The 43,154-nt window shown below is 49.0% G+C and carries 40 protein-coding genes; 26 read left to right on the top strand and 14 right to left on the bottom strand.

Annotation, left to right across the window (positions count from 1 at the left end; all coding sequences use genetic code 11):
* Positions 1 to 47: 47 nt before the first annotated feature.
* The 3 genes from RN22_RS16805 (at position 48) to RN22_RS16795 (ending at position 2,869) form a co-directional block, all read left to right on the top strand.
* Complete coding sequence (locus RN22_RS16805) at positions 48 to 1,304, top strand: ABC transporter permease (RefSeq protein ID WP_046305995.1); 1,257 nt, start codon at positions 48 to 50, stop codon at positions 1,302 to 1,304.
* A gap of 10 nt (positions 1,305 to 1,314) precedes the next feature.
* Positions 1,315 to 2,163: an ABC transporter permease gene (locus RN22_RS16800; RefSeq protein ID WP_046305993.1), complete on the top strand. Its 849-nt coding sequence runs from the start codon at positions 1,315 to 1,317 to the stop codon at positions 2,161 to 2,163.
* Positions 2,164 to 2,326: 163 nt separating this feature from the next.
* Positions 2,327 to 2,869 (top strand): SRPBCC family protein, encoded by a 543-nt coding sequence (locus tag RN22_RS16795; protein ID WP_156168222.1) that lies wholly within the window; start codon positions 2,327 to 2,329, stop codon positions 2,867 to 2,869.
* 58 nt (positions 2,870 to 2,927) lie between these two features.
* On the opposite strand, the gene RN22_RS16790 is transcribed toward RN22_RS16795, so the two are convergent.
* Together RN22_RS16790 and RN22_RS16785 are read right to left on the bottom strand one after the other, a co-directional pair.
* On the bottom strand, positions 2,928 to 3,275 hold the full coding sequence (locus tag RN22_RS16790) for a DUF6404 family protein (protein ID WP_002539977.1): 348 nt from the start codon (positions 3,273 to 3,275) through the stop codon (positions 2,928 to 2,930).
* A 106-nt stretch (positions 3,276 to 3,381) separates the two neighbouring features.
* Positions 3,382 to 3,972: a class I SAM-dependent methyltransferase gene (locus tag RN22_RS16785; protein WP_046305991.1), complete on the bottom strand. Its 591-nt coding sequence runs from the start codon at positions 3,970 to 3,972 to the stop codon at positions 3,382 to 3,384.
* A gap of 157 nt (positions 3,973 to 4,129) precedes the next feature.
* Here RN22_RS16785 and RN22_RS16780 point away from each other — a divergent pair, with 157 nt between their 5' ends.
* A complete protein-coding gene (locus RN22_RS16780) occupies positions 4,130 to 5,029 on the top strand; it encodes a GyrI-like domain-containing protein (protein ID WP_046305989.1) in 900 nt (299 codons plus the stop codon).
* 52 nt (positions 5,030 to 5,081) lie between these two features.
* Here the strand turns inward: RN22_RS16780 and RN22_RS16775 are convergent, their stop codons facing one another.
* Positions 5,082 to 6,236 carry a multidrug effflux MFS transporter gene (locus RN22_RS16775; RefSeq protein WP_046305987.1) on the bottom strand — a complete coding sequence of 385 codons (1,155 nt, stop codon included), beginning with the start codon at positions 6,234 to 6,236 and terminating at the stop codon, positions 5,082 to 5,084.
* 98 nt (positions 6,237 to 6,334) lie between these two features.
* Between RN22_RS16775 and RN22_RS16770 the strand changes: the two genes are divergently transcribed.
* The 3 genes from RN22_RS16770 to RN22_RS16760 all read left to right on the top strand — a co-directional run bounded on the left by RN22_RS16770 (position 6,335) and on the right by RN22_RS16760 (position 8,263).
* Positions 6,335 to 7,114, top strand: a complete 780-nt coding sequence (locus tag RN22_RS16770; RefSeq protein ID WP_046305984.1) for a helix-turn-helix transcriptional regulator — start codon at positions 6,335 to 6,337, stop codon at positions 7,112 to 7,114.
* Positions 7,115 to 7,257: 143 nt separating this feature from the next.
* Positions 7,258 to 7,527: a hypothetical protein gene (locus RN22_RS16765; protein ID WP_046305982.1), complete on the top strand. Its 270-nt coding sequence runs from the start codon at positions 7,258 to 7,260 to the stop codon at positions 7,525 to 7,527.
* Between the two features lie 274 nt (positions 7,528 to 7,801).
* Entirely contained in the window at positions 7,802 to 8,263 is a 462-nt protein-coding gene (locus RN22_RS16760; RefSeq protein WP_002539983.1) for an Hsp20 family protein, read from the top strand.
* A 50-nt stretch (positions 8,264 to 8,313) separates the two neighbouring features.
* On the opposite strand, the gene RN22_RS16755 is transcribed toward RN22_RS16760, so the two are convergent.
* The 5 genes from RN22_RS16755 to RN22_RS16735 form a co-directional block, all read right to left on the bottom strand.
* Positions 8,314 to 8,769, bottom strand: a complete 456-nt coding sequence (locus tag RN22_RS16755; protein ID WP_046305980.1) for a GNAT family N-acetyltransferase — start codon at positions 8,767 to 8,769, stop codon at positions 8,314 to 8,316.
* Positions 8,753 to 9,439: an SDR family oxidoreductase gene (locus tag RN22_RS16750; RefSeq protein WP_046305978.1), complete on the bottom strand. Its 687-nt coding sequence runs from the start codon at positions 9,437 to 9,439 to the stop codon at positions 8,753 to 8,755. Before RN22_RS16750 ends, RN22_RS16755 begins: the two co-directional genes overlap by 17 nt.
* Before the next feature lie 510 nt (positions 9,440 to 9,949).
* The gene (locus RN22_RS16745) at positions 9,950 to 10,975 is read right to left on the bottom strand and encodes a GlxA family transcriptional regulator (RefSeq protein WP_046305976.1); all 1,026 of its coding nucleotides are present in this window, start codon (positions 10,973 to 10,975) and stop codon (positions 9,950 to 9,952) included.
* A 287-nt stretch (positions 10,976 to 11,262) separates the two neighbouring features.
* Positions 11,263 to 12,177 (bottom strand): pseudouridine-5'-phosphate glycosidase, encoded by a 915-nt coding sequence (locus RN22_RS16740; protein WP_002539991.1) that lies wholly within the window; start codon positions 12,175 to 12,177, stop codon positions 11,263 to 11,265.
* Complete coding sequence (locus tag RN22_RS16735) at positions 12,171 to 13,262, bottom strand: PfkB family carbohydrate kinase (RefSeq protein ID WP_002539992.1); 1,092 nt, start codon at positions 13,260 to 13,262, stop codon at positions 12,171 to 12,173. Before RN22_RS16735 ends, RN22_RS16740 begins: the two co-directional genes overlap by 7 nt.
* A 283-nt stretch (positions 13,263 to 13,545) precedes the next feature.
* Between RN22_RS16735 and RN22_RS16730 the strand changes: the two genes are divergently transcribed.
* From RN22_RS16730 to RN22_RS16715, 4 genes are read left to right on the top strand one after another with little or no spacing between them, the layout of a single operon-like run.
* Positions 13,546 to 14,061 (top strand): formate dehydrogenase subunit gamma, encoded by a 516-nt coding sequence (locus tag RN22_RS16730; RefSeq protein ID WP_046305974.1) that lies wholly within the window; start codon positions 13,546 to 13,548, stop codon positions 14,059 to 14,061.
* A complete protein-coding gene (locus RN22_RS16725; protein WP_046305972.1) occupies positions 14,058 to 15,656 on the top strand; it encodes an NADH-quinone oxidoreductase subunit NuoF in 1,599 nt (532 codons plus the stop codon). Before RN22_RS16730 ends, RN22_RS16725 begins: the two co-directional genes overlap by 4 nt.
* 18 nt (positions 15,657 to 15,674) lie before the next feature.
* A complete protein-coding gene (fdhF, locus tag RN22_RS16720; protein ID WP_046305970.1) occupies positions 15,675 to 18,548 on the top strand; it encodes a formate dehydrogenase subunit alpha in 2,874 nt (957 codons plus the stop codon).
* Between the two features lie 12 nt (positions 18,549 to 18,560).
* Positions 18,561 to 18,803: a formate dehydrogenase subunit delta gene (locus tag RN22_RS16715; protein WP_046305968.1), complete on the top strand. Its 243-nt coding sequence runs from the start codon at positions 18,561 to 18,563 to the stop codon at positions 18,801 to 18,803.
* A 66-nt stretch (positions 18,804 to 18,869) separates the two neighbouring features.
* Here RN22_RS16715 and RN22_RS16710 read toward each other — a convergent pair whose 3' ends face one another.
* Complete coding sequence (locus RN22_RS16710) at positions 18,870 to 19,643, bottom strand: siderophore-interacting protein (RefSeq protein WP_046305967.1); 774 nt, start codon at positions 19,641 to 19,643, stop codon at positions 18,870 to 18,872.
* A gap of 405 nt (positions 19,644 to 20,048) precedes the next feature.
* Between RN22_RS16710 and RN22_RS16705 the strand changes: the two genes are divergently transcribed.
* From RN22_RS16705 to RN22_RS16685, 5 genes are read left to right on the top strand one after another with little or no spacing between them, the layout of a single operon-like run.
* Positions 20,049 to 20,666: a DUF1449 family protein gene (locus tag RN22_RS16705; protein ID WP_046305966.1), complete on the top strand. Its 618-nt coding sequence runs from the start codon at positions 20,049 to 20,051 to the stop codon at positions 20,664 to 20,666.
* 24 nt (positions 20,667 to 20,690) lie between these two features.
* On the top strand, positions 20,691 to 22,778 hold the full coding sequence (locus tag RN22_RS16700) for a peptidase (RefSeq protein WP_046305965.1): 2,088 nt from the start codon (positions 20,691 to 20,693) through the stop codon (positions 22,776 to 22,778).
* A gap of 60 nt (positions 22,779 to 22,838) precedes the next feature.
* Positions 22,839 to 27,704, top strand: coding sequence for a DNA repair ATPase (locus tag RN22_RS16695; RefSeq protein ID WP_046305964.1), 4,866 nt, complete (start codon positions 22,839 to 22,841; stop codon positions 27,702 to 27,704).
* A complete protein-coding gene (locus RN22_RS16690) occupies positions 27,705 to 28,409 on the top strand; it encodes a phospholipase D-like domain-containing protein (RefSeq protein WP_046305962.1) in 705 nt (234 codons plus the stop codon).
* A gap of 16 nt (positions 28,410 to 28,425) precedes the next feature.
* Positions 28,426 to 29,490, top strand: coding sequence for a toxic anion resistance protein (locus tag RN22_RS16685; protein ID WP_046305960.1), 1,065 nt, complete (start codon positions 28,426 to 28,428; stop codon positions 29,488 to 29,490).
* Between the two features lie 82 nt (positions 29,491 to 29,572).
* Here the strand turns inward: RN22_RS16685 and RN22_RS16680 are convergent, their stop codons facing one another.
* Together RN22_RS16680 and RN22_RS16675 are read right to left on the bottom strand one after the other, a co-directional pair.
* Positions 29,573 to 30,694 carry a Gfo/Idh/MocA family protein gene (locus tag RN22_RS16680; RefSeq protein WP_046305958.1) on the bottom strand — a complete coding sequence of 374 codons (1,122 nt, stop codon included), beginning with the start codon at positions 30,692 to 30,694 and terminating at the stop codon, positions 29,573 to 29,575.
* A gap of 50 nt (positions 30,695 to 30,744) precedes the next feature.
* Positions 30,745 to 31,452, bottom strand: a complete 708-nt coding sequence (locus tag RN22_RS16675; RefSeq protein ID WP_046305956.1) for a GntR family transcriptional regulator — start codon at positions 31,450 to 31,452, stop codon at positions 30,745 to 30,747.
* A 234-nt stretch (positions 31,453 to 31,686) separates the two neighbouring features.
* Between RN22_RS16675 and RN22_RS16670 the strand changes: the two genes are divergently transcribed.
* From RN22_RS16670 to dctP, 6 genes are all read left to right on the top strand, one after another.
* Positions 31,687 to 32,844: an LLM class flavin-dependent oxidoreductase gene (locus tag RN22_RS16670; protein WP_002540003.1), complete on the top strand. Its 1,158-nt coding sequence runs from the start codon at positions 31,687 to 31,689 to the stop codon at positions 32,842 to 32,844.
* Positions 32,844 to 33,746, top strand: coding sequence for an aldo/keto reductase family oxidoreductase (locus tag RN22_RS16665; RefSeq protein WP_046305954.1), 903 nt, complete (start codon positions 32,844 to 32,846; stop codon positions 33,744 to 33,746). Before RN22_RS16670 ends, RN22_RS16665 begins: the two co-directional genes overlap by 1 nt.
* Positions 33,743 to 34,216: a flavin reductase family protein gene (locus tag RN22_RS16660; RefSeq protein ID WP_002540006.1), complete on the top strand. Its 474-nt coding sequence runs from the start codon at positions 33,743 to 33,745 to the stop codon at positions 34,214 to 34,216. Before RN22_RS16665 ends, RN22_RS16660 begins: the two co-directional genes overlap by 4 nt.
* Entirely contained in the window at positions 34,216 to 34,746 is a 531-nt protein-coding gene (locus RN22_RS16655; protein ID WP_046305952.1) for a TRAP transporter small permease, read from the top strand. Before RN22_RS16660 ends, RN22_RS16655 begins: the two co-directional genes overlap by 1 nt.
* A 38-nt stretch (positions 34,747 to 34,784) precedes the next feature.
* Positions 34,785 to 36,071 carry a TRAP transporter large permease gene (locus RN22_RS16650; RefSeq protein ID WP_002540010.1) on the top strand — a complete coding sequence of 429 codons (1,287 nt, stop codon included), beginning with the start codon at positions 34,785 to 34,787 and terminating at the stop codon, positions 36,069 to 36,071.
* Between the two features lie 98 nt (positions 36,072 to 36,169).
* A complete protein-coding gene (gene dctP, locus RN22_RS16645) occupies positions 36,170 to 37,261 on the top strand; it encodes a TRAP transporter substrate-binding protein DctP (RefSeq protein WP_046305950.1) in 1,092 nt (363 codons plus the stop codon).
* A 62-nt stretch (positions 37,262 to 37,323) separates the two neighbouring features.
* Here the strand turns inward: dctP and RN22_RS16640 are convergent, their stop codons facing one another.
* Both RN22_RS16640 and RN22_RS16635 read right to left on the bottom strand, forming a co-directional pair.
* Complete coding sequence (locus tag RN22_RS16640; protein WP_046305948.1) at positions 37,324 to 37,899, bottom strand: thioredoxin domain-containing protein; 576 nt, start codon at positions 37,897 to 37,899, stop codon at positions 37,324 to 37,326.
* 110 nt (positions 37,900 to 38,009) lie between these two features.
* Positions 38,010 to 38,678, bottom strand: a complete 669-nt coding sequence (locus RN22_RS16635; RefSeq protein WP_046305945.1) for a helix-turn-helix transcriptional regulator — start codon at positions 38,676 to 38,678, stop codon at positions 38,010 to 38,012.
* 136 nt (positions 38,679 to 38,814) lie between these two features.
* On the opposite strand from RN22_RS16635, the gene RN22_RS16630 reads away from it, so the two are divergent.
* The 4 genes from RN22_RS16630 (at position 38,815) to RN22_RS16615 (ending at position 40,298) form a co-directional block, all read left to right on the top strand.
* Positions 38,815 to 39,150 carry an NIPSNAP family protein gene (locus RN22_RS16630; protein ID WP_046305941.1) on the top strand — a complete coding sequence of 112 codons (336 nt, stop codon included), beginning with the start codon at positions 38,815 to 38,817 and terminating at the stop codon, positions 39,148 to 39,150.
* Complete coding sequence (locus tag RN22_RS16625; protein WP_046305940.1) at positions 39,147 to 39,470, top strand: antibiotic biosynthesis monooxygenase; 324 nt, start codon at positions 39,147 to 39,149, stop codon at positions 39,468 to 39,470. The genes RN22_RS16630 and RN22_RS16625 overlap by 4 nt, the downstream gene beginning before the upstream one ends.
* Positions 39,467 to 39,688 (top strand): YciI family protein, encoded by a 222-nt coding sequence (locus RN22_RS16620; protein ID WP_197076309.1) that lies wholly within the window; start codon positions 39,467 to 39,469, stop codon positions 39,686 to 39,688. Before RN22_RS16625 ends, RN22_RS16620 begins: the two co-directional genes overlap by 4 nt.
* A gap of 187 nt (positions 39,689 to 39,875) precedes the next feature.
* Positions 39,876 to 40,298, top strand: coding sequence for a hypothetical protein (locus tag RN22_RS16615; protein WP_046305938.1), 423 nt, complete (start codon positions 39,876 to 39,878; stop codon positions 40,296 to 40,298).
* Positions 40,299 to 40,376: 78 nt separating this feature from the next.
* On the opposite strand, the gene RN22_RS16610 is transcribed toward RN22_RS16615, so the two are convergent.
* The gene (locus RN22_RS16610; RefSeq protein ID WP_046305936.1) at positions 40,377 to 42,905 is read right to left on the bottom strand and encodes a hypothetical protein; all 2,529 of its coding nucleotides are present in this window, start codon (positions 42,903 to 42,905) and stop codon (positions 40,377 to 40,379) included.
* Positions 42,906 to 43,154: the final 249 nt, after the last annotated feature.

The raw sequence follows: 43,154 nt of genomic DNA, 5'->3' as shown, positions 1-43,154 counted from the left end.
AAAGGAAGCCCGCCGTTTTTGTTTTTATTTGAAGTTGGGAGAGTCTGGTGCAGGGAAGTCCAGTCAATGAAATAACCACGGCCGATGGAGTATCGCTGAGAGTCAGTCAGCAGCGCTCTATCCGCCGCAACAAAATCAGGGCATTTTTGTTGGTATCGCCGCTACTGATCTTTTTGCTGGTGGCTTTTGTATTCCCCATCGTTGACATGCTTCAACGCAGTGTCGAAAACCCTGAAGTCTCTACCTATCTTCCGAACACCAAAGCCGCGCTGCAAGACTGGAATGGCGAAGAGCTGCCCGGTGAAGAAACGTATGCCGCTTTAGTGCAAGATCTGAAAATCGGCGCTGAAGCGCGCAATATCGGTAAAGTGGCGTCACGCCTGAACTATGCAAAATCTGGTATGCGTTCGCTGATCATGAAATCAGCGCGAAAATCCAAACGCCTTAACGAAGGCCCTTACAAAGAAGCGATGGCAAAAATCGACAAGCGCTGGATGGACATTGCTGTCTGGCAGCTGATTGAACGTGAGTCTTCGCCTTATACGCTTTCTTACTACCTGAATGCGGTTGACCTTAAATACGGCGATGACGGCAGTATCGTCGCCCAGCCTGAAAATCTACAAATTTACAATGCCCTGTTCTGGCGAACGCTCTACATGAGTATGAGCATTACTTTCCTTTGTCTGCTCTTGGGCTACCCAGTTGCTTACTTGTTGGCGAACCTGCCAATGAAACAGGCGAACCTTTTGATGATTCTGGTTCTGCTACCATTCTGGACGTCACTTTTGGTACGTACCGCCACTTGGATTGCGATTTTGCAGCAACAAGGTGTGCTGAATGACCTCATGGTGGGGGCAGGCATTCTGGATGACGAAAATCGAATACAGATGATTTATAACCAGACGGGTACGCTGGTGGCGATGACACACATTCTGCTGCCCTTTATGATCCTGCCGCTCTACTCCGTTATGAAAACCATCTCTCCGAGTTATATGCGGGCTGCGCGCTCGATGGGGGCGACGCAAACCATGGCGTTTCGCCGTGTCTACTTCCCGCAAACGCTGCCGGGTATCGGCGCGGGCTCGATTTTGGTGTTTATTCTTTCAATTGGTTACTACATCACGCCAGCCTTGGTGGGTGGTCAAACAGGGACCTTTATCACCAACTTCATTGCTTACCACATGCAGACTTCGCTTAACTGGGGTTTGGCGGCGGCGATCGCTTCCATCCTGCTGATTGTGGTGATCTTACTGTATTGGGTTTACAACCGCCTTATCGGCGTCGACAACGTGAAGTTAGGGTAAGGAGGACAAGATGGCTTTACCTGAATGCGCAACCACAGGCGAAAAAGTTTGGTATGTGGTGTTTCGCCTAATCTGTGCGGCGATTTTCCTATTCTTGATTGGCCCCTTGTTGGTCATCATTCCTTTGAGTTTCAATGCCGAACCGTACTTTACGTTTACACCTGAAATGCTGAGTTTTGACCCTGCCGGATATTCGCTTCGCTGGTACGACGATTTCTTCACTTCTGAGGCGTGGCAAACGGCGGTCAAAAACAGTGTGATTGTAGCGATTGCTTCCACTTTGTTGGCGACGGTACTGGGAACCATTGCGGCGCTTGGGCTTTCCAGCCGTTACATGCCATACAAAGACGCAATCATGGCCATTCTTATTTCGCCAATGATTGTGCCTTTGATTATCTCCGCTGCAGCGATGTTCTTTTTCTTCTCCCGTTTCCAGCTTACCCAAACCTATGTGGGCGTGATCTTGGCGCATACAGCGTTGGGTATTCCGTTCGTGGTGATTACCGTCACCGCGACACTGAGTGGTTTTGATCACTCCTTGACCCGCGCGTCGGCAAGCTTGGGGGCGAATCCGGTTCAGACTTTCTTCAAAGTCGTCCTTCCGTTGGTTACGCCCGGGGTTATCTCTGGCGCACTGTTCGCTTTCATCACATCATTTGATGAAGTGGTCGTGGTGCTCTTTATTGCAGGGCCAGAACAGACGACGCTGCCGATTCAGATGTGGTCGGGAATACGGGAAGAAATCAGCCCGACGATATTGGCGGCAGCGACCCTGCTGGTGGTGCTGTCTATCGCTTTGCTGACAACCTTGGAGTTCCTCCGCCGACGCAGCGCAAAGATGCGAGGCATTGAAGAGTAAGCTTTACCTCATAGAGTCAAAACACCCGCTTTATGCGGGTGTTTTCTTTTTCCCATCTTTCTTTCATCTGTATCCCGACTCTCTCAACTAATTTCATTTCCATCTGGCACCTATGCAAGGTGATGTTGCTTACATGGTGTGTCGCTAACAGAGGATGCAAAGAATGATAAAGACGTTGAAAACCTTTATGGGAGCAGCACTGGTGATCTCGATGCCTGTAATGGCATTGGATGGTTTGGAAAAGCTTTCGGTGACGGAAACTGTCATTATCGATGCGCCGGCGAAAGAAGTGTGGGACAAAGCCATCAGCTTTGATGGATTGGATTCGTGGATTCCGGGTATCACCAAGAATGAACTGGTGTCGGGCGTGCCGAACGAAGCTGGGGCGGTAAGGAAACTCTATGTGGATGATGCGTCACTGACAGAGGAGTTGATGGGCATTGATAACAAAACCATGACGCTGAATTACAGAATCATCAAGGAGAATGTCGACTTGTTGCCCGTCACGCATTACACCTCAACCATTTCGGTGGTTTCGAAAGGAGACAATGTGAGTGAAGTGAGTTGGAGCGGTGAGTTTTACCGTGGCTTTCCAGAAAGTAATCCGCCTGGCTATCTGACAGATGAAGCGGCAGTTAAAGGTGTCACGGGCTTGTATCAGGCTGGCTTAGGAAACTTGAAGAAAGTACTGGAAGGTAAAAAGTAATAGCTGGCTTGCTGACCACCCATCCCCCTAATCAGGGTGGTCGGCAAACCAGGCTGATCTAGATTTCGCCCCAGCTAGGAAGCTGTTTTCTTTTCGCGGAAAGCTTGTACCACGCAGACATCATCACACCGAAAAACAGGCCGGTAACCAGAGATGCGTTAAACGCATAGCTGAGGGACACACCGAGAGATTCCCACTGCATAAACCACATGATCAATCCCCACAAGGTACCAAACCAAAGGGTACCGAGCAGCGTGTTGATGCTGAAGGAACAGAACTGCGGTGGTGGAACTTTCAATCCCAATTTACGCGCAAGACGGTAAATCAGAGGATTGGCGGAAGATGGCAAAAAGCCTTTCTCAGTCAGGACCTCATGTGCACGGTCCAGTTGTTGCTCGAAACTCATTGCTAATCACTATATACAACTCAGTGCGCTCACTATAACCCAAGGGAGACTGGGCTAAAGGAGGATTGGCAGGTTTGGTGACCGCCGTCTCGCCAACGGCAAGTTTTCAGCGCTTTATCGCGATCAGCGTAAAGGTATGCCAGTGTTTTTCGTTACCAATGGCGGTTTTTCCTAGCTCGTCACGCTCCTTTGAGAAGACTATCTCAAACCCTTTGAACATGTCGTCTAACATGACTTTATCTACGGGTGCCAGCGTTCGACTGGGGTCCTGGTTCCAGGTGTCATTGTGGCCAATGAAATCACCACAAAACACGCCGCCACGGATGAGTGATGAACGGATCCGGCTCCAAACAGCATCGAGCTCTTTAGCTTCGCAGAAGAACAAACTGTTATTGGCTGTAATCAGGCTTGATATGGGAAATTCAAACTCTGAAAATGAATCAAGCGTCAGGTTCAGCTTGGGGTGACTCTTGCAACGCTGGTGGGTTAGCGTCACAGCATCTTCATTTAAATCGAAGGCATGGACTTCATATTGCTGAGCCAAAAGATAAGCCGTTTCAGCACCGCTTCCACAGCCACAATCAACAGCAACGCGATGCCCGGTTTTATCGAGTTTTACTGCTTTTTCCACCAGTTTTCGATGTGGCATTGGAGACACTTTCTGATAGTACTGATTCCATTTGGTTTGTTGATTCATTTGACCTCCGATTCCGTGGTCATGATGAAAATGGGAGTAAAGGAACGCAAGGAATCTCCCTATTTGATGGAAAGAATCTCAAGTTTATCTTGGAAGCGTTGAAGTAAAGAAAGGATCGTTTAGGCTCGGTTTGTAGATAAGTCCGAAGAGAAAAGCCATGCGTGTTGATTACCAAAAGCGGTTGCTGCCTGTCATTCGTCATCTAGAAAAACATTTTAACGAGCCACTCAACCTGCCCGAAGTCGCGGCTTTGGCAAATCTCTCGCCTTATCATTTTCACCGTACATTTAAGGCGGTACAGGGAGAAACGCTGGCAGATTTCATCAGGCGTCTGCGTCTCGAAGCGGCGGCTGATGAGTTGTTTAAGAACAAACAGCCGGTACTCAACATTGCCCTAGAGTTTGGTTTTTCTTCCTCACAGAGTCTCGCGAAGGCCTTCCAACAACATTTTGGCGTTACGCCAACAGCCTTTCGTGACTGTGAAGACTATAAGGCATTTTCCGAGCTTGCACGAAACAGCAAGATTGGACACGCGCTGCGCAAGATTGGAAACGAAGCGGAAGTGACTGATTCATATACTGGCTCTGACACATCAACATGGAGCAAGACAATGGAAAAACAACACTTCGAGCGCAGTAAACTGGCCTACGTCCGCGTGACCGGTCCTTATGGTCAGGGATATGAAGAAGCGAGTGGTCGTCTTTATCAATGGGCGGGCATGAATGGCTTAGCAGGGAACACCTGTATTTTCATTTACCACGATAACCCTGAAATTACCCCGAACGAGAAGTGCAGGACGGATATCTGCCTAATGGTGCCGGATGAGACCGATGTCCCCGTAGGTATTGAGTTTCAGGAGTTCCCCGGTGGCGAATATGCGGTCATGCGCCAGAACATCACGGACTTTAGTCAGTACCCCAAAGCATGGGATGACCTGATGGGTAAAGTGATTGAGATGGGCATTGAATCAGATGATCGTCCATGCTTCGAGCTTTACCACAGCTTTGATATGCAAACCCAGCATGCTGATGTCAGTTTCTGCACTGCAATACGATAACGTCGTTAGAACACTATAACTGAGGAAGCCCACGATAACCGTGGGCTTCTGTTTATGTGTTGGTCGCTGATGCCAGGCGTTTTTTCGTGGTTGGCAAGACGAATACTAGTGTAACCAAGGAAGCGGTGAACAAGGTTCCCCCGAGACTCTGGAATATTCCTGCAATGCCCAACGAAACTCCAAGCATGAGGTAATACATCAACCCAAACAGCGCACCGGCAGAGCCAGCATACTGGCGGTAGTTAACCAATGCTTGACCGAGAATATTGGGTATTGCAATGCCGTACGCGACGACGATTCCCATCATTGGCAGAACAAGCAGGTAGCTTCCTTGTAGTGCACCAACGCCGGCGCTACAGAGCACAGCCAAAGCACTGGATCCTGAAACTAAGGTATTCGTCTCGAAGCCGCGTTTGAGTAAAGACTTATTAATCATGCTGCCTGCAAATGATCCCAGCGCCAGCACAATCCCGGTGTACCCAAATTCAATGGAACTGAGGCCAAGTTGTTTGAAAGTAAAAGGTGCAATCGCGTAGTAGCTGAACAACATAAGATTAAAGGCGGCCACCAAAACGGCATTCTTCCATATTGAGCCATCGCGCAGCATTGCACGGGACACTGAAGCAAGCGAAACACGTCGGGTATGCACAGGTTTGGTTTCTGTCAGGGAAAATGTAGACCCAACCAGTAACACCACTGCTAGACCCAATAATGCTGTGAATACGCCCAAGTAACCTGAGTAAGTGGTCACGACACTTCCCAGAATCAGTCCAATCACAGGGCTAACAGCGGTCGCCATTCCCATGATAGAGAAGACGCTGCCCAGTTCAGCGCCTTCGTAGCTGTCCCTTAACATGGTTTGACCGACGACGGAGCCTGTCGCTGCCCCAAAGGCGGAAATCACTCGGGCTAAAAGTACGACATGAAAGTCGGCCGCAAGCATGGCTAACACGCTTCCCAGTGCATAAGTCGTCAAACCAATGAGCATCGCTGTGCGTCGTCCCAATGTATCGGCAAGCCTTCCCCACACCACTACGCCAACCGCAAATGCAGAAAAGTAAACCGATAACGTGAGTGATGCCGTATCAAAAGAAACGCCAAAGGCTTCAGCCAGATCGGGCAATGCCGGGCTGTAAATTGTTTCGGCAATTTGGGGAAACATCAGCAGCGCCCCAAGAAGCCACAAGGACGGGGTTTGCGTTTTCATAAAGTCTCCAATAATCGTTTTTGATGGCGTGGAGTCTACAGGTGGATATACTTGGCCTATTAACGTCATTAAAACAAAAAACATCAAAATAAGGACAGATGGCAGTTATAACCGAAGAAACCCGATTTAACGCGGATGTGTTGGAAGCGCCTATCATTGGCGTTGCCGCACAGATTGGGCGTCATGACTCGGGAATGCACAAACACAACAAGCATCAGCTTCTGTTTGCTTCTTCAGGGTGCATGAGCATCAACCTGAACGGGTTATGGTGTGTGCTGCCGCCAAGCCGTGCTGCCTGGATTCCAGCTGGCACGGTTCACTGCGCAGTGATGAGGAATGTGGTGGCTTATCGGTCATTGTATTTCGACGCACAGATATCCCAGCACCTTCCTAAAGACATCAAGATAATCGCTGTCAACGGCCTGCTAAGAGAACTCATCGAGCGTATGGCTTACTGGGAATGGGAAATGCCACAAGAAGATCAGCAAGCCATCTTCTCGCTGTTTTGTCAGGAGTTCGGCGACGCACAAGAAGAGCACTTCGCTTTGAAACTCCCTTCTGATCGCCGCCTAAAAGTTTGGCTTGAGGAAGTGATGGCAGGGAATGTGCTGCCAGAGCCTTTAGTCGAGATGGCAAAGGGTATTGGTGCCAGTGCCAAAACCATCAGTCGCATCTTCACTCGGGAAACGGGTATGCCTTATCAGTCCTGGCGACAACAATGGCGGTTGCAGGCATCTGTCGAGCGCTTGTCGGAAGGGGAAAGTGTGTCAGAAGTGGCGTCAGCACTGAAATTTTCCAGCGATAGTGCATTTATCAGCTTCTTTAGGAAGATGACAGGCAACACACCGGGTCGTTATCTCAGAGAGCCCACCGAATAATAAATTTACAGTGCAAATTGTTCATTCAATGCAGCGTTACCGTCAGCGTGTCGTTCATATCCATAATTTACTCTGGGTTGTAATGATAACCATTATCATCTAAATTCAGGGTATGTGATAGGAATTTCAGACGGGTGAAGGCAATGGATAGCAAGCACGTTAAAGGCAAAGGAGCCACCGCAGTTCAACATGTTGAAAAAGTGCAGCTCGAATTCAGTGTAGAAACACTCGAGCGCCTGTTTATGAACGGTCAATTGTGCGCTGCCGAGTTTAGCTGTTTAAATGGTCAATCAAAGAAAGTGGTTCAAGCGTTGTGCCTAAACACTTGCATGCACCGTGTGTGTAACGATAAAGACCGTAAGACATTCGTGGAAGATAACCTTCTTATCGACAACAAAAATATTAGCTACTAATTTTTTATATCCCATGCCTTGAACTTTCCTATATCGCCCCAATATATAATTATTGGCGGTTCTAATTTGCCATTAACAAATGGTCTACATTTCAAAACTCCATCACCTAATAATCAAAGATTTAAAAGAAAATAAAAATTTTTTCTCTTTTTACCCTTGAAAGTGTTTTAGTCCATCTCCAAATATAGTGGTGTAGAGGTTGTGGCGATATTCGTGCGGCCTCTCGGATAAATCATTTAACTAAATTTAATATCGCTTCATTGGAGGATATATGATGAAAACTATCGACTTGACCCCACTATACCGTAATAGCGTCGGCTTTGACCGCTTTGCTAATTTACTGGATAACGCGTTCCGCGCAGAAAGCGCAGCAGCGGGTTACCCTCCATATAACATTGAATCGCTTGAAGACAGCAAGTACGCAATAACGCTTGCAGTAGCCGGCTTCACTCAGGAAGAGCTTCACATTAACGTTGAGCGTGGAGTGCTGACAATCCGTGGTGAAAAAGAGAAGGTAGAAGGTAAAAACTACCTGTACCAAGGCATTGCAAACCGTACTTTCGAGCGTAAGTTCAACCTGGCTGACTATGTTGAGGTCACCGGTGCAGATCTGGAAAATGGTCTGCTGAAGATTAACCTTCTGAAAGTGATTCCTGAAGCAATGAAAGCTAAGTCCATTGCAATCAATGGCGGTTCACCTTCTTCTATTGAAAACAAAGAAGAAGTGATTGCTTAATTAAATTTCATGATGTTGCGTTAAATAAAAGGGCTGATTCATTCAGCCCTTCATAGTACTAATTTCATTTTAATATGTTTAATGCCAGTTTTTGGTGAGGTATACACGTCGCCCATTTTATTAAACCCCAACTTTTCATAAAGCGGAATTGCATGCAGGCGCGCACTTAAAATAATATGTTTTGTTAAGTGCTTTTTAGCGTGGGCAACCAGTCGGCTAAGAATGGCCTCTCCCAACCCTTTGCGCTGATGGTCTGGTGAAACTACCATTTGTGATATCTGCACGGTTGAATCATCCCGTTTGGTCAACCGGCCATAAGCCAGCAATTCCCCGTCACAGATAGCCGCGAGATGCCGGCTGTTATCTTCATCGGTATCAAATAAAACTTCCCAAGGTAGGCCTGGCTCTTCGAAAAACAAGGCGTAACGAAGGCTCAAAGCCTGTTGATAATGCTTTGAGTCTGTATCCAGCCAGAGATATTCAATGTGCTTACCAAGCGTGTTCATAACCTTCCCAAGTGAAAAATTTGCCGCTGTCTTTCATTGTCAGTGACTGGGAGAGTTTTACAATACCTTCTGCGCTCTCTTGCACCGTGATGTCGGCTTCATCACCACCCATATCGGTTTTCACCCATCCTGGATGTACCGGACACACAATAATGCCCTCTGCTTTCAGCTCTAACGCCAGCACTTGCATAACTTTGTTCACGGCTGCTTTAGAACTTCGGTAAGCCAACATCCCGGTGGACTCTCGGTTCAAAGCTCCCATCTGGCTTGAAATAGTCAGGACTTTAGGTGAAGGGCTTTTCTTTAAGTTGCTGAGCAGAGCGTTAGTAACCATCAAAGGAGCGATGGTGTTTATCTCAAAGGTTTGTTTCCATCCTTCAACGTCCATGTCGCTGTAACTCTGATGGTCAGGACCAATAACACCTGCGTTGTTCACCAAGACATCAATATGAGTGTCTGCAAGTGAAGCAGCAAACGCTGTGATGCTTTGTGAGTCGGTCACTTCCAGAGGGTGAAGCGTTAATTGACCAGTCCCTTGCAACTGAGTCAGTGCAACGGGTGGCTCTGGTGTGCGATAGGTCGCGACCACTTTATCGCCTTTCGCAAGATAAGTTTTCACTAGCTCCAAGCCTATTCCGCGCGCAGCGCCTGTAACCACAATAGTACTCATCCTATGACTCCTTTCTTGTACGATGATTTAGGCAGGTTATATGTCATTGAGATGACAAAAGAATGTTTGGGGGAAAATTTTGTCCTCAGTCGCATAAATTGCGAGGTCAGGATTTAATCACATAAACTCAATCTATTACGTGTCGCGAAGAAAGTTACCCACAGAAACGGTGGATAACCCTTTGGGTAACGTTGAATTAATACAAACGTCATCTTGGGATGAAGCCGTCTGCTTAAAAAGTACGCGGGTTAAGCAGGGGTAGTTAAACACGGCAGGCTTTATTTTTTCCTCAAATTTGTATGCGGCGAAACAGGTTTCGTTATGTGTCTCGCTTCTTATCGAAATGTCAGGATCGTCTAGATTATCGGCACATAAAAGAAGATCAGGTACTGCGAAATTGACGTTGAACAAAAATTGAACACTTTATTCCAGCAGATGAGATGGCAGATCCTGCCGGAGAAAAAAAGCCCCGGAAATTCCGGGGCTGATGTTTTGGAAGATATTCAACGTTTAGCTGGCTATTTGTGCGCTCTCTAAGCTGACACTGCCGAGTGTCGGCTCTTGGTCTTGGCGCATGCCTACACGCTCTTCTCTTGGCGGAATGCCGTAGTAATCTCTGTAGCATTTGGAGAAGTGGGGTGTGGATACAAACCCGCAGGCAATCGAGATTTCGATGATCGAGAGATTGGTCTGGATCAGAAGTTGTTTGGCCCGACTGAGCCTGAGGTGCAGATAGTAACGTGAAGGCGAACACTGAATATGTCGTTGGAACAGTCTTTCGAGTTGACGACGCGAGAGCTGTACGAGACCAGCGAGTTCGTCGATGCAGAAAGGCTCTTCGAGATTGGCTTCCATTAAGGATACGGTTTCGAGCAACTTAGGTTGCGCAGTGCCGATAAGGTTTCTCAACGGTATTTTCTGAACGTCTTCTGTATTTCTTACACGTTCGCACATGAACATTTCAGAAATGGCAGCACTCAGTTTGTTGCCGTGCTCTTTCGTGACCATATTGAGCATCATATCCATCGGTGCAGTTCCGCCCGCACTTGTCATGCGCTTCTCGTCAAGAGAGAAAAGTTTGTTGCTGACACGGACGGTGGGGAAAGCCTCCTGAAAACCAGCGAGGTATTCCCAGTGGATAGAGCAGGCTTTGTTCTGCATGATACCGGCTTTCGCCAAGAGATAGCTGCCCGTACAGATAGCACCAATGGTCACTTGCTTTCTATCCAGTGAGCCCAGCCAATTCAGCAACTTTGGATTGGCTGCCTTTTCAATATCTAAGCCACCACAAATAATCACGATGTCCAAAGCTTGCTGAGAAGGGATGCCTTCATCGACACCTATCTGTAGCGAATCACTGGCTGATACCGCTTTGCCATCTTCGCTCAGTGTGTGCCAGCGGTACAAGGTCTCGCCTGACAACTGGTTTGCCATGCGCAATACTTCAATCGCAGAAGCCATCGCTAGCATGGTAAAGCGGTCACACAGATAGAAACCGATGTTAACTGTTTGGCGTAGTGAGGATACTGTGCCCATAGGAACCTCTCCATTCTCGGTTTGTTTTAAACCGTCCTTGTTTAATTTAGTTACAGCTCTTAGAGATTGGCGCAGTCCAGAACGCAGCTTCTCCCCTATGGGTAGGACAATGTTAAAAAAAAGTAAAATTAATTTATTTGAAACACAGATGTCATGTGCTAAATGCTCTGTTTTAAGACAAAAGGAACGAAGATTTCTTATAAAAACGGACACCTTGAGGCCGAATTTCCGGCACTCAAGGTGTTTAGAGGTGTAATGAAATTCGAGGTTATTATTGAGAGTGAGTGTTAATCGCTGTATGCAACTGCAATCTTAGCGGCGAGCGCTGCATTGTTAAGTACCAATGCAATGTTGGCTTTTAGGCTGTTTCCTGCGGTCTTTTCGGCTACTTTTGCCAACAAAAATGGTGTGGAATCCTTACCTTTTATGCCTTTGGCATCCATTTCTGTAATCGCAGCTTCAATGACGCTATCGATTTCTTCGTTCTTCAGAGCGTGTTCTTCAGGTACAGGGTTAGCAATCACTGCGCCGCCTTTAAGTTTCATTTCCCACTTCGCTTTCAGTGCCGCCGCGATCAACTCAGGACTGTCGATTCGGTAGTCGACACCAAACTGACTTTCACGTGTATAAAACGCAGGCAGCGTTTCTGTGCCATAGCCAATCACGGGAACACCTTTGGTTTCGAGATACTCAAGTGTCAGTCCTAAATCGAGAATGGACTTAATTCCCGCGCACACAACGGCGACCTTCGTTTCTGCCAATTCTTCCAAATCCGCAGAGATATCAAAACTGGTTTCGGCACCTCTGTGAACGCCACCAATACCCCCCGTGGCAAACACACGGATGCCTGCCATATCGGCCAAAATCATCGTGGATGCGACCGTGGTTGCGCCGTCTGCTTTGTTTGCGACAATGAAAGGAATATCGCGGCGGCTGGTTTTGATCGCTGACTGACCTTGCTGCCCTAGATACGTGATTTCTTCTTCGCTGAGCCCCACTTTTAAACGGCCTTTGAGGATCGCGATAGTGGCAGGAATTGCCCCGTTATCACGCACCGCCTTTTCAACGCGTAGGGCAGTTTCCACATTTTCCGGATAAGGCATACCGTGGGAAATGATGGTGGATTCCAACGCGACAACAGGTTTGCCTTCTGACAAGGCTTGCTGAACGTCCGGGTGAATGTCGAGATAGGGGTTTAACATAAGGCTTCCTCTAGGCGCTGTAGCACCATCAATTCGGTAATGGTTGGGTTGATGGTTTGCATGTGCTCCATCGTTAACATGGCGCAGCCGAGCGCAAAGCGGCAGGATTCTGCGTCAGTCAGATTATTCATTTGTCCGTACACCAATCCGGCGAGAAAGGCATCTCCTGCGCCATTGGCATTGACCACATTGACTTTGGACGGACGGATTAAGGCGGTGTCTTCTGCCGAGCGATAGAGGATGCCATCGGCGCCAAGGCTCAGGAACAAGCGGGTGATGCCTTGTTGAATGAACCAGTCTGCAATGTCGTCGATATCCTCATCGGAATTCAGCGGTAAACCAGAAATGGTCTCCGCTTCCAACAGGTTCGGTTTGAGTGTGTGGATATGTTTGAGATACGGTTTGGCTTTGATGGATTTCGCCGTCGACACCGTATCCAAATAGATGACTTGATCGTGAAACTTACTAAACAGGTAAGCGAGAACATCGTCGTTGAGGTTGGTATCGATGATAATCGCCGCAGCGTGTTGGATAAGATCAGTATGTTGGGCGAGTAGCCCAATATTCAGGTGATCGAGAATCGACATGTCTGACACTGCAGCCAGCATATCTCCATGGGCATCCAGTAGAGAAAGATAGGTGGATGTGGTCTGTCCGGTAAGCTGACTGACTGCTTTAACGTCCACGCCCGCCTTGCGCGTAGCTTCCAGTACCACATTGCCGTAGGCATCATCCCCAACCACTGAAATCAATTTAGTGTCGACGCCTAATCTCGCCAGGTTTTCTGCAATATTCCGACCTACACCGCCGGCCGAACCCGTGATTTTTCCGGGGTTGGAATCACGCTCGACCATCGCCACTTCCGGCTGACCCAGAATGTCCATATTGGTGCCGCCAATCACGACCACATACTGTGGACGGTCAACAATATAGCCTTTTCCACGAATCACGCCTTTCCGCGTCATGTTCATAATATGCACAGCGACCGCAGAGCGACTGATATTCAGCTTGTCGGCAATACTCTGTTGCTGGATGAAGGGATCATCTTTGATCAATTGGAGAATTTCATCTTCGCGCGACGTCATGACACTTAACACCTGTTTGGTTGTTAAACAAATGTTAGTTTTAAATGAGGTGAGTAAACTGTCAATTACTGTTGAGCAACAATTAATCATTGTGTGACGGCATAGAAAAAATTTGTATAAAAACCAGCCAGTTTTGACCATGCTCATACTATCCCGCACGTCGCATTACCGCTGTTTCGGGTCTCAATTCGGGAACAGGAAGGAGGTGGAATGGCTCTACACTTAGATCAAGTCTGTGTGCGTAGACAGGCAGTTGTGATTGATTGGAAAGCAAGGAAAGCCAATGGAAAACCAAGGTCAGCGTAGCGCTTTGACGGAGCAAGAGCGCGCGGTCGTGGCGGAAGCGATCAATTCGCTTAAAGCCAAGCCGGGCGCGTTGTTGCCAGTGTTACACCACATTCAACATCAGTTGAGTTATGTGCCTCCGGCATCAGTGCCGATGATTGCGCACGGACTGAATTTGTCCAATGCCGATGTGCATGGCGTGATCAGCTTTTACCATGAGTTCCGCAATCAGCCACCGGGCGGACATGTCATTCAAATTTGCCGCGCTGAATCTTGTCAGTCGATGGGCTCGCGTGCTCTTGAAAAGCACGCCGCCTCAAGGCTGGGTATTGGCTTTCATGAAACGACTAAAGATAACAACTTCACTCTCGAACCCGTTTACTGTCTGGGCAACTGCATGTACTCGCCGTGTGTGAGAGTCGGTGATGATATCCACGGTGAAATGAACGATGAGGCATTCGACAACCTTGTCGATTCGTTGCTCACCCAAGTGATCGAGGTGAAAGCGCCATGAGTTATCGCATTTATGTTCCCCTCGACTCTTCTTCTGTTTCCCGTGGCGCTGAGAAAGTCGCTCAACGTTTGGCTCATAGTGCCGTCACCATGGGCGAATCTTTGACTATTGTCCGTAACGGTTCCCACGGCTTGTTCTGGCTCGAACCCATGATTGAAGTGGAATCAGAACAAGGCCGTGTGGCCTTTGGTCCGGTTTTCGAAGATGACGTGGATTCCCTATTAGCACTCCGTTTCTTTGCGCCAGATGAAGCGGGTAGCGCAGCGTTGGAGCACGCACTCTGTTTAGGGCTGACCACGGAAATTCCCTGGCTGAAAAAACAACAACGGCTGACGTTCGAACGTGTTGGGTTTGTTGACCCGTTAGATGTTGAAGATTACCGCAGCAAAGGCGGGTTCGTCGGGCTGAAAAAAGCGCTGGGTATGAGCACCCAACAGATTCTCGACGAAGTAAAAACCTCTGGCCTGCGTGGTCGCGGTGGTGCGGCGTTCCCGACGGGTATTAAGTGGCAAACCGTTTCAGATCAACCTGCGGGTCAAAAGTATGTGATTTGTAATGCAGATGAAGGTGATTCCGGGACTTTTGCCGACCGTATGCTGATGGAAGGCGACCCGTTCACCCTGATTGAAGGGATGATCATTTGCGCCATCGCTGTCGGAGCCACACAGGGATATGTCTATACCCGATCTGAGTATCCGAATGCCTGTAAGATCTTCATCCAAGCGATAGAAAAGGCTTATGCGGCGGGCTATCTCGGGGTGGATATTTGCGGCAGCGGCAAACATTTCGATTTAGAGCTTCGGATGGGCGCCGGGGCATATATCTGCGGTGAAGAAACCTCACTGATGGAAAGCTTGGAAGGCAAACGTGGATTGGTAAGAAGCAAGCCGCCGCTGCCGGCCATTGAAGGCTTATTTGGCAAACCCACCGTCATCAATAACGTTATTTCGCTGGCTTCGGTGCCTATCATCCTGTCCAAAGGGGCGGATTACTACAAAGACTTTGGTCAGGGCCGATCCCTCGGCACCATGCCAATCCAACTGGCGGGGAATGTGAAACGTCCCGGTCTGTTTGAGTTGGCTTTTGGCGTGACGATTCGGGAACTCTTGTTTGACTTCGGTGGCGGCAGTAAGACAGGAAAACCTCTCAAAGCCGTGCAAATTGGGGGGCCACTTGGCGCTTACATTGCTGAACATGACTGGGATACGGATCTGGATTACGAACATCTCGCTGCACGTGGTGCCATGCTTGGCCACGGCGGCATTGTCGCGTTCGACAATCAAACCGACATGAGCCAGATGGCGCGTTTTGCGATGGAATTCTGCGAGCTGGAATCCTGCGGGAAATGCACGCCTTGTCGTATTGGTGCAGTCCGCGGTGCGGAAGTGATTGACCAACTGCTGGATGCGCAAGGCGATGACAAGCTGGAACGTAAAGAGCTGCTGGATGATCTCTGCGAGACCATGGAGCAGGGCTCGCTCTGTGCCATGGGTGGGATGACGCCGTTTCCGGTGAAAAGCGCATTGAAGCACTTTCCAGAAGATTTCGGGCTCGCGAAGGACGCGGGTGCCCAAGTGAACAGTGGCGGCAAGTAAGCCGTTGAGGAGAAGACAATGGTTGAGTTCTATATTCCCATTGAGCAAGGCAGCAAAGACTTCGGTACGCCTGCTGTTAAAGGCGAAGACGTTAAGCAAATCTCACTGACCATTGATGGCTGGCCAATCTCTGTGCCAGAGGGCACGTCGGTCATGCATGCGTCTACCATGCTGAATATTCAAATTCCAAAATTGTGTGCCACTGATTCACTCGAAGCGTTTGGCTCATGCCGTATGTGTGTGGTGGAAATTGAAGGAATGCGCGGAAAACCCGCCGCCTGCACCACACCCGTTGCTGAAGGCATGGTGGTCACCACACAAAATGAAGCGCTGCGCAAGTTACGCCGTAACGTTATGGAGTTATATATTTCAGACCATCCACTGGATTGTTTGACCTGTGCGGTGAATGGCGACTGTGAATTGCAAGACATGGCGGGGGCAGTTGGTCTTCGTGACGTGCGCTACGGATTCGAAGGTAACAACCACCTAAACATGGAAAAGGACACCTCCAATCCTTACTTCACCTTTGATACCAGCAAATGCATTGTCTGTTCCCGATGTGTGCGTGCCTGTGAAGAGATTCAGGGTCAACACGCATTGACGGTGGAAAGTCGGGGTTTTGAATCCCGTATCGTTGCTGGGTCTGAATCGTTTATGGATTCTGAATGCGTGTCCTGTGGTGCTTGCGTACAAGCCTGTCCGACGGCTGCGTTGACAGAAAACAGTGTGATAGAACTGGGTACCCCGAGCCATTATCGCGTGACGACGTGTGCCTATTGCGGGGTTGGTTGTTCATTCCGTGCCGAAATGCGCGGTGATGAATTGATCCGAATGGTGCCGCACAAAGACGGCAAAGCAAATCAGGGGCATTCTTGTGTGAAAGGGCGTTTTGCCTTTGGCTATGCGACCCACAAAGATCGTGTGACCGACCCGATGATCCGCGACTCTATTGATGAACCTTGGCGCAAGGTAAGTTGGGAAGAAGCGATTGGCTTTGCCGCAGACAAGATCAAAGCGATCCGCGATAAACACGGCGCGAATGCGCTGGGTGGGATCACCTCTTCCCGCTGTACCAACGAAGAAACCTATCTGGTGCAAAAACTGGTTCGCGCAGGCTTTGGTACCAACAACGTGGATACCTGCGCCCGTGTCTGTCACTCTCCGACGGGTTATGGTCTGAAAACCACGTTGGGCGAATCGGCAGGTACACAGACGTTCGAATCAGTGCAAAAAGCCGATGCGATTATTGTTATCGGGGCCAACCCAACCGATGGTCATCCGGTGTTCGCATCCCAGCTCAAACGTCGCCTTCGCAGTGGCGCAAAACTGATAGTTATCGACCCGCGCGAAATTGATCTGGTCAACGCGGCGCATGTCCGTGCCCAATACCATCTTCAACTGCGTCCGGGAACCAATGTTGCCGTGTTGAATGCGTTGGCACACGTCATCATCAATGAAGGCTTGGAAGATACGTCGTACATTGAAGCGCGTTGCGACATGGCAGCGTACAAAAAATGGCGCGACTTTATTGCCGATGAACATCATTCACCGGAAGCGATGGAAAGCGCCACAGGCGTTCCTGCCATGCTGATCCGGGAAGCCGCACGTATGTACGCCAAAGCCGGAAACGGTGCCATTTACTATGGCCTTGGTGTGACAGAGCACAGCCAAGGCAGTTCGGCCGTGATGGCGATTGCCAACCTTGCGATGGCGACAGGTAACGTCGGTCGTGAAGGGGTGGGCGTGAACCCACTGCGCGGTCAGAACAATGTGCAAGGCAGTTGTGATATGGGCTCGTTCCCGCATGAGTTGCCGGGTTATCGTCATGTGTCAGACCCAGAAGTACGTGCGTTGTTTGAGGGTGAATGGGGCGTGCCGATTGATGATGAACCTGGGCTTCGCATTCCCAACATGTTCGATGCTGCCATCGCAGGTCGGTTTAAAGGCATGTATGTGCAGGGTGAAGACATCGCCCAATCTGATCCGAATACCCAACACGTTGAAGCAGCGCTGACATCGTTGGAATGCCTGATCGTTCAGGATATCTTCCTCAACGAAACGGCGAAGTTTGCGCATGTATTCCTGCCTGGTGCCAGCTTCTTAGAGAAAGACGGTACCTTCACCAATGCGGAGCGCCGTATCTCGCCAGTGCGTAAAGTGATGGCTCCGCTTTCGGGTAAAGCCGACTGGGAAGCGACCATGGATCTCGCCAACGCCCTTGGCTACGAGATGCATTACAAGCATCCTTCCGAAATCATGGATGAAATCGCCAAGCTGACGCCGACTTTCCATGGTGTCAGCTACGAAAAACTGGATGAGCTGGGCTCCATCCAGTGGCCATGTAATGATGAAGCGCCATTGGGAACCCCAACTATGCATATCGGCGGATTTGTGAAAGGCAAAGGCAGCTTTGTGGTGACCGAATACGTGGCGACAGAAGAGAAGGTGAATAAACGCTTCCCATTGTTGCTGACGACTGGGCGTATCCTATCGCAATACAATGTCGGTGCTCAGACACGTCGTACCGACAACAGCCAATGGCATAAGGAAGACGTATTGGAAATTCATCCTTTGGATGCGGAAGATCGCGGTGTTACAGATGGCTCTCCAGTCCGGATTGCTAGCCGCGCGGGTGAGATTACCTTGCCTGCGAAAATTAGCAATCGCATGCAACCGGGCGTGGTTTACACCACCTTCCATCACCCGGTTTCCGGTACCAATGTGATCACCACGGAAAACTCAGATTGGGCAACAAACTGCCCTGAATACAAAGTGACGGCGGTGCAGGTGAAAGTGGCAGTGGAACAGGCGGATTGGCAACAACGTTTCCGTGAGTTCGACGAACAACAACAAGCTCATTTATCTGCGGCGATACAAGACAGCAGCGATTAAGCAGGAGTGAACATGGACGGTGAACTTCATCGTAACGAACGCCTTTATGCGATGGCGAACCAAATCGCTGACAACCTTGAGCATGGCAGAACCGAGCAAGAGACGGTCGACGAAGTCGCTTCCCACGTTCGCCGCTTCTGGTCGCGCGACATGAAGCAGAGCCTGTTTGCAGCACAGGGAAGTGGGTTGTTGAACCCCATCGCTGAAAAAGCGGCGGAAATGCTGGCTGAGGAATATAAGCTCAAAGCGGGTTAGTTGGGTATAGGGTAAAACTAAAATGCCGCGTAATAACGCGGCATTTTAGATAAACGAAGATGCTCTTTAAGCAATAGCCTCAGCATCCTTCTGCTTGATCACTTTGTGGCCTTCTTCAGTTACGCCGTTTTTCCAATAGCTGCTGATGTAAATATTGTCTCGCTCGACGTTTCTTTCATTTCGGAAATATTGGCGTAGCGAGCGCATAGAATCGAATTCACAAGCACACCAGATGGCGGCGTTGCCATCCAGCCATTCTTTTTCCTGAACTTGCTCTGCCAGCGTTTTTTCGCCTTTAACCAGCCAGTCGATTTGCATACCCTCTGGGGCTTTAATCGGCTGAATATCGTCTTGAGAAAGCACTTCAATCACCGCGTGGCCTTTTGCATGTTGAGGTAGCGATGCAATTTTGACAGACAGTGCAGGAAGGGCGGTCATATCGGCAGCCATAAAAAACCAATCGGCTTCTTTGTTGATTTCCTGAATGGTGCCAGGGCCAGCAATCGTCATGGTATCGCCAACTTTGGCGTTCATTGCCCAACGAGCGGCATGGCCACAACCACAGTCATCAACCTTATGGCGGACAAAGTCTACTGTGATCGTGTGTGTGCTGAAATCCAACTCGCGGATAGTGTAGGTGCGCATAACAGGCCTTTCGCCCGCTGGAAGTGAACTCAGATCTGTGCTGCCATCCGGCGCAAACATTAACTTAATATATCCGCCTTCGCAGTTGGCAGGAAAGCGGGAAAGTCCTTCACCATGCATCACGATACGCTGCATATTGGGAGTAATGGCTGTGCTTGCTTCGACAGTAAGCTGAATCGGGTTCGGTTTCTTCATTATTCTTCTCTGACTACTTTACTTCACCCTAAAATACGTCGCCTTTAATAATAATTCAATGATAACGATTATCATTTGCGTAAATTTACACTTGTCTTTGAGCACTGCGGTAGGTGTGATTCTGGAAACAAGGTTGTGAGGTGTTGTTTTTGCTTTGATATCTAAACTTTCAATACATCTAACTTAAGTATATTAGTAAGTTAATTCACATCAGCGGATTCTTAATCTGGTGACAATTGTATGCTGGATGGAATTTTGAAGCGTTTATTTGAACCGAATCATATAAGAACACGATACTGCTTCAAACGTGTCCAATTCAGGTTAGTCTGGACAAGCTTGTTTAAGCAATTAGACGTCAAAGTAAAAACTAAAAAATCATATAACACTTTGTTTAGAGAAGTATAAATGGCAGTTGGTGAATTTCTGGGTATGTTGATGACGTTCCCTACAAGCGTGTTCTTTGTTCCGTTTGTGGTGTTCTTTCTCATTATGCTGGTCGATTTAGTCTTCAACGTAGTGGAAGGTTTTACCGCGGATATCGATCTATTCGATCTTGATAATCTGCCTGGTTCAGGCCTTCTCCTTCCGCAAGTCCTTTCAAAAGTTCCTCTAATGGTTGCTTTATGCGTCTCGTTTTTCGTGGCAACCGTTCTTTCGTTTTATGCATCCGATATCGCTCAAGGTTTTATTTCCGGCCCGATACTCTTGGTTGCAAATATCATCTCTATTCCTATTGTTGCTTACATTTCTCTGGCGATATCAGCCTGGCTATTGAAGCCTTTGGCTCCATTGTTCGACCGTAAAAAAACGTTTGCGAAGGTGGAATTTATTGGCTTAAAGGGCCGTGTTCATAGCAATGTTGTTAACAGGGAAAAAGGTGAAGTCGTCGTTTTGCATGAAGGAAATGAATTTCTGCTCGATGCAATGCTGCAGGACGACAGTTCGATTCAATATGGAGATGAAGTGATCATTGTTTACAAAGATGATGCTTCAGACCGCTACGTCGTAGCAAAAAAAGCTTAATGGAATAATTATCAGGAGTAGGAAATGGAAATTTCCCCAAGCATTATTTTTATCGCCAGTGGCATAGCTGTTTTCCTCATTGTGATGATTTTCATCACATCCCGTTATAAGAAAGTGCGTGGTGAAGGTGACGCGTTGATCGTTAATGGTCTACATCGTACACGAGCATCTCTGACAGGTACTTTTGTCTGGCCGATCGTAAACCAATTTGAATACATGGATATCACCCGTAAAAAGATTTCTGTCATCCGCAGTGGCCGCAAAGATCAGGAAGGTGAGGAATATGAAGGTTTGCATTGTCGTGACAATATCCGCGCAGACCTGAAAGTGGATTTCTATATCGGGGTAAACCATGAAGAAGATGACATCATCCGTGTAGCAAAACTCTTCACGGCACATGAAGCTTCGAACCTTGATCGCCTCAAAGAGCACTTCCAGCCAAAATTCTCAGAAGCCCTAAAAACGGCAGTAAAGCAGTTCGAATTTGAAGAACTGCTGACCAACCGCCGCGCTTTCCGTGATGCGGTTGTTGATGTCATCGGCAGTGAAATGGATGGCTTCAAAATTTACGACGTGGTCATCGACAAAGTCGATCAGACGGCGCTCGATGCACACAGCCCTGACAACATTCTTGATGTTGAAGGTATCCGCAAGATTTCGATGATTACCGCGCAGAAAAACACGGAAACCAACGCTATCCGTCAGGATGAGCGTACAACGATGAAAAAGAAAAACGTCGAAGCGGAAGCAAACCGTTTGCAACTCGACAAGCAAGAGCAGGAGTCTATAGCCCGCACCCAGCGCGAAGTAGACATTATCAAAGCGCAGGAAGAGGCGCTAGCTTCAGAGAAACGTGAAGAATATGAACGCGTTACGCAACTAGCAAAGCTGGAAACTCAAGAAGAGGTTGCCAAGAAACGCGAAAGTGTGGAAATGGAAGTAGAAATGACGCGTATCGCCAACCAGCGTCAGGTCGCTATCCAGCAAGAAGAGCTCAACCGTTCAGTCGAAACTGAAAAAGTACGCACGGCATCAGAAGTCGCTGAACGTGAAATGCAGAAAGAGACCACGGTGGAAGAAGCGTTGAAATCGGTCTCTGAAACACGTTCACAACGCGTAGAAATTGAACGCAAGATTGCCCGCGAAGAAGAAGAGACAGAAAACCTGCGTGTTAACGAGCGTGTTGCCCGTGAAAAACGTGTCCGTTTGGTTGAAGCAGAAGCCGCTGCAGAAGCCAAGCAGCTTGAATCGCTGGTGGCGGCACGTACAGAGAAAGAAGCGGCGAAAGAGCGTGCAGAACGCTTGCTGATTGAAAACGAAGCAGAGCTGAAAGTGAAGACGCGTGATGCAGAAAATGCATTGGCAGTGAAGACGCGAGAAGCAGAAGCCGACCAAATCGTGACGACAAAACGTGCAGAAGCCGAGTATGTGGCGAAAGAGCGTGAGGCAGCGGCGAAAGAGCGCATGGCTCAAGCTGAGAAAGAAATGATCAGCGCAACGGGTCTGGCAGAAGTGGAAGTTGACCGCGAGCGTGCGCAAGCGATTAAAGAAACTGGTGAAGCCGAAGCCTTTGCTCTGCAAAGTGCAGGTGAGGCAGAAGCGCAAGCACTGCGTGCGAAAGGCTTGGCGGAAGCAGAATCTCAAACTGCGCGTTTTGAAGCTGCTCAACAGTATGATGACCACACGCGCGAACACGACAAGTGGGTTATGCAACTCCAGCAAGACAAAGAGCTGGAAATCGCCCGCATCGAAGCGCAGAAAACCGTGGTTAGCGCGAACGCGCAGGCATTGGCAGAAGCGCTGGCGAAAGCAGATATCCGTCTGTTTGGCGGTGAAGGCATGGAGCAGATCCGCCGTACCATCATGGATGCTTCAGCCGTTGATGCGAAATTTGAGCAGTCTAAGGTGCTGAACCCATTGGTTTCTGAGTACGTTGATGGTGAGCGTAGCTTGCCGGAAGATCTGAAAGCGATTTTGGAAAACACGGACCTGAAGAGCAGTGATTTAAGCAACGTCGCCTTGGCGAGCTTGCTGAACTCGCAAGGTGGTGCGACTGAGCTTCTGAAGAAACTGCAAGGCACACTGGAGCCATCGTCAGACAAAAACTCGTAACACCCTCAATTACTCTCACAGAATCCCGCCTCATTGGAGGCGGGATGAATAGGTATTAGCATGTCAGAGTCGACTCAAAAAGCTGTGAGTGAAGGTGGTGCATATGAAGTTCTCAAATCCCGCCTGTCCCAACAGGGCAACCAGCTAAAATCTCTTTCTCAGTCATTCAATCAAACTCGCCAGACCGTATTTGGTGGTCAGGAACTCAAGCTCGTCGGCAAAGCCAATGTGCAGACCGATGCGAAATGTATTCCCATCGACATGGCGCAAGTTAACCAACAGCTATTGTTTGGTTACCACGTACAGGTCGGTATGAAGGCATCGCCATCACTGGATGATGTGTTTGGCCTTTATCAGCTGCACGAAAATGACGGTACGTTCCGTGTGGAGCCACTACCCATTGAAAAGAGCTTTCTCAGTGATCAGCGTTTTGTTCACGAGTTCACTGAGCTGTTCACCTACTATCGTGATGCGCGCCTTTCCCAAATCTCCCGTCAAGAAAGCATTCTTTATATCGCTTTTCAGATAGGTAGCCGTCCCGAAGACCGTAAAGTGTTTCGCTTCCAGCTAAAAACAGATGCCGTGGAGTACATGGATTCCTATGGGCATGAATCGCTGGAGAGCACTGTTCAACACGACTTTGATTGGATTGCGACAAACCGTGATGACCACGTGCTGGGAGAACACCCGCATGTGTCTATTCGCGACAAGCTGTTTGTGGAGTGTGTGGGTGGTGACCTGACCATTAAGGTTGAGGACAATACATCCGAAGGCAAGGGAATCTATCGCGAAGAAGTTGAAGATGCGCACCAAAGTGTGGCAGATGCGCAAATCGATTATGCCTTTGTCGGCGATTTAATCGCCCTTCGCGTTAAGCCCAACCGTGAAAAACACAGCCGCTATTTTCTCTACAATCCGCTGAATCAGTCGGTCACCCGTGCTGATGCATTGGGCGTCAGTGCTAAAGCGTTGCCGGAAGATCACGGTGTGCTGTATGCAAACGGATATGTCCTTGCTAATGGCGAGCGTAAACAGTTTGATTTCCCATCCGGTCACTTGAAGTTCTTCCAGAAAATCGTGTCACCTAACGGTGAAGATATTCTGTATTTCTTCTTCAACGCGGTTGATGGCTATTACGTCGCCTATACCTACAACCTGATCGAAAAGAAATTTGAAGCTCCCATGGAAAGCCATGGTTATAGCCTGTATCCAGATGGTCGCTTTCTTGTGTTTCAGCTTTCTGAAAACGCAGAAGCGTCGACGATTCATCCCTTACGCATCTGGGATACACCGTTTTCAACACCAGAGCACTACGCAAGTGTGAATGCTCAGTCAGATGGCAGCAGCCCGCTGTTCAATCTGGGTAATGCGGAACTGGTTAGGGCGCTTTCTTCTGTACTGTCGATTTGTCAGTTAGCCCAGACAGAAGAAGTCACACAAGCAGCCTATGAAATGCTGTTGAAGCAATGTCAGTCAACGCTCGACCATTACACTTGGCTAGGTCATGAATATGCCTTGGGTATTGGCTCTGCCATCAATGAGTTGATGGGCACCGCAGACAAAATCATTGATGAATTTGCCAAGGTACAGCAACTACAGCAGCACGCCGCGCAAAGCATTGAAGCGCAGCAGACCATTGTCTCTGACCTCATTGGTAAAATTAAACTCGCACCAAAAGAGCAAGCGAATACCTTGCTCAGCCTCTTGGCCGAAGTGAAAGGTCAGGTTGGTACTGTCATGGCGCTTCGCCAGCAACACTACATTGATGAAGCCCGAGTCGATGAACTGCAAACACAATTACAGGAACAGCGCGAAAGCTTAAATCTTCAATTGCTCAACCTGCTTCAGGAAGAAAAGGCGTACGTGCCGTTTAAGAAGCAAATTCTGACGATTGAAGAACAGCTGGAAACGGTAGATAAAACGGCTGAAATCCAGAAGCTGCAAGAGCAGGTCGACACGCTCCGCAACGAACTCCAGTTAGTGACGGAAGAAGTCACAGACATCGAAACGGACGATCCTACTCAGGCAACGCGCATTCTGGATTTGACGACCGAAGTCTCATCGATGCTGAATACGGTATCGGCCAAGCTGCGTTCTAAATCTCAGGGGTTACAGAGCGAAGAAGCGCAGGCGGAATTCAGCGCCCAGTTTAAGCTGCTTAGCCAATCCGTCAGCAGCGCGATGGAGCAGGCGTCAACACCAGATGAGTGTGACAACCAACTCGCCAAGCTGGTGGGACAACTAGATAAGCTGGAATCCCGTTTTGCGGATTTTGACCAGTTCCTCGCTGAAATCTATGCCAAACGTGATGAAATCCAGTCAACGCTCGACAACCACAAACAGCAGCTCATTTCTGCACAACAGCGCCGTGTACAGAACCTGTTGCAGGCCGCGAATGTCACCATGGCAAGTATTGAAAAGCGGGTGGAACGCTTTGACGACGTAGCAGGCTTGAACAGCTACTTCGCGACCGATGCCATGGTACTCAAGCTTCACCAGCTCTCCCAAACTATTCGAGACTTGGGCGACAGTGTTAAAGCGGATAGCGTCGATTCCAAGCTCAAATCACTGCAAGACCAATCCCTTCGTTCCCTTCGCGATAATCAGGATATTTTTGAGCAGGGCGGGAAGGTCCTGCGTTTGGGCAAACACAGATTCAGCGTGAATCAACAGGCATTGGATCTCAGCCTCGTAGAGCATGATGGGGAGCTTTCGACTCACATTTCAGGTACAGATTTCTATCAAGCGGTTGAAGATAAAAAATTTCTTGAGCTGCAATCCTTTTCCCGCTTGGACGTGGCATCTGAAAGTGATGACGTTTACCGCGCGGAATATCTGGCTTACCTTATTTTGCATAGCGCGGAGAACAATCAAGATGGGTTGAATCTCGAAGAGCTGTATGCGGATCAAAAAGGCAATGCACTGGCTGAACGTGTACAGAAGTTCGCCGCACCTCGCTATAAAGAGGGGTATGTGAAAGGTATCCATGACAATGATGCCACGCGTATTCTGGATAAGGTTCTTCCTATCTATCAGCAAGCAGGTTTATTACGCTTCAGTCAAAGTGCGCGCTCCGCTGCGATTCGATGGGTGCTGGCGCAAAAAGCTGACACTCTGAGTAACTTACGCCAGCAAGCCAATAATGCGCAGCTACTGAGAGAGCACCTGAACTCAGGTGATGCTTACCAGCAACTTCAAAAACAGTTGGCGACTGAGCTCGCGACTGAACAAAGTGACGAGGCGGCAGATTACTTGGTTAACCTGCTTGGCGAGTCTGATTTGAGCGTTGATGTCAGTCAGGACGCGTTGAGCCTCTATGAAGATTACCTTCAATTCCGCCGCAGTTTGGGTTGGCAAGCCGGAGGTGCTGATATTGGGTCAGCGTATTCTGACCATCTCCAGTGGCTTACCGCATACACCCATAAAAAATGCTACGGACAAGCTTTTGTGGTTGAAGCGGCAACCATTGCCGTTCTGAAAGCCTATTCAGAGTTTACTATCCGCAGTGTCGATTTCTCATTGGTTGCGGATGTGGAAGGAATGCTGGGTGAACACGACCTTATCGAGAAAGGGCAGTTGCGTATCGTGCTTGATGACTTTATCCAGCGCAACGAGTACCACCGAAGCAAAGTCGTGCCTCAGTTCGAAGCCTATCTTAGCCAACGCACCTTGCTGTTGAATTCTGCCAAAGAAGATTTCCGTTTAAGCGAGTTCAAGCCTCGCCCTCTGACGTCATTTGTTCGAAACAAACTGATCAGTGAGAGTTACCTGCCCCTGATTGGTGATAACTTTGCCAAACAGATGGGTACTCTGGGCGATAAGAAACGCACTGACTTGATGGGGATGCTGTTACTTATTTCCCCACCAGGTTACGGTAAAACGACTTTGATCGAATACGTGGCGCACAAACTTGGCCTCGTATTCATGAAAATCAATGGCCCATCTATTGGTCATCAGGCGACATCTCTAGACCCAGCAGATGCACCTGATCAGAATGCTGCCCGCGAAATAGAGAAGATCAACCTTGCCTTCGAAATGGGCAACAACGTGCTTCTCTACCTCGATGATATTCAGCACACTCACCCTGAATTCCTCCAGAAGTTTATTTCGTTGTGTGATGGTACACGTCGAATTGAAGGAACGTGGAAAGGGAAAACCAAGACCTATGATATGCGCGGTAAGAAATTTGCCGTGGTGATGGCGGGTAACCCTTACACAGAAAGCGGTGAATCGTTCCGCATACCCGATATGCTAGCTAACCGTGCAGACATTTATAACCTTGGCGACATGCTGTCTGATCAGAAGCAAGCCTTTGAGTTGAGCTTCATTGAAAACTCACTCACGTCGAACTCTGTGCTTGCGCCGCTGGCAACCCGTGACTTGAACGACTTATACCGTTTTGTGCGGATGGCAGACGGTGAAAGTATTGCACTCAGTGAGATGAGCCATGCGTATTCGGCGACAGAATCCAATGAGATTATCTCAACGCTTCAGAAGTTAATGGCCGCTCAGCAAACTGTTTTGAGAGTGAATCAGCAATATATCAAGTCGGCAGCGACTGCCGATCAGTATCGTGTTGAGCCGCCATTTAAGCTGCAAGGCTCGTACCGGAACATGAATAAGCTGGCGGAGAAGATTTCGTCGGTAATGACAGATGATGAGCTCTACACCATGTTGCAGGATCACTATCAAGGTGAAGCGCAGACGCTGGCAGCAGGAACGGAAGAAAACTTGCTTAAGTTGGCTGAACTGCGTGGTGATATGACACCAGAGCAGAAAGCGCGTTGGCAGGAAATCACAGACGGTTATCAGCGTCAGCAAATGATGGGCGATTCAGAAGATCGTGCAGGCCAGGTTGTACAGCAACTCGCCATGTTGAACCAACACGTTGCGCGCTTTGGTAGCGACTCCCAAGGAGGGGAATAAGTGAACCGACAAAAATGGTTGGCGTGGCTTGAAGCCTCGCTGGAAGATTACCGCCTCGACGACAGCGAACGTCGGACGTTACAAGCTGAGTTAGCAGAGTCTGTACTCAGTGATGAAGACAGATCTTACTTACGCAATCTGAGCTTCAAGCTGGTTCAGAAAGAACTGGCTAATCAGGGAGATGCGGCAGCATTGGTACGCTGGTTAGAGCGCGTTATCAAGGTGCTGGATAACGTGATTAACGCCAACACAGCACAAACGGCAACAAGCTGGTTCTCGCCGGGACGAACCTGTGCTGCTGGAATCATCGAGCAACTGAAACTGGCGAGAAAGACGATTGATATTTGCGTATTCACGATAGCAGATAACGACATAACCAAGCATATCCTTGAGGCCCATAAACGTGGGGTGAAAGTACGTATTGTCACGGATAATGACAAGATGTATGACAAAGGCAGTGATGTGGAATATCTGGCAGAACAGGGCGTTGCCGTCAAAATTGATACGACTCAGTACCATATGCACCATAAGTTTGCGATATTTGATGAATGTCGGCTGATTAACGGCAGCTTCAACTGGACGCGAAGTGCCTCTAAATATAATCAGGAAGACATTACACTTACGGATGATCGCAGGTTTGTTAGTGCGTTTAGCCGACAGTTTGAACAGCTATGGCAGAAATTCCCCTGCCACACGCTGTCATAAAAGATAGGGAGATCCAATGACTGAATTGACCAATTCTCAGAATCAGCCGGTGGAAATCGAAGTGACACCGCAAATTATTGAAATTGCAGACCGCTTCGACCCCTTCGATACCGTCGCCACCATCACGTTTGGTAAAGACGCGCTCGAGAAAATCACGGCGTTTTCTGATGAAGTGCTGGATCAGGTACGTGTTCGTGACAGTGGTGAAGCGGGCGATATTCTTCATGCCATGGTGTCTTCCATGGACAGTGCTGAGTTTGATAGCTTAGGTAAAGGTAGCTTCTTATCAAAACTGCCGCTTATCGGCGAAATGTTCGATTCGTTTAAGAAGTTTTCGGCCAGCTTTGATACGGTGAAAGGGCAGTTGGAGCAACTGTCCGACCGTCTGGAAGCTCAGGAAGTTAAACTGGCGCACGACATTACGCAACTGGATACTTTGTACGACCATAATCTCGATTTGTTGACTGGACTAGAGCAATACATCGCGGCGGGTCGTTACAAACTCAATGAGCTGAACGAAAAGGTACTACCAGAATTGCTTCAGCAGTCTGAGCAGAGCGGTGATGCATTGGATGCTCAGAAATACCGTGATGCGTCTCAAGCCGTTGCCCGTTTAGAAAAGCGTGTGCACAACTTGGAACTAACGCGCCTAGCAGCCATTCAAACTGCACCTCAAATACGCCTTTCGCAGGAAGGCAATAAAATGCTGATGGAAGATATCCAAGATATCGTTCATAACACCTTCCCACTTTGGAAGCGCCAATTCCTTATCGCAATCTCAAACTACGAGAAAGAGAAGGCGCTAAAAGTCACACGCGCCGTTAAGGATTACACCAACAAGCAGTATGTTCAGAACGCTGAGAAGTTGAAAGTGTTGGAAGAGCAAATCGCAGAAAACTATCAACGCGGTATTCTGGATTTGGATTCACTCGAAACGGTGAATAAGCTGACGATCGAAACCCTGAACAATACCCTTTCGCGAGTGAAAGAGGGTAGAGCGCAGCGTGAGCAGGCTCAACAGGTGATTGAGAAAGCCGAACTGGAATTGAAAAAAGCGCTGGAGCAGACCTTAGAAAGCTAAACTCCGTCAATCAATTACAGTCCAACAGCTGACAGTTCTGATCCCCAAGTGGCTCTGCCTCTTGGGGATTTTTTGACATGCCCTAAAAGCTCAGACCATTATCTTTAAAGGTCACCACCTGATTCAGCCTTATAGCCTCCTGCGCCGCCAGCCCAATCACTACGGCTTTTAAGCCATCTTCCAATGACACTTCTACGTCTTGCTCACCTAACACAGCGCGCTGGAATTTCTGATGTTGGTAGAAAGTGGAGCCGTTATGGTCACCAGCTTCGAGAAGCGTTGGGTCTACAGGCACTTCCATTTGTTTTGGTCCCTTGGGATCGCGTGGGCTGGAAATGACTTGAGCGACAGGGGGCACGCCAAGGGTGTCTGTCGGCCAGAAACGGCCAGGGCCGGGAACCAGACATTCCACCTTGCCTTTGTCTCCGACAACGCTGATCTCCTCTTGATAGCGCGAGCCCTCAGCGAACATGCAAAGCTCCAAGCTGGCGCGGGTGCCGTTGTCGAATTCTACGGTGACATAAGCATTATCGAGGATGTCCGGTGCTTCGCCGGCATAGGATTCGTCTTTATGGTTCACTGCTTGACTACCGGAAGCAAAGACTCGAACAGGGTTAGCGTTGGCCATCAGTCGCATCAAATCAAAGAAGTGGCAGCATTTCTCGACCAGTGTACCGCCGGTTTTGTGGTTGAAACGGTTCCAGTCATCCACTTTATGCAGGAAAGGAAAGCGGTGCTCGCGAATTGAAAACAGATGGCGCTGGCCAATCTCGCCTTGTGCCAGCAAGTCGAGTAACAAGGTGATTGGTGGCATGTAGCGATATTCCATCGCAACCCAAATCGGTGCAGGGTGGGATTTTGCAGTTTCAACCAAACGTGCAACATCATCAATCTGCGTACAGATGGGTTTCTCAATCAAGATCGGCAGTGAGCTGCGGCTTATAATGCCTAGCAATTGCTCGGCATGCTGAAAGTTAGGGGTCGCGATAACGAGGGCATCGATATCGTTTGCTTCAAGTAATTCATCCAAACCTTCAACCGAGCGGGCAGTTGGCACCAACGCGTGTGCTTTTTTGCGCATTTCTGCGTTAGGCTCGGCAAGCACGGTGATCTCTACATTCTCTAAAAGTTGAATGTTCCGGATGTGCTCTTGTCCCATCATGCCGCAGCCGAGGATGCCGTAGCGAATTACTTGATCTGTCATTCAGTCCGTCCCTTACGTTTGTTTGGTAGCCTGAGAGGCTATCGTTGTCGTTATGTCCATCGCGCTGCATAGCGCACGTTTACCGGGTCATACCAAGTGAAAGAAACTTCCTCGATACGATCCCGGTTTGACCAGCTCAAGCGCTCGATATAGCCGCATGCAGAGCCAACCTCAGGTCTAAAGTCTTGGTGCTTCCAGTCCGGTACATGATCGACCGTGATGCTGTCCTGCACCTTTGAAATCCAAAAGCCAAGTTTTTCGCGGTAATACACATACAGTGATTCCACGAGATCGTTTGGGGCGATGTCGTCTTTGTGCTCACCGCTTATCCAAATTTCTTCCATGGCAGCAGGTTGCTGGTCGAGTTTTCTCAAGCGGCGGAAACGCCATAGTTGCGCGTTTGATTCCAACCCCAACAAAGAAGCCACATAAGTATTGGTGTGTTGCTCCACGCTTAGAAAATCGGCGTTTGGCAAACCACCACCGGATTTCAACTCCAGGCGGAAAAAGTGATATACAGCCGAATTGTCAGGCGTGTTTTTCACGTAAGTGCCGGAGCCCTGAATCCTTTCCAGCAATCCATTCTGTTCAAGCTCGTTCAGCGCTTTGCGCAGCGTGCCGACAGCAACGCCCAGCTTTTTTGCCAGTTCCGCTTCAGTAGGCAGCCTTTCTCCCGGCAACCAATAACCCGCCGAGATTTCTCTGCGCAACAACTCGCTTATCTGGATGAACAAGGGTAATCGTGTTGATTCACTCATTTTCTGAAAATCTCAAAATTAATAACCGTCGATATATTAGAAGGTTACTGAGCTTATTTCTGTTTCCTCGCTCAGAGAGCGAATGAATTCATTCATCATTGATTTACTTTATTTGTAAATCTTATAGCATTTATTAACAATTCATTCACTAATCATTTTCATTTCGATGAGGATGAAAAGCAACAAGAACAATAACGTTGGTTGGCTTTTTGCAAAAAGAACAGGAGAGTTCAGATGAGTGTCGTGCCTATCACGAGTGAGGGGTTAGATGCAGCCGAGGTATCTTGGTTTGCGCCGCTTTGTAGCGACGATTATCGCTATTTGGGTGTGCCTGATGGTGCGTTGCGAAGCAGTTGGGAAAACACACGCGACATCGTTTTGACTGCCGAGAAGCAGGGCTTTCGCAACATTCTTTGCCCGTCCTCGTATCAGGTTGGGCAAGACACCCTGACGTTTGCCTCCGCAATGGGGCCGCTTACTGAGCGCATCAATTTGCTTGCAGCAATTCGTTGTGGAGAAGTGCATCCGGCGATGTTGGCCCGTTCGGTTGCGACGCTTGATCACATCATGAAAGGGCGTTTGACGTTGAATGTCATCTCCTCTGATTTCCCAGGTGAGAAAGCCGATAGCGCATACCGCTACCGCCGTTCAAAAGAAGTGGTCGATATTCTTCGTCAAGCCTGGACGCAAGATGAAATCCGCTACGACGGAGAAATCTACAAACTCGACCCGCTTTCTGCCGATCCTGTTCGTCCCTATCAGCAAAACGGTGGTCCACTTCTTTACTTCGGTGGCTATTCTCCGGATGCCCTTGAATTGTGTGGTTCAGACTGTGACGTATACCTGATGTGGCCAGAAACCGAAGACATGTTGGAATCACGCATGAAAGCGGTGAATGAAGTGGCACAACGTCATGGCCGCACTCTCGACTATGGTCTTCGTGTTCATATGATTGTTCGAGATACCGAAGCCGAAGCCCGTGAATATGCTGAGTCTCTGGTATCGAAACTCGACGACGATTTTGGTCAATCGATTCGCGAACGCGCGTTGGATTCGAAGAGTCTTGGCGTGGCGTTTCAGTCTAAACAACGTGAGCAGGCAGACCAGTTTGGTTTTACTGAACCGAATCTTTGGACCGGTGTTGGCCGCGCCCGTTCTGGCTGCGGTGCAGCATTGGTGGGCAGTGTCGATCAGGTGCTGACTAAGATTGAACGCTACAAGAAAATGGGTATCCGCGCCTTTATCTTCTCTGGCTACCCGCACAAATCTGAATGTGAAATTGTTGGTCAGAAAATTCTGCCCGAGCTAAAAACCTGCTCAATGCCTGAAGAATACGGCCGTGTTCCGGCGACCACCCCTTTGACTCCACTTGGCGCAGGAGAGCGCAAATAATGAAATATACAGAATTGCATCCGTCACTGTCTGCTTTCAGCCGCTTAGTTTATGGCGTTTGGCGTTTGTCGGATGATGAGAACACCTCAGAGGCGCATGTTCGCGCGAAAGTTGATGCGTGTCTGGAGCAAGGCATCACCACCTTTGATCATGCTGACATCTATGGTGACTACTCCTGTGAAGAGGTATTTGGTCAGGTGCTCGAAGCGACTCCTTCACTTCGTGACCAGATTCAGTTGGTGTCGAAATGCGACATCATGCTGCTGTCAGAAAAATACCCGAACCGTCGTGTTAAATACTACGACACCTCAGAAGCGCATATTCGTCAGTCAGTTACCAACTCTTTGCAAAACCTGAAAACTGACCACCTAGACTTACTGCTGATACACCGCCCGGATCCGTTTATGGATCATAGTGAAACAGGGAATGCGCTGGATTCACTGATAGATGAAGGCTTGGTGAAAGCGGTTGGCGTGTCGAACTTTAAATCGTGGGATTGGGAGTTGCTGCAATCTGGTATGCGTCATCCATTAGTGACCAACCAGATTGAAATGAGCCTGATGACCCGGGAGTCCTTTACCGACGGTACAGTGGCATTCATGCAAAAAGGCGGCATAAAGCCGATGGCATGGTCGCCACTGGCTGGCGGCGAATTATTTGGCAACAGCGAGGCGGCGCAGCGCGTGAAACCTTTGTTGCATCGTGAGGCCGAGAAGTTCGATGTCGGTATTGATGCCGTGGCGATCGCTTGGCTACTCGCTCACCCTGCAGGCATTTTGCCTGTGTTGGGTACCAACAATCTTGAACGTATCCGTGGCATAAGCGACGCGCTGAAAGTCTCGATAGATAGAGAGACTTGGTTTGAACTTTGGACGGCTGCAGCAGGGGAGGAAGTCGCATGAGCCGCGAACTGAGAAACGCACTTTCCTGCTTTGCCACCGGCGTGACAGTGATTACAGCGCGCCATGAAGGGCAGGATTATGGATTGACGTGCTCGTCGTTCAACTCTGTTTCTTTAGAGCCAGCGATTGTGCTTTGGAGCATCAACCGCACATCGTCAACCAAACAACCGATTCTGGAGTCTGGTGGTTACACAGTGAGCGTGCTGGCGGTGGAACATTCCGAGCTTGCGATGAAGTTCTGCCGTGACAGCCATGAAGAGCGCTTCCGTGGTGTGGAGATCCAACGTGCACCGAGTGGCCGTGCCATCATTGAAGGCGCTGTGGCCTGGTTTGACTGCGACTTAAATGGCGTCGTCAGTGCGGGCGACCACGATATTCTGCTTGGCAAAGTGACCGACTTTCACTCGCAGCAGGGTGATGGATTGGTGTTTGAACGCAGCCGCTTCGGCAAGGTAGGAGAAGTCGCTTAATGGCAGTGGTGAAGTCAGTCATTTCGGTGCTGGAAACCGTCAATAACACATTGGATCGCATTGGCGCATCCGTAGCTTGGGTGCTGGTGGCCTTGATGGTGTCCAGCATTTTGCTGCAGGTGGTGTGTCGCTATGTATTCAATGCTGCATTGCCTTGGCCGGAAGAAGTCGCCCGGGCATTGATGATTTGGATGATGGCACTGGTTGCAGGGCAGGCGTATCGAAAGGGCATGTTTGTCTCTATCGATATGATTTTCAATTATCTGTCACCAAAAGTGGCGCAGGTAATTCGGATTCTGCTGCTGGTGATTGCCTTTGCTGTTCTTATCCAACTGTTCGTCATCGCACTGGAATTCTTTGACCGCGGCTTTCGAACCCGTGCAGCGTCATTTCCGCTGAAGCGGGCATGGATATATCTCGCGATGCCGGTGTGTTTCGGCACCATGTTGCTCGCGAATTTAGAAATGTTTCTTAAAGCGCTTACTCACAAAGAAGAGGATGCCATCGCTGCGCAAGCTGGAGAAAGCTGAGTAGTCAGGCGTTGGTAATCATAAGGATGTGGCTGTAAATGTTGATCTTCTTTCTACCTCTGTTTTTGGTTTTCCTTCTTGTCGGCATGCCGGTGTTTTTCGCGCTGCTCGCCGCTCCAGGGTTCATGCTTTATGCAGAAGGCATGGACAGGGATATTCCACTGCTGTTTCGTAATATCTACAACGGTATCGATTCTTTCCCCCTGATGGCCATTCCATTCTTCATGCTCGCGGGTGAGGTGATGAACCGAAGTGGGATCACCCTGAGTCTGGTGAATTTCTCGCAATCACTTATTGGTCATGTTCGCGGTGGTCTGGCTCACGTCAACGTGATGTCGAGCATGCTGTTTGCGGGGCTTTCCGGTTCTGCCGTGGCGGATACCTCTGCCATCGGCTCGATGATGATCCCTGCGATGGAGAAAAACGGGTATTCACGTAAGTTCGCGGCCGCCATTACCGCGGCTTCCTCAGTGATTGGCCCAATCATTCCGCCTTCCGGCATCATGATTATTTACGCCTACACCATGGAAATTTCAGTGGCAGCACTGTTTGCGGCGGGAGTAGTTCCCGGTGTGATGATTGGTGGTGGTTTGATGCTATTGATCGCACTGCTGGCGAAAAGCCAGAACCTGCCGATTGCCAGTGAAAAAGCAACATGGCGCGAACGCGGAACAGCCACCAGAAAGGCCTTCTGGCCGCTGTTAACCCCCGTGATCATTCTGGGCGGCATATTGGGTGGCATCTTTACACCGACGGAAGCTTCTGCCGTTGCGGTGCTTTATACCTTGGTCGTCGGCATGTTTGTGCTTCGCACTGTGAAGCTGAAAGACATCCCGGACATTTTTACCGCAAGTGCCAAGTCGTCAGCCGTAATTCTATTGTTGGTTGGCGCAGCACTGGCGTTCAAAACCGTGGTCTCGCTTTCCCATGCAGCTGAGTCCATGGCGCATTGGACGCTGAGCATCAGTGAGAATCCGCTGATCTTACTGTTCCTTATCAACATCCTGCTTTTTATTGTTGGCATGTTCCTCGATGCAGGTCCGGCCATCATTATTCTGGGGCCAATTCTGGCGCCGGTTTTTGTCAGTCTGGGCATAGACCCAGTGCATTTCGCCATCATCATGAGTGTGAACCTCACGGTGGGCTTGGCGACGCCTCCAATGGGACTGGTGCTGTTTGTGGCATCAAGCGTATCCGGCGAGAAAGTCGAAACGCTGTCCCGCGCGATTCTGCCGTTTCTGGCAGTGGAAGTGGTAGTGATCTTCCTGATTACGTTTTTCCCGTCTCTTTCTATGACTATCCCTCAGTGGCTGGGTCTGGCTTGAGTCGGTTTTTTACTCTTAACAAGCAACCGAGAACGTAAGTTCTCACCTTATGTGGAACAGCCTTCGGGCTGGCAATCACGGAAGTGAAAAGGTGAAGTATGAAAATAACGGTAAATAAAATGCGTACAGCATTGAAGGGAAGTGCACTGGCGTTGTTGGCTGGATTAATGACCACCACAGCATTGTCAGTGCCTGCCATGGCGGCGGACTTCAACCTTCGCGCAGTGGCTAACTCCAACGAAAACGACGAAGACTATGATGGTCTGATCGTCTTTAAAGACTTCGTTGAATCTCACTCGAACGGCAAAATCAAAGTTGATCTCTATATCGGTACCCAGCTTTGCGGTAACGGTACCGAGTGTATTCAGGCGGTAGAAGACGGTTCAGTCGATATCTATATTTCTACCTCTGGCGGTGCGGCGAACATGTTCCCGTACATTCAGGTTCTCGACCTTCCGTATGTGCTGCCAGATGACCGCACTGCAGAAGCTGTGCTGCAAGGCGATTTCGTGCGAGAACTGCGTAAAGCAATCCTTGCGGACACTGACGACAAACTGCGTTTGATGGCGATCGGTAACACCGGGGGCTGGCGTAACTTTGCCAATACCAAGCGCACAGTGAAACAGCCAAGTGATTTGGAAGGGCTGAAAATCCGCACCGTGGTTGCTGACTTGCCACAGGAACTGGTGAAAGCACTGGGTGCAAGCCCAACGCCAATCCCATGGCCTGAGCTTTACACTTCATTCCAGACGGGTGTGGTTGAAGGCTCGAAAAACGGTATCACCGATATCATGGGCATGAAGTTCCCAGAAGCAGGCTTGAAATACGTTACCTTGGATGGCCATGCCTACATGTCAGCGCTTTGGTACATGAACAACGAAGCTTTCCTGGATATGCCACCAGAGCTACGTAAAGTGATTGTGGATGGCTTCCGTGCACTGCAACAGGCAACGTTCGCTTCTCCGAAGCGTAAATCGATTGCTGCTTACGATGCCTTCAAGAAAGCCGGCGGTAAGCTTTACGTGCCTACTCCGGAAGAAAAAGCCAAGTTCCAGGAATCCGCAGCGCCGGTTTATATTTGGTTCCAGGAGAACGTGAAAGACGGCAAGAAGTGGTTTGATTTGCTCAAATCAGAATCCGAAAAAGCGCAACAACAGATTGCCGCAGCGGATAAAGCAGACCTCTCTTAACGGTTTGTAAGGGAATAAAAAATCAGCCTCTCGGGGCTGATTTTTCTTTTTACTCTATTTGGCTATTTCAACAAGGGATCAATCGCCGCCTGCCAGTCTTCCAAGCTGGAATGGTGGTCGACCGGAACCAAGCCCGCATTGTTAATAAACACCGTGGGTGTAGCCCAGACTGATCTCGTCGCCGCATAGCGAATCGGTGTTCTGCCCTGCACGTAAACATCGCTACTGTCCATTCGCTCGATGAAAGCCTCACGGTCAACTTTGCCATGTTCCACGGCGTAATCAGCAACCAAGTTTCTCAAGTCTTCATGGGTCTTATGGAGAAACTGGCCGTTGTAGAAAGTATCCTGCCGCTCATACAGGAAGGTGGCGAAGCGATAAAACTTCTCTGAATCACTCTCTGCCAAAGCAAATAAACCCAAACTCATGTCCCACGCCTGACGGTGGTTACTTAGTGTAATGAGGTGAGTTTTAAGGCTCACTGACTGCCCTTTGTAATGCTCCATTACCGCCATCAGGTTCGGCCAGATAGCACGTGAATGCGGGCATTGAATGTCGACGAAAACATCGATGGTGACGGATGCGGCTGGGTCACCAAGTAGAACACCACTTGGGCGGTGGGGAATGGGTATGCTCATAACGTCCTTGTCCTTAGCTCGTTGTTATTGTGTTGAGCTAAGTGTAGCTAACGGATTCAGATCGTCTCTAGGCCCTAATTGAGTCACTAATGCGACTTTGAATCAGTACGTTATGCAATAAAAGTCTGTCTGAAACGGATGATACCTTTAGGCGTAAATTCGATAACTCTCGAGTCCGGTAATTGTTGCGCCCAACCCTGGCTCAGCAAATGTTCCAATATCCATTTTCCAAGGCTCCCCGCTATGTGCGTTCGCCTTTCACTCCAATCCAGACAGGCTTTACAAACAGGACGCTTTTGTCTTTCAAACGCTTCGATGTCAGCACCCAAGTCAATAAAGAATGCTTTCCCTTTTTCCGTCAGCTTCGCCTCAATTAACGCATCTTCAATCAAACCTTGCGCCACCAGAGAATCATAGAGTTGAACCGCAACTTCACCCGCTAGGTGGTCATAACATACACGTGAATGACGAAGTGATGCATCGCTAGGTCCAGTCGGAATGGGTTTGATGGTAGCGGTTACGTTCATCAGTTGTTCGAGCAGTTCTGCGATTTCATAACCGGCAAGTTGGAAGTATCGATGGCGACCTTGTTTTCGCACTACCAGCAAACCACCCTCGACCAACTTTGCTAAGTGGCTACTGGCAGTTTGCGCGGAAATATCGGCTTCCAGCGCCAGTTCAGTTGCGGTCAACGCTTTACCGCCAAGCAGTGCAATGAGCATTTTTGATCGGGCGCTGTCGGCAACAAGTGCGGCGGTTTGAGTGATGTCCGGTTCCATTTCAAAAACTCGATGATGTGACTGCGATAAGGTTAGCAGTCGGGGGTAGAGAATACTTCGATGACGCTCGAAGCGTAGGGTGATTTCAACGCTTAAGCTGTTATCCAACGCTCAATATGGATAAGGAAGTGGCGCCATGATCACCTGTTTTATTGAATACCGTATCGACCCGTTCAAACAAAATCAGTTTGAAAAATATGCCAAGAACTGGGGAAAGATTATTCCTGAGTGTGGAGGCGATTTACTGGGCTATTTCATGCCCCATGAAGGCACTAACGATGTGGCCTATGGCCTGATTTCGTTTCCAGATTTAGCATCGTATGAAACCTACCGCGAACGGCTTAGATCGGATGAGGCGGGGAAGCGGAATTTTCTGTTCGCCAACAAAGAGCAGTTTATTGCAGCTGAAAAACGTTCATTCCTAAGAGTGGTGGATGCGACCTACAAGCAAGGAGCGAGGGTAGCAAAATGATCGCCGTTATCTTTGAAGTGGAACCCCATACTGAGCACAAAAGCACGTATCTTGACATAGCTGCCGTACTTCGTGAGGAACTGATGGAGGTGGAAGGGTTTATCTCAGTAGAGCGCTTTCAGAGTCTGACTAATGAGGAGCGTATGTTGTCGCTGTCTTTCTGGGAAAGTGAAGAGGCGATCGCTCATTGGCGGAATAACCTTCGTCATCAACTGGCGCAGCAAAAAGGAAAAGAAAGCTTGTTTAAAAACTATCGTATTCGCGTTGCAAACGTGGTGAGAGATTACGGGCTGGATGCCCAGCAAGGAGAAGAACGATGAGAGTGGTTGCGGTTTTTACTGATACTCCAGAGATGCTTGAACACCGTAAACAGCATGGTCAGGCACATCTCGATTTTCTGCGCGCCAACCAATCAGAGATTCTGGTTGGCGGTGGGCTAAGAGATGAAGAGGGGGGCGTGTATGTTGGTGGTCTTTGGATCATGGAGGTAGCAAGTCTGGCTCGTGCAAAGGCGATTATCGAACAAGACCCTTATTAGTACCTGAGTTTCGTAGCTACCAATTAAAAGTTTGGGGTAAAGCGTTTGATGAATACGTAATTATATGAAATATGAAAATTATTCTATTTCATGGTCAAAAGTTTGATTTGAGATAGCTGTCTAAATATACAGTATTTTGATGTGGTAAGGTTCGTGCAGATTTTCGTTTCAAAGCCCAAGGAAGACCATGAGAGACGTTGTTTTAAAGAACCTGCGCGAACGTTTTCAATCATTAAATGAGATTGTTGATACCTTAAACCCAGAGCTGTTTACCACCCATTTGAATGTACCGAAGAATAAGTCTGTTGGTGAACATATGTGGTGTATTGTCGGTGCGCGGGAGAGCTATACGAAATCGTTGTTAAAAGGTGAATGGGCAGGCTTTGAATGTTCACTGGCATCGACCGAACGTCGTGGCGATGTGATCGAGAAACTGAAATCTTCCGAAGTCGCGTTCGATGAAGTGGTAAATACCATTAGCCACTGGACGCCAGAGCGAGACGAGTTGTTGGTTTATTTGCTTGAACACGAAGCAACCCATGAAGCGCAATTGATTCGCCACATCTTCGCTCTCGAGCAAACATTGCCTGAATCAGTTAAGTGGGCTTAAACAATCCGCGAATGCAAGAGAAAGGGAGAGCCTAAGCTCTCCCTTTCTCTTATCTTTCTCCTATTAGGGATGACTCAGCTAGACTGAATCGTCTTCTGTGGCGGTCTCCACTTTAATCTTGAAATAATGTTTACGATCAGTGGTATCTGGAAAGCTGACGGCGTCGTCATCGGTATTCAGCAGCGGTATTTCCACGTAGAACTTCTTCGCGCCAGCGGCATTTTTCCACAAACGTATTCTGGCAGGCATGACTAACAGGGACGTTGGCAGTTTCGGTGCTGGCGTTCCTGATGTCTTCTTGATTTCGTCGACCAGATAGTTCGCCGAAACCGACAACAGGTTCATGTCGATATCATCAAAATCTTCGCTAAGAAACGGTATGTCGGTAGAGATAGTGAAGACTTTTCCAGGTTCGATAGACACCCCCTTGAAGTTGTGTACGTGCGTGCCGAAGTACAAAGTGTCCAACTTATGCTGGCCTGCAATACCAATTGAGTCAGCAGAAAGGGCAACATCTTTCCCTGCGCCAGGTAGCTTTTTGTCTTTGGCGGAAAACACTACCTTCCAGCCATGGGGAAGGTGGTTCTTCGGCGGTGAAATTTCGTAGATCCAAGGTCTGAACAGCACGGTTCTGGTCGCTGAAAACAACCCCTGTAATTCCACTGCGCCGCCTTTCTCCGCTTGCAGATCACCAGCCGCCCGCTCATGTTCGTCATAAGGGGTGATATGTAGGTGAGCGATAGAGGGTGGACGAACGTTGACTAAAGAACCCAAATCATCCGACCTTGGATGCGTGTAGTGGTTGCCACTCAGTCCACTATAGATATTGCTGTCTGGATTATTTGACCTTGGCGTTTCCCAAAATAAACGCGCTTTACAGTAGGTCACCCGGCGTGAATCTGTCGGTGTACTGGTGATCACCAGTTCATTCTGTCTCGCGTCAGCAGTGAACACGATAAGGCTGGTCCAACGCAGAGGGTTGCGATCCGCTCGGTCACCATACTGGGTTGTATTGAAGGGGTCGTAATTGTTGCTGTCGAAATGGTGTTCGGCGCTGCCGGTTTGCATCGAGTTGGAAGAAGCCCCCATATATAACGCTCCGCCTTTGTTGCCGTAGCAGTCAAAGTTACCGAGATCGTTCGAAGAGGCAATGTAGGTCCATTTACGGTGAACCTCCAGCTGACCATCCGGGGTTGGCCAGCGGTTTTCATCAGTCGGGTTTCTGCTGCCAAGAGTAGGGTCTGACATATAGATGCCCCAACCGTCATTGTTGACCGCAGCACAGCCGATGAAACTGTTGTGCATGTAGTCTTCATAACCACCGGGGAAATACCACCCGTCGAGCCCATTTTCACGCGCCATCAGGTTGACATGGGTGTTGTACGCGCCATCAATACCGACAAACCCGTTCCAAGGCATAGCATCAACGACGATGTTCATAAACTCGTTGTAAGAAGCGCGGGCGGTGGTGGAATAGTTGCCGGGTAGATACGGAGTCATCTGAGAAAGCAGGGTGTAGTGGGGTTCCAAATTGTAGAAAGAGACTTCAACGGTTTTGGTGTTAGAGGGCAGCCCACCCGGCACCACCACGGTGGTGGTTGTGTCCAAGCGTTTAATTGGCTTGTGATAGACCCGCGTTTCGCCTTCTTCATGCGGTTTGCTGGTGGTTTGTTTGTCGGAGGCTTTGATCCCAACGTATTTTCCATCGAGCTTTTTGCCGATGTTCGCAATGCGGACAATCTCTTTGCCGTTCGCATCGTAAGCGCGCACCCATCGAACGAGGGGAACATCAATGGTGTCGTCCAGCAGTACTTCCTTTGAATCCGTGTAGGTGCCGCGTGCAGGAACGATGATTTCGGTATCTCCTTCGCCGTTATTTAGCGTGAAATCGGTGATTCCTTCCCACACCTGAGGCAACCCAAATCGTTTTTGTGGCAGGCGGTTGGGTTGACCTGCCCAATATTTGGGGGAGTTGGGTTGAGAGCTGGCAGCGACACTCGGTTGAGGGGGCGTATGTCCTATCATAATGCCATTGCCGCCATCGCCAGGGTCTTTTAGACAGCCGCTTACGGCAAAGTCAAAGATACGGCTGGAGCCGCACTGGGTGTAGATCCCATCGTTATTTGATCCGCCAATAGGACACAGCGCCGTAGGGTGGGTGGTGACATCCCGCAGTGCACCGGAGAGCGCTTTTCGCCTGACATAACTGCCTTGCCCGCGAAAGGTGCCGGAGCCTGTGGGGATTAGCAGGTTACCGACGATGGGGAAGTAGCCTTTTCCCATCACCACATGAAAGTCATACCTTTCATCTGAAGGAGGGACGAGATTCCCGTTGATATCTCTGAGCCTCATTGCCATTTCAAGCTTCACCTGATTGCGCTGCGCCATGGCGATGACGCCTTCACGATCTCTTTGCCAGCGCGCTTTCGCTGCTTGAGGCGTCAGACCAACAGATTCAAGCTCAATGGTCAGTTCACCGGTTTCCAGCAGGCTTATCAGCCAGTTGTAGAGAAAGCGGAGTAAACGTGTGAAGGCGTCTGTCGTCATGCGGACAGGCGTAGCGAAGAAGCTCCATGCTCTGGGGAAGCGTTGACGTAAATTGCACATAATTGGCAGCTCTTATTCATCCATTGTTTGTGCAACTTTACGATATGCTTGGTCATTAAAATGTCCAATAATGGCGACATTTTTGGTATGTAAATACTTGCTATTACTATTGGCTAATGATGGCGGGTTATTGCTGGAACTGTAAAAAATGCCGGCAACTCGCCGGCAAAAAAACACTCAGAAGAGAGACAAAAACGTAGGGGCTGTTGACCTTTGGTGGTTAAATTTTGTTCTCGCTATAAGCGTTTT

It is taken from the genome of Grimontia sp. AD028, from assembly GCF_000973155.1.
GTDB lineage: Bacteria > Pseudomonadota > Gammaproteobacteria > Enterobacterales > Vibrionaceae > Enterovibrio > Enterovibrio indicus.
Note: the sequence above shows the minus strand (reverse complement) of the source record. Positions and strands in the feature narration are given on the sequence as shown.

Coding starts and splice junctions, on each gene's coding strand:
- RN22_RS16670 (WP_002540003.1), top strand. CDS start 31,687: ATGAGTGTCGTGCCTATCACGAGTGAGGGGTTAGATGCAGCCGAGGTA.
- RN22_RS16620 (WP_197076309.1), top strand. CDS start 39,467: ATGAGAGTGGTTGCGGTTTTTACTGATACTCCAGAGATGCTTGAACAC.
- RN22_RS16730 (WP_046305974.1), top strand. CDS start 13,546: ATGGAAAACCAAGGTCAGCGTAGCGCTTTGACGGAGCAAGAGCGCGCG.
- RN22_RS16715 (WP_046305968.1), top strand. CDS start 18,561: ATGGACGGTGAACTTCATCGTAACGAACGCCTTTATGCGATGGCGAAC.
- RN22_RS16685 (WP_046305960.1), top strand. CDS start 28,426: ATGACTGAATTGACCAATTCTCAGAATCAGCCGGTGGAAATCGAAGTG.
- RN22_RS16755 (WP_046305980.1), bottom strand. CDS start 8,769: ATGAACACGCTTGGTAAGCACATTGAATATCTCTGGCTGGATACAGAC.
- RN22_RS16785 (WP_046305991.1), bottom strand. CDS start 3,972: ATGAATCAACAAACCAAATGGAATCAGTACTATCAGAAAGTGTCTCCA.
- RN22_RS16705 (WP_046305966.1), top strand. CDS start 20,049: ATGGCAGTTGGTGAATTTCTGGGTATGTTGATGACGTTCCCTACAAGC.
- RN22_RS16625 (WP_046305940.1), top strand. CDS start 39,147: ATGATCGCCGTTATCTTTGAAGTGGAACCCCATACTGAGCACAAAAGC.
- RN22_RS16790 (WP_002539977.1), bottom strand. CDS start 3,275: ATGAGTTTCGAGCAACAACTGGACCGTGCACATGAGGTCCTGACTGAG.
- RN22_RS16795 (WP_156168222.1), top strand. CDS start 2,327: ATGATAAAGACGTTGAAAACCTTTATGGGAGCAGCACTGGTGATCTCG.
- RN22_RS16610 (WP_046305936.1), bottom strand. CDS start 42,905: ATGTGCAATTTACGTCAACGCTTCCCCAGAGCATGGAGCTTCTTCGCT.
- RN22_RS16765 (WP_046305982.1), top strand. CDS start 7,258: ATGGATAGCAAGCACGTTAAAGGCAAAGGAGCCACCGCAGTTCAACAT.
- RN22_RS16650 (WP_002540010.1), top strand. CDS start 34,785: ATGTTGATCTTCTTTCTACCTCTGTTTTTGGTTTTCCTTCTTGTCGGC.
- RN22_RS16665 (WP_046305954.1), top strand. CDS start 32,844: ATGAAATATACAGAATTGCATCCGTCACTGTCTGCTTTCAGCCGCTTA.
- RN22_RS16775 (WP_046305987.1), bottom strand. CDS start 6,236: ATGAAAACGCAAACCCCGTCCTTGTGGCTTCTTGGGGCGCTGCTGATG.
- RN22_RS16725 (WP_046305972.1), top strand. CDS start 14,058: ATGAGTTATCGCATTTATGTTCCCCTCGACTCTTCTTCTGTTTCCCGT.
- RN22_RS16710 (WP_046305967.1), bottom strand. CDS start 19,643: ATGAAGAAACCGAACCCGATTCAGCTTACTGTCGAAGCAAGCACAGCC.
- RN22_RS16700 (WP_046305965.1), top strand. CDS start 20,691: ATGGAAATTTCCCCAAGCATTATTTTTATCGCCAGTGGCATAGCTGTT.
- fdhF (WP_046305970.1), top strand. CDS start 15,675: ATGGTTGAGTTCTATATTCCCATTGAGCAAGGCAGCAAAGACTTCGGT.
- dctP (WP_046305950.1), top strand. CDS start 36,170: ATGAAAATAACGGTAAATAAAATGCGTACAGCATTGAAGGGAAGTGCA.
- RN22_RS16735 (WP_002539992.1), bottom strand. CDS start 13,262: ATGACGTCGCGCGAAGATGAAATTCTCCAATTGATCAAAGATGATCCC.
- RN22_RS16615 (WP_046305938.1), top strand. CDS start 39,876: ATGAGAGACGTTGTTTTAAAGAACCTGCGCGAACGTTTTCAATCATTA.
- RN22_RS16780 (WP_046305989.1), top strand. CDS start 4,130: ATGCGTGTTGATTACCAAAAGCGGTTGCTGCCTGTCATTCGTCATCTA.
- RN22_RS16740 (WP_002539991.1), bottom strand. CDS start 12,177: ATGTTAAACCCCTATCTCGACATTCACCCGGACGTTCAGCAAGCCTTG.
- RN22_RS16760 (WP_002539983.1), top strand. CDS start 7,802: ATGAAAACTATCGACTTGACCCCACTATACCGTAATAGCGTCGGCTTT.
- RN22_RS16675 (WP_046305956.1), bottom strand. CDS start 31,452: ATGAGTGAATCAACACGATTACCCTTGTTCATCCAGATAAGCGAGTTG.
- RN22_RS16655 (WP_046305952.1), top strand. CDS start 34,216: ATGGCAGTGGTGAAGTCAGTCATTTCGGTGCTGGAAACCGTCAATAAC.
- RN22_RS16680 (WP_046305958.1), bottom strand. CDS start 30,694: ATGACAGATCAAGTAATTCGCTACGGCATCCTCGGCTGCGGCATGATG.
- RN22_RS16745 (WP_046305976.1), bottom strand. CDS start 10,975: ATGGGCACAGTATCCTCACTACGCCAAACAGTTAACATCGGTTTCTAT.
- RN22_RS16750 (WP_046305978.1), bottom strand. CDS start 9,439: ATGAGTACTATTGTGGTTACAGGCGCTGCGCGCGGAATAGGCTTGGAG.
- RN22_RS16695 (WP_046305964.1), top strand. CDS start 22,839: ATGTCAGAGTCGACTCAAAAAGCTGTGAGTGAAGGTGGTGCATATGAA.
- RN22_RS16800 (WP_046305993.1), top strand. CDS start 1,315: ATGGCTTTACCTGAATGCGCAACCACAGGCGAAAAAGTTTGGTATGTG.
- RN22_RS16770 (WP_046305984.1), top strand. CDS start 6,335: ATGGCAGTTATAACCGAAGAAACCCGATTTAACGCGGATGTGTTGGAA.
- RN22_RS16635 (WP_046305945.1), bottom strand. CDS start 38,678: ATGGAACCGGACATCACTCAAACCGCCGCACTTGTTGCCGACAGCGCC.
- RN22_RS16660 (WP_002540006.1), top strand. CDS start 33,743: ATGAGCCGCGAACTGAGAAACGCACTTTCCTGCTTTGCCACCGGCGTG.
- RN22_RS16630 (WP_046305941.1), top strand. CDS start 38,815: ATGATCACCTGTTTTATTGAATACCGTATCGACCCGTTCAAACAAAAT.
- RN22_RS16640 (WP_046305948.1), bottom strand. CDS start 37,899: ATGAGCATACCCATTCCCCACCGCCCAAGTGGTGTTCTACTTGGTGAC.